General features: G+C 62.7%; 49 protein-coding genes (1 of these 49 only partly in view). 29 read left to right on the top strand and 20 right to left on the bottom strand.

Annotated elements, in window-relative coordinates; genetic code table 11:
* The 6 genes from NKI21_RS29035 to gltX all read left to right on the top strand — a co-directional run.
* A protein-coding gene (locus NKI21_RS29035) for a DNA-3-methyladenine glycosylase I (protein WP_023810565.1) crosses the window boundary here: on the top strand, window positions 1–117 show its end. Its footprint begins 600 nt before the window's first position; only the last 117 of its 717 coding nucleotides appear in the window; the start codon falls outside the window, past its left edge; its stop codon occupies window positions 115–117.
* Window positions 118–246: 129 nt separating this feature from the next.
* Window positions 247–1,923, top strand: a complete 1,677-nt coding sequence (locus NKI21_RS29030; protein WP_352868656.1) for an NAD+ synthase — start codon at window positions 247–249, stop codon at window positions 1,921–1,923.
* Window positions 1,924–1,960: 37 nt separating this feature from the next.
* A complete protein-coding gene (locus NKI21_RS29025; protein ID WP_023810567.1) occupies window positions 1,961–2,371 on the top strand; it encodes a GNAT family N-acetyltransferase in 411 nt (136 codons plus the stop codon).
* A 380-nt stretch (window positions 2,372–2,751) separates the two neighbouring features.
* Window positions 2,752–4,557, top strand: a complete 1,806-nt coding sequence (locus NKI21_RS29020; protein WP_352868653.1) for an ABC transporter ATP-binding protein — start codon at window positions 2,752–2,754, stop codon at window positions 4,555–4,557.
* Between the two features lie 231 nt (window positions 4,558–4,788).
* Window positions 4,789–5,994 carry a hypothetical protein gene (locus tag NKI21_RS29015; RefSeq protein WP_245273191.1) on the top strand — a complete coding sequence of 402 codons (1,206 nt, stop codon included), beginning with the start codon at window positions 4,789–4,791 and terminating at the stop codon, window positions 5,992–5,994.
* 186 nt (window positions 5,995–6,180) lie between these two features.
* Window positions 6,181–7,554: a glutamate--tRNA ligase gene (gene gltX, locus NKI21_RS29010; RefSeq protein WP_352868650.1), complete on the top strand. Its 1,374-nt coding sequence runs from the start codon at window positions 6,181–6,183 to the stop codon at window positions 7,552–7,554.
* Here gltX and NKI21_RS29005 read toward each other — a convergent pair.
* From NKI21_RS29005 to NKI21_RS28995, 3 genes are all read right to left on the bottom strand, one after another.
* Complete coding sequence (locus NKI21_RS29005) at window positions 7,472–8,686, bottom strand: DUF2865 domain-containing protein (protein WP_352868647.1); 1,215 nt, start codon at window positions 8,684–8,686, stop codon at window positions 7,472–7,474. The genes gltX and NKI21_RS29005 overlap by 83 nt on opposite strands.
* Window positions 8,687–8,776: 90 nt before the next feature.
* Window positions 8,777–11,101, bottom strand: coding sequence for an NADP-dependent malic enzyme (locus tag NKI21_RS29000; RefSeq protein WP_352775663.1), 2,325 nt, complete (start codon window positions 11,099–11,101; stop codon window positions 8,777–8,779).
* Between the two features lie 177 nt (window positions 11,102–11,278).
* A complete protein-coding gene (locus NKI21_RS28995; RefSeq protein ID WP_352868644.1) occupies window positions 11,279–12,058 on the bottom strand; it encodes an SDR family oxidoreductase in 780 nt (259 codons plus the stop codon).
* A 118-nt stretch (window positions 12,059–12,176) separates the two neighbouring features.
* Between NKI21_RS28995 and NKI21_RS28990 the strand changes: the two genes are divergently transcribed.
* Together NKI21_RS28990 and NKI21_RS28985 are read left to right on the top strand one after the other, a co-directional pair.
* Window positions 12,177–12,992: a UDP-2,3-diacylglucosamine diphosphatase gene (locus NKI21_RS28990; RefSeq protein ID WP_013531888.1), complete on the top strand. Its 816-nt coding sequence runs from the start codon at window positions 12,177–12,179 to the stop codon at window positions 12,990–12,992.
* Window positions 12,993–13,116: 124 nt separating this feature from the next.
* Window positions 13,117–14,331, top strand: coding sequence for an MFS transporter (locus NKI21_RS28985; protein ID WP_023810576.1), 1,215 nt, complete (start codon window positions 13,117–13,119; stop codon window positions 14,329–14,331).
* Here NKI21_RS28985 and dgcA read toward each other — a convergent pair.
* A complete protein-coding gene (gene dgcA, locus NKI21_RS28980; RefSeq protein ID WP_023810577.1) occupies window positions 14,302–15,285 on the bottom strand; it encodes an N-acetyl-D-Glu racemase DgcA in 984 nt (327 codons plus the stop codon). The genes NKI21_RS28985 and dgcA overlap by 30 nt on opposite strands.
* A 76-nt stretch (window positions 15,286–15,361) precedes the next feature.
* Here dgcA and NKI21_RS28975 point away from each other — a divergent pair, with 76 nt between their 5' ends.
* The 4 genes from NKI21_RS28975 to NKI21_RS28960 all read left to right on the top strand — a co-directional run bounded on the left by NKI21_RS28975 (window position 15,362) and on the right by NKI21_RS28960 (window position 19,448).
* Window positions 15,362–16,549 (top strand): MlaE family ABC transporter permease, encoded by a 1,188-nt coding sequence (locus NKI21_RS28975; protein ID WP_023810578.1) that lies wholly within the window; start codon window positions 15,362–15,364, stop codon window positions 16,547–16,549.
* 1 nt (window position 16,550) lies between these two features.
* Entirely contained in the window at window positions 16,551–17,372 is an 822-nt protein-coding gene (locus NKI21_RS28970; protein WP_013531884.1) for an ABC transporter ATP-binding protein, read from the top strand.
* Between the two features lie 14 nt (window positions 17,373–17,386).
* Window positions 17,387–18,760: an MlaD family protein gene (locus tag NKI21_RS28965; protein ID WP_352440287.1), complete on the top strand. Its 1,374-nt coding sequence runs from the start codon at window positions 17,387–17,389 to the stop codon at window positions 18,758–18,760.
* Window positions 18,761–18,839: 79 nt separating this feature from the next.
* Window positions 18,840–19,448 carry an ABC-type transport auxiliary lipoprotein family protein gene (locus tag NKI21_RS28960; protein WP_502895168.1) on the top strand — a complete coding sequence of 203 codons (609 nt, stop codon included), beginning with the start codon at window positions 18,840–18,842 and terminating at the stop codon, window positions 19,446–19,448.
* Between the two features lie 51 nt (window positions 19,449–19,499).
* Here NKI21_RS28960 and NKI21_RS28955 read toward each other — a convergent pair whose 3' ends face one another.
* Together NKI21_RS28955 and NKI21_RS28950 are read right to left on the bottom strand one after the other, a co-directional pair.
* A complete protein-coding gene (locus tag NKI21_RS28955; RefSeq protein ID WP_023810581.1) occupies window positions 19,500–20,114 on the bottom strand; it encodes a 3'-5' exonuclease in 615 nt (204 codons plus the stop codon).
* Between the two features lie 185 nt (window positions 20,115–20,299).
* Window positions 20,300–26,611 (bottom strand): kinesin, encoded by a 6,312-nt coding sequence (locus NKI21_RS28950; protein ID WP_352868639.1) that lies wholly within the window; start codon window positions 26,609–26,611, stop codon window positions 20,300–20,302.
* A 272-nt stretch (window positions 26,612–26,883) separates the two neighbouring features.
* Between NKI21_RS28950 and NKI21_RS28945 the strand changes: the two genes are divergently transcribed.
* The 3 genes from NKI21_RS28945 (at window position 26,884) to NKI21_RS28935 (ending at window position 28,809) form a co-directional block, all read left to right on the top strand.
* Window positions 26,884–27,252, top strand: a complete 369-nt coding sequence (locus NKI21_RS28945) for an Hpt domain-containing protein (RefSeq protein WP_352440291.1) — start codon at window positions 26,884–26,886, stop codon at window positions 27,250–27,252.
* Window positions 27,253–27,363: 111 nt separating this feature from the next.
* Complete coding sequence (locus tag NKI21_RS28940) at window positions 27,364–27,684, top strand: 2Fe-2S iron-sulfur cluster-binding protein (RefSeq protein ID WP_013531878.1); 321 nt, start codon at window positions 27,364–27,366, stop codon at window positions 27,682–27,684.
* A 96-nt stretch (window positions 27,685–27,780) separates the two neighbouring features.
* Complete coding sequence (locus NKI21_RS28935; protein ID WP_352868635.1) at window positions 27,781–28,809, top strand: NAD(P)/FAD-dependent oxidoreductase; 1,029 nt, start codon at window positions 27,781–27,783, stop codon at window positions 28,807–28,809.
* 3 nt (window positions 28,810–28,812) lie between these two features.
* Here the strand turns inward: NKI21_RS28935 and NKI21_RS28930 are convergent, their stop codons facing one another.
* Both NKI21_RS28930 and NKI21_RS28925 read right to left on the bottom strand, forming a co-directional pair.
* Window positions 28,813–30,294, bottom strand: coding sequence for an MDR family MFS transporter (locus NKI21_RS28930; RefSeq protein ID WP_352868632.1), 1,482 nt, complete (start codon window positions 30,292–30,294; stop codon window positions 28,813–28,815).
* A 204-nt stretch (window positions 30,295–30,498) separates the two neighbouring features.
* Complete coding sequence (locus NKI21_RS28925; RefSeq protein ID WP_352799277.1) at window positions 30,499–31,137, bottom strand: DUF922 domain-containing Zn-dependent protease; 639 nt, start codon at window positions 31,135–31,137, stop codon at window positions 30,499–30,501.
* A 124-nt stretch (window positions 31,138–31,261) separates the two neighbouring features.
* Here NKI21_RS28925 and folP point away from each other — a divergent pair, with 124 nt between their 5' ends.
* Genes folP through folK form a run of 3 tightly spaced genes read left to right on the top strand, consistent with a single transcriptional unit; the run spans window position 31,262 to window position 32,972 of the window.
* Window positions 31,262–32,113 carry a dihydropteroate synthase gene (folP, locus tag NKI21_RS28920; protein WP_352440294.1) on the top strand — a complete coding sequence of 284 codons (852 nt, stop codon included), beginning with the start codon at window positions 31,262–31,264 and terminating at the stop codon, window positions 32,111–32,113.
* 3 nt (window positions 32,114–32,116) lie between these two features.
* Window positions 32,117–32,476, top strand: coding sequence for a dihydroneopterin aldolase (gene folB / locus NKI21_RS28915; protein ID WP_023813034.1), 360 nt, complete (start codon window positions 32,117–32,119; stop codon window positions 32,474–32,476).
* Window positions 32,460–32,972 (top strand): 2-amino-4-hydroxy-6-hydroxymethyldihydropteridine diphosphokinase, encoded by a 513-nt coding sequence (gene folK / locus NKI21_RS28910; RefSeq protein WP_127272685.1) that lies wholly within the window; start codon window positions 32,460–32,462, stop codon window positions 32,970–32,972. The genes folB and folK overlap by 17 nt, the downstream gene beginning before the upstream one ends.
* A gap of 27 nt (window positions 32,973–32,999) precedes the next feature.
* On the opposite strand, the gene NKI21_RS28905 is transcribed toward folK, so the two are convergent.
* Window positions 33,000–33,545, bottom strand: coding sequence for a DUF924 family protein (locus NKI21_RS28905; RefSeq protein WP_127295930.1), 546 nt, complete (start codon window positions 33,543–33,545; stop codon window positions 33,000–33,002).
* A 14-nt stretch (window positions 33,546–33,559) separates the two neighbouring features.
* On the bottom strand, window positions 33,560–35,395 hold the full coding sequence (locus NKI21_RS28900) for a monovalent cation:proton antiporter-2 (CPA2) family protein (RefSeq protein WP_352440295.1): 1,836 nt from the start codon (window positions 35,393–35,395) through the stop codon (window positions 33,560–33,562).
* Between the two features lie 160 nt (window positions 35,396–35,555).
* Between NKI21_RS28900 and NKI21_RS28895 the strand changes: the two genes are divergently transcribed.
* The 3 genes from NKI21_RS28895 (at window position 35,556) to NKI21_RS28885 (ending at window position 38,263) form a co-directional block, all read left to right on the top strand.
* Entirely contained in the window at window positions 35,556–36,545 is a 990-nt protein-coding gene (locus tag NKI21_RS28895; RefSeq protein WP_023813030.1) for an AraC family transcriptional regulator, read from the top strand.
* A 60-nt stretch (window positions 36,546–36,605) separates the two neighbouring features.
* Window positions 36,606–37,814 (top strand): MFS transporter, encoded by a 1,209-nt coding sequence (locus NKI21_RS28890; RefSeq protein WP_352440296.1) that lies wholly within the window; start codon window positions 36,606–36,608, stop codon window positions 37,812–37,814.
* Between the two features lie 182 nt (window positions 37,815–37,996).
* Window positions 37,997–38,263 carry a hypothetical protein gene (locus NKI21_RS28885; RefSeq protein ID WP_127271315.1) on the top strand — a complete coding sequence of 89 codons (267 nt, stop codon included), beginning with the start codon at window positions 37,997–37,999 and terminating at the stop codon, window positions 38,261–38,263.
* A gap of 66 nt (window positions 38,264–38,329) precedes the next feature.
* Here NKI21_RS28885 and NKI21_RS28880 read toward each other — a convergent pair whose 3' ends face one another.
* From NKI21_RS28880 to NKI21_RS28865, 4 genes are all read right to left on the bottom strand, one after another.
* Window positions 38,330–38,884, bottom strand: a complete 555-nt coding sequence (locus tag NKI21_RS28880) for a hypothetical protein (protein WP_127295926.1) — start codon at window positions 38,882–38,884, stop codon at window positions 38,330–38,332.
* A gap of 135 nt (window positions 38,885–39,019) precedes the next feature.
* Complete coding sequence (locus NKI21_RS28875; protein ID WP_352461281.1) at window positions 39,020–40,111, bottom strand: YcjF family protein; 1,092 nt, start codon at window positions 40,109–40,111, stop codon at window positions 39,020–39,022.
* Window positions 40,108–41,586, bottom strand: coding sequence for a YcjX family GTP-binding protein (locus tag NKI21_RS28870; protein ID WP_352440298.1), 1,479 nt, complete (start codon window positions 41,584–41,586; stop codon window positions 40,108–40,110). The genes NKI21_RS28875 and NKI21_RS28870 overlap by 4 nt, the downstream gene beginning before the upstream one ends.
* Window positions 41,587–41,649: 63 nt before the next feature.
* Window positions 41,650–42,153, bottom strand: coding sequence for a SixA phosphatase family protein (locus tag NKI21_RS28865; protein ID WP_352440299.1), 504 nt, complete (start codon window positions 42,151–42,153; stop codon window positions 41,650–41,652).
* Window positions 42,154–42,483: 330 nt separating this feature from the next.
* Here NKI21_RS28865 and dksA point away from each other — a divergent pair, with 330 nt between their 5' ends.
* Window positions 42,484–42,900 carry an RNA polymerase-binding protein DksA gene (dksA, locus tag NKI21_RS28860; RefSeq protein ID WP_023813023.1) on the top strand — a complete coding sequence of 139 codons (417 nt, stop codon included), beginning with the start codon at window positions 42,484–42,486 and terminating at the stop codon, window positions 42,898–42,900.
* 204 nt (window positions 42,901–43,104) lie between these two features.
* On the opposite strand, the gene NKI21_RS28855 is transcribed toward dksA, so the two are convergent.
* Entirely contained in the window at window positions 43,105–43,845 is a 741-nt protein-coding gene (locus NKI21_RS28855; RefSeq protein WP_352440300.1) for a hypothetical protein, read from the bottom strand.
* A 222-nt stretch (window positions 43,846–44,067) separates the two neighbouring features.
* Between NKI21_RS28855 and cckA the strand changes: the two genes are divergently transcribed.
* Both cckA and NKI21_RS28845 read left to right on the top strand, forming a co-directional pair.
* Window positions 44,068–46,641 (top strand): cell cycle histidine kinase CckA, encoded by a 2,574-nt coding sequence (cckA, locus tag NKI21_RS28850; RefSeq protein WP_023813021.1) that lies wholly within the window; start codon window positions 44,068–44,070, stop codon window positions 46,639–46,641.
* An 86-nt stretch (window positions 46,642–46,727) separates the two neighbouring features.
* Complete coding sequence (locus tag NKI21_RS28845) at window positions 46,728–47,435, top strand: purine-nucleoside phosphorylase (RefSeq protein WP_352868625.1); 708 nt, start codon at window positions 46,728–46,730, stop codon at window positions 47,433–47,435.
* Between the two features lie 5 nt (window positions 47,436–47,440).
* Here NKI21_RS28845 and NKI21_RS28840 read toward each other — a convergent pair whose 3' ends face one another.
* The 3 genes from NKI21_RS28840 to NKI21_RS28830 form a co-directional block, all read right to left on the bottom strand.
* Entirely contained in the window at window positions 47,441–48,466 is a 1,026-nt protein-coding gene (locus tag NKI21_RS28840; protein ID WP_352868622.1) for a c-type cytochrome, read from the bottom strand.
* Between the two features lie 187 nt (window positions 48,467–48,653).
* Complete coding sequence (locus tag NKI21_RS28835) at window positions 48,654–50,420, bottom strand: GMC family oxidoreductase (protein ID WP_352868620.1); 1,767 nt, start codon at window positions 50,418–50,420, stop codon at window positions 48,654–48,656.
* A gap of 2 nt (window positions 50,421–50,422) precedes the next feature.
* A complete protein-coding gene (locus NKI21_RS28830; RefSeq protein ID WP_352868618.1) occupies window positions 50,423–51,049 on the bottom strand; it encodes a gluconate 2-dehydrogenase subunit 3 family protein in 627 nt (208 codons plus the stop codon).
* Between the two features lie 580 nt (window positions 51,050–51,629).
* On the opposite strand from NKI21_RS28830, the gene NKI21_RS28825 reads away from it, so the two are divergent.
* Window positions 51,630–52,067 carry a VOC family protein gene (locus NKI21_RS28825; RefSeq protein ID WP_023813016.1) on the top strand — a complete coding sequence of 146 codons (438 nt, stop codon included), beginning with the start codon at window positions 51,630–51,632 and terminating at the stop codon, window positions 52,065–52,067.
* 10 nt (window positions 52,068–52,077) lie between these two features.
* On the opposite strand, the gene NKI21_RS28820 is transcribed toward NKI21_RS28825, so the two are convergent.
* Window positions 52,078–52,383, bottom strand: coding sequence for a ribbon-helix-helix domain-containing protein (locus NKI21_RS28820; protein ID WP_352868616.1), 306 nt, complete (start codon window positions 52,381–52,383; stop codon window positions 52,078–52,080).
* Between the two features lie 226 nt (window positions 52,384–52,609).
* On the opposite strand from NKI21_RS28820, the gene NKI21_RS28815 reads away from it, so the two are divergent.
* The 3 genes from NKI21_RS28815 (at window position 52,610) to NKI21_RS28805 (ending at window position 55,234) form a co-directional block, all read left to right on the top strand.
* Window positions 52,610–53,005, top strand: coding sequence for a VOC family protein (locus NKI21_RS28815; RefSeq protein ID WP_352868613.1), 396 nt, complete (start codon window positions 52,610–52,612; stop codon window positions 53,003–53,005).
* Window positions 53,006–53,085: 80 nt separating this feature from the next.
* Window positions 53,086–53,616 carry a gluconate 2-dehydrogenase subunit 3 family protein gene (locus tag NKI21_RS28810; protein ID WP_352553014.1) on the top strand — a complete coding sequence of 177 codons (531 nt, stop codon included), beginning with the start codon at window positions 53,086–53,088 and terminating at the stop codon, window positions 53,614–53,616.
* A gap of 46 nt (window positions 53,617–53,662) precedes the next feature.
* Complete coding sequence (locus NKI21_RS28805) at window positions 53,663–55,234, top strand: GMC family oxidoreductase (RefSeq protein ID WP_352720136.1); 1,572 nt, start codon at window positions 53,663–53,665, stop codon at window positions 55,232–55,234.
* A gap of 65 nt (window positions 55,235–55,299) precedes the next feature.
* Here the strand turns inward: NKI21_RS28805 and NKI21_RS28800 are convergent, their stop codons facing one another.
* Complete coding sequence (locus NKI21_RS28800; protein ID WP_023813011.1) at window positions 55,300–55,713, bottom strand: hypothetical protein; 414 nt, start codon at window positions 55,711–55,713, stop codon at window positions 55,300–55,302.
* 312 nt (window positions 55,714–56,025) lie between these two features.
* On the opposite strand from NKI21_RS28800, the gene urtA reads away from it, so the two are divergent.
* Window positions 56,026–57,336 (top strand): urea ABC transporter substrate-binding protein, encoded by a 1,311-nt coding sequence (urtA, locus tag NKI21_RS28795; RefSeq protein ID WP_128303581.1) that lies wholly within the window; start codon window positions 56,026–56,028, stop codon window positions 57,334–57,336.
* Window positions 57,337–57,492 lie beyond the last annotated feature (156 nt).

Below are 57,492 nucleotides of genomic sequence, written 5' to 3'. Positions count from 1 at the left end.
AACCAATGGGCAGCGGAGACGCATCTGCCGCGCCGGCATATTTCACGCATCCTGGCGATGTCGATCGGCGAGAACCATTCGCCGCAAGCGCTGCGCGAATATATGGGCGACGACTGATACCTGGTCGTATCGCCACGATTGAAGTACGTTGATCGGTCCGTACACGGTTGACGTATGTCAATCGGTCCGAATTGGTCCAAACGAACGCCATTGCCCGGGCAATTTTGCCGCGCTAAGTCAGCAGGCATGACCAAGAAGCTCGACATCCTGCGCATCGCCGTCGCCCAGCTCAATCCGACTGTCGGCGACATATCAGGCAATCTCGCCAAGGCCCGCGAGGCGAGGGCGGATGCCGCACGTCAAGGCGCCGATCTCGTGCTCTATACCGAGCTTTTCCTCGCCGGCTATCCGCCGGAGGATCTGGTGCTGAAGCCGGCCTTTTTGAAAGCCTGCGAAAAGGCGGCACAGGATTTTGCCGCCGACACCGCGGATGGAGGTCCCGGCGTCATCATCGGCACGCCGTTGAAGCGCAAGAGCGGCACGCACAATTCGATCGTCTTCGCCGATGGCGGCAAGATCATCGCGGAACGTTACAAGCTCGATCTGCCTAACTACGGCGAGTTCGACGAGAAGCGCGTCTTCCAGGCCGGACCCGAGATCCAGGGGCCGGTCAATTTCCGCGGCGTGCGCATCGGAGTTCCGATCTGCGAGGACATCTGGGGCGATGTCGATATCAGCGAGTCGCTGGCCGAAAGCGGGGCGGAAATCCTGCTGGTGCCGAACGGCTCGCCCTACTACCGCGCCAAGATCGATGTCCGCCACCAGGTCGTCATCCGCCAGGTCATCGAATGCGGGCTGCCGATGATCTATGCCAACCAGCTTGGCGGCCAGGACGAGCTGATCTTCGACGGCGCCTCGTTTGCCATTGGCGCCGACAAGACGCTTGCCTTCCAGATGAGCCAGTTCGAGGAAGCGGTCGACGTCACTACATGGAAACGCCAGGGCGATCACTGGGTCTGTTCCGAAGGGCCGATGTCGAAAATTCCGGACCGGGAGGAGGCCGACTATCGCGCCTGCATGCTAGGCCTGCGGGACTACGTCAACAAGAACGGCTTCAAGAATGTGGTGCTTGGTCTGTCCGGCGGCATCGATTCGGCGATCTGCGCGGCGCTCGCCGTCGATGCGCTCGGCGAGGAACGCCTGCGCGCGGTGATGATGCCCTACCGCTACACCTCGAAGGACTCGCTGAAAGATGCCGAGGATTGCGCCCGGGCGCTCGGCTGCCGCTACGACATCGTGCCGATCTTCGAGCCGGTCGAAGGGTTTCTGCACGCGCTGACGCAGATGTTCGAAGGCACCAAGGAAGGCATCACCGAAGAGAATCTGCAGAGCCGCGCGCGCGGCACCATCCTGATGGCGATCTCCAACAAGTTCGGCTCGATGGTCGTCACCACCGGCAACAAGAGCGAGATGTCGGTCGGCTACGCTACGCTCTATGGCGACATGAATGGCGGCTTCAATCCGATCAAGGATCTCTACAAGATGCAGGTCTACGCGCTGTCGCGCTGGCGCAACAGCCACGTGCCGCCGGGCGCGCTTGGCCCCTCGGGCGAGGTGATCCCGAAAAACATCATCGACAAGGCGCCATCGGCGGAATTGCGCGAGAACCAGACCGACCAGGATTCGCTGCCGCCCTATCCGGTGCTGGACGATATTCTCGAATGCCTGGTTGAGAACGAGATGGGTGTCGACGATATCGTCGCGCGCGGCCATGACCGGGCGACAGCGACGCGCATCGAGCACCTGCTCTACATCGCAGAATACAAGCGACGGCAGGCGGCGCCGGGCGTGAAGATCACCAAAAAGAATTTTGGCCGCGACCGCCGCTATCCCATCACCAATCGTTTCAGGGATCGCAGCTAAGTACCGAAAGCGCGCGGCGGTGCGGCCGGAGACAGCCATGCCCGATTGTGAAATCAGCTTCGACATGTCACGGATCGATTTCCGTGCGACATCGGACCTGTTGATGGCAAGCTATTGGGGCGCCGGACGCACTGACGAAGTCCATCGCCGCGCCTTTGCCAATTCACTGTGCGTCGGTGCCTATGTCGATGGCAAGCAAGTCGGCTTCGGCCGCGCGATCACCGACCGCACGGTATTCGCCTATCTCGCCGATATCATCGTCTGGCCGGAGAACCGCGGGCAGGGCATAGGCAGCCGGCTCGTCCAGGCCCTGATCGACCATCCGGAGGTCAGGACCGTTTTCCATTGGAGCCTGTCGACCAGCGATGCCCATGGCATGTATGAAAAGCTCGGGTTCAAGCCATCAACCGATGGCCGCTACATGCGCTTCGATCGCGTTTCTGAATGAGGCGCGGCTTGCCCGCCATTGTTGCAAAATAATCGCAGTGGTTGGACCAGATACGCTTTTGGCGTCAGCCCGTCTTGGCGATGCATCGGAGCGTCTCTATAAGGACCCCTCCGCAATTGTCTTGCGGGAGGTCCGAATGGCAGTATTTCACATGGTAATGCGAGGCCGCGAAGCCTAGGTCTCATCCGGCGCTCAGCGAAGGTTTGCCCTTCGTGCTGATGCCGGATCGAGCACAGGCTTATGCCGATGCCGGTCGCCGCCCGATGATGGGCGAGACGCCAAATATGCCACTCCGCTTTCCGGGCACTCATTGGCCCCTTGCGCGGCTTCTTCAATTTTCGACCTACCGGGATCGGGCTCGTTTGTGCCCGAATGACATCATGGCTCGTTTTAAGATCGATTTGCGCGCGAGCGCCTTTCGCAGCGTTCTTGGCTTCACGCTTACCCATTGGCGGCGCCAGCCGTGGCGGCTTTCGCTCATCATGGGCAGCTTCCTGCTGTCGACACTGGCCGATGTGCTGACGCCGCTCTATTCCGGCCGGCTGGTCGACGCCGTCGCCAGCAGCGCCGGCGCCGACGCGATTGCCTGGAATGCCGCGCTGATGGCGTTCTCGATGCTGATGGCGCTGGCGCTGGCCGGCGTTGTCTTGCGCAACCTGGCGTTCATGGGGATCGTCGAGCTGACGTTGAAGATGATGGCCGACATCGCCGCCGATGCTTTCCATCGCGTCCAGCGCTTTTCCACCGACTGGCATGCCAACAGCTTTGCCGGCTCGACCGTCCGCAAGGTGACGCGCGGCATGTGGGCGCTCGACCTGCTCAACGACACCATCCTCATCGCGCTGCTGCCGTCGGTCGTCATGCTGGTCGGCTCGACGTTGCTGCTCGGCTGGTTCTGGCCGTTGATGGGGGCGGTCGTTGCTGCCGGTTCGGTGCTGTTCATCACGGTGACGGCGCTGCTGTCACTTGGTTATGTCGCGCCGGCGGCAAGGCTCGCCAACACCTGGGATACCCGCCTCGGCGGCTCGCTGGCCGACGCGGTCAGCTGCAATGCCGTGGTCAAGGGCTTTGGCGCCGAGGAGCGCGAAGAACGCCGACTGGCCAAGGTCGTCGCCAAATGGCGTGCGCGCACACGGCGCACCTGGGTGCGCGGTACCATCAACGGCACCACGCAAGGGGTGCTGCTGCTGGTCATGCGCGCCGCGGTGATCGGCCTGGCGCTGATGCTGTGGTCGTGGGGGCAGGCGAGCGCCGGCGACGTTGCCTTCGTGCTGACCTCGCTTTTCGTGCTGCAGGGCTATCTCAGGGATATCGGCACGCATGTCCGCAATCTGCAGCGCTCCATCAACGATATGGAAGAGCTGGTCGATTTCCAGTCCGAACCGCTCGGCATCGAGGACCGGCCAGGTGCCGAGCCGATCCGGATCACCGAAGGACGGATCAGCTTTGACAACGTCACCTTTCACTATGGCCATCACCGATCGGCGCTTTACCGCGACTTTTCGGTCGATATCGCGCCGGGTGAGCGCGTCGGGCTGGTCGGCCATTCGGGGTCGGGCAAGACCACCTTCGTCAAGCTTATCCAGCGGCTCTATGACGTGAATGCGGGGCAAATCCTGGTCGACGGCCAGGACATCTCGCAGGTGGCGCAAGCCTCGTTGCGCGGGCAGATCGCCATCGTTCAGCAGGAGCCGATCCTGTTCCACCGGTCGCTGGCCGAAAACATCGCCTATGCCAGGCCGAGTGCGACGCAGGAGGAGATCGAGCATGCCGCGAAGCTGGCGAGTGCGCATGACTTCATCACCAACCTGCCGAAGGGCTACGGCACGCTGGTCGGCGAGCGCGGCGTGAAACTGTCGGGCGGCGAGCGTCAGCGCGTGGCGATCGCGCGCGCCTTTCTTGCCGATGCTCGCATCCTGATCCTCGACGAGGCGACATCGAGCCTCGATTCGGAATCGGAGGTTCTGATTCAGCAGGCGATGGAGCGGCTGATGGTCGGCCGCACGACGCTGGTCATCGCGCACCGGCTTTCGACGGTGCGGGCGCTGGACCGGCTGCTGGTCTTCGATCGCGGCAACATCGTCGAGGAAGGCTCGCATGACGAACTGATCCGGCTGAAAGGCGGCATCTACCGTCGCCTGTTCGAACGCCAGGCATTGGAACTGACCAAGGGACTTGTGAGCTGAATTGAGGCGGCCTGCAGCTTCGGCCGGAGGCCGCCTCTGTCCGGCACGGTCAGCCCAGCGGGCTGGACCAGGGCATGCGATCGCAGGGCCGCGGCCAACCCGCCGATCAGCGCCGTGATGCTGGCCGACTTGATTTGCCTGTGAAGTCCTGTCCGGATAGTAAGTCTTGAGACCTCTGTTCATCATACCGACCGAGATACGTTGTTTCTACCATTGGTTGATATATATCCGATGGAGAGCAACCTACGGACGTTCTTCACGATGCATCTTTCTGCGAATGCCGAGGAAAAGTTGGCTGCGCCGTCAGTGCTGGAATCTCAGCATGGCTCGGTTCGTCCGCTGGCTGCCGAAGATCTCGAGCGCGTCGCCGCACTCTTCCTGACGAAGTTTCGCCGCCGCCGCCGCCACCTCCTCGATCGCGCGATCGCGGAGACGGCCGCGTATATGAGAGAGATTTATCTCGACCCTGCCGGCCAGTCCGGGGAAAGCAACGCTCTTGTCCAGATCAATCGGCACGGTCGTCTGGGTGGGTTCCTCGGCGTTCTGAAAGCCCGCTACGAGCTCAATGGAGCGGCATTGAATGCGGCGATCATCGGGCCGCTCATGGCCGACCCCGGCACCGATGACGGCTCGGCCGGACCCCAATTGCTGCGTGCCTTGCATCAAGGCGAATTCGATCTGCAACTGACCGATTCGGCCAACCGGACATCCTTGGCCTTCGCGCGCCCGATGAAGTACCAACTCCTTCCGGTGCATTGTCTGGGATGGACATATGTTTTCCGGCCGGCGGCGATGGCCGCCTCCGCACTGCACCGTAAATGGCCTGGCCTGCCTCGCCTTGTACTCGATCCATGCGCGAGAGCATTCGATGCTCTCGCGAAGAAAAGGTTCGAGCCCCCCGTCCTCCATTCATCGTCACATCGCACCCACCGTGAGCCGATCGATGCCGTGCAATTTGCCGAGAAGCTGCCGACTCTCCTGTCTGGTTACGCTCTTCGGCCGAGTTGGAAGGATGGGGAACTGCCACGGCTGCTTGCGCTGGCGGCCGAGAAGCGGGCCGACGGCCCCCTTCATTTCGGTGGGATCTACGACGAAACGGGCAAAATGCTCGGTTGTCATGCCTTCTATGGTCAGGCCGGCGGCATGGCGAACCTGTTGCAGATCCAGGCATCCGCACCGCACTGGGGCGCGACTCTGGATGCGCTTGTCGCCGCCGCATGGGAGATGGGCTGCGTCGGCATCACCGGACAGACGCAGACCAGATTCATACCTCAACTCTTTGGCTACAAGAATGTCTTCTTCCGCTATGCCGGGGGAACGATGGTCCGCTCGCGCATCGCCGAGGTCACGGAAGCGGTCCGCTCCGGCGACATTTTTATCGGTGGATTGGTGGGCGACCGCTGGACCCGCCTCAGTTCCGATGATTTCGGCCGCTGATCGCCTTCAACCGGTCGTCGGCCCCAGCGGCTGGCTACGCTTGGGTCACAAAGGCCGCCTCCGGACTGCGCGCCTCCTGAGGCGTCCACCGCCCGGTCTTTTCATTCCAGCCGCCATGTTCTATGTCTGCCGGGCAACGCGGGGGCGCGTCTTGTCAACCACAAAAGCATCCGGTACGCCCCGTTCATGACAGTTACCGTTCGTTTCGCCCCGTCGCCGACCGGCCGCATTCATATCGGCAATGCGCGCACGGCCCTGTTCAACTGGCTGTTCGCCATGAACAACAAGGGCCGATTCATCCAGCGCTTCGACGACACCGACATTGCGCGCTCGAAGCAGGAGTTTTCCGACGCCATCCTCTATGACCTGCATTGGCTGGGCATTTTTCCCGACGCCACCGAGTACCAGTCGCGGCGCTTCGAAGTCTATGACGCGGCGGTCGAGAGGCTGAAGACGGCAGGCGTTCTCTATGCCTGCTACGAAACGCCGGAGGAACTCGATCTCAGGCGCAAGGTGCGCCGCACGCGCGGCCTGCCGCCGGTCTATGGCCGCGAGGCGCTGACACTGACGCAAGAGCAGATCGACGAGTACCAGGCCGATGGCCGCCGGCCGCACTGGCGGTTTCTCCTCCCCAATTTCTCAGGCGATCCACAACAGCCGGAACGCACCGAAATCCACTGGAACGACCTGGTACGCGGTGAGGAAACCGTCGATCTGGCCTCGCTTTCCGACCCGGTCCTGGTGCGCGAGGACGGCACCTATCTCTATACGCTGCCTTCCGTGGTCGACGACATTGAGATGGGCGTCAGCCATGTCATCCGCGGCGACGATCATGTCACCAACACCGGCGTGCAGATCGCCCTGTTCCAGGCTCTGGATGCCGAGCCGCCACTGTTCGGCCACCATAATCTCCTGACCACCGCATCGGGCGAGGGCTTGTCTAAGCGCACCGGCGCGCTCTCCATCGAGAGCCTGCGCGAGGACGGCATCGAGCCGATGGCCGTCGCATCATTGGCCGTTCTGGTAGGCACTTCGGAGAATGTCGCGGCGATGCCGACGATGGGCGAACTCGCCGAACGCTTCGATCCGGCGGCGACATCGAAATCCGCGGCCAAGTTCGATCCGGACGAGCTGTTCGTACTCAACCGGTCGCTGCTGCACCACATGCCGTTCGCCGAGGCACAAGACCGTCTGATCGTGCTCGGCGTCTCCGGCGAGCAGGCCGAACCGTTCTGGCTGGCGGTGCGCGGCAATCTCGACAGGCTGGCCGATGCGGTCAATTGGTGGCGCATCCTGCGCGAAGGGCCTCAGGAGACGCCGGAATTTTCCGATGAGGACCGCGACTTTCTTCGACAGGCGTTCGACCTGTTGCCGGAGGAACCCTGGACCGCGACGATCTGGAAGGACTGGACGGGCAAGATCAGGGAAGCGACCGGCCGCAAGGGCAAGGCGTTGTTCATGCCGCTCAGAACAGCCCTTACCGGACTGCCTTCGGGGCCGGAGCTTGCAGATCTATTGCCGCTGATGGGTCGGGAAGGAACGTTGGCCCGACGACCCTGACCTTCCGCTGTTCCGGCGGCAAGGCTGATATCGGCGACGTCACCGGCTTGGCGGAAACCCGCTTGATCGTCTCGCGGTCGAGCCCGCCTTCCTGATTGGCCAGCGTTTCGGGATCGGCACCTGGATCCGGTTTGGAGATCGGCACCGGAATGAACGGTGCGGAGTCCGTCTCGGGTTGCAACTGTTCCGGATTCGGCGGGTTGCCGGCGATGATCTGAAAACCCTGCGCGGCGGCGTTGCAGCCGCAAGCCGGCGGCCGCGACATATCGGGCTGCTTGTAGAGATAGGCGGTCGGCAATTCACTGTAGGGCCGGCCGGTGATAGATGACGTCATCGAGGCCGAATCGTCGCCCATGCCGCGCGAGTAGAAAACCTGCATTTCGGTGCCGGGGCAGCTCGATTCGCAATTCTTCTGGTCACGTTCGAAATCGCCAGCCGAGGCTGAGTTCGACATCGGGAAGAAGTAGCCGTCGCAGGTGCGCACACAGGAGGTGTGGAACTCACCGCCGACGCTCGGAAAATCGGGTATGCCGGGCTGGTTGAGCACCCGGCGGACATTGCGCTCCTCGCCTGGATCGTCGGGCGGGCTAGGCTCATCAAACATATCGAGTTGCTGGCTGTTGCCGCCAAAAAGCTGATTGAACAGGTTTGCGCTGCCGCCGTCGCGGTTGGCTTCCTGCAAAGGCGTCCGCCGAGGCGCTACGATGTCGTCGCGGCAGCCATTGGCGTCAAGCGCCGCCAGGATGCGTCCGCGGTCGCGGCCAGAGCCGCCGCTGGCCAGCCGCTCGCGCTTGTTTTGCAAGGCGTCGAGATTGGCATTCATGCGGTCGATCGTGGCGTTGAGTCCGGCGCATTGATTGAGGTTGCGACCAAACAGCGAAAAACCGCACCCGGCCCGGCTCGCCTGGCTGCGAGCCTTCGAAATCTGTTCATGCTGCCTGGCAATTGCGGAATCGTATTTCCGGATCAGCGCCGGACCGCCACCGCCGCCGCGCGAGGACGCGGCAAGATCGGCTTCCAGCTGGCGGCAGACCCGCGAAGCAGCCTGTGGCTCGGCCACCCCCCAGGTTGCAGACAACAGGAGGCCAAGCAGCACGGCAGCATGCGCCTGCTTCCACCCTCCGCTTGCCATCCGCCCAAACTCCGCCTGCCAAATCCCGACTGTTAGCCCCGCAAGGCTACCGTGTTCGCGGTTAACTGCAGTTTACCGCGAAATCCGTGTTCAGCCCAGATTGACGACCGCCTGTGCCTTGTGGGCGGCTTCGACCACGGCAAGCGCCGTCATGTTGACGACGCCGCGCGAGGTGACGGACGGCGTCAATATATGCGCCGGCATGTCGGTGCCGAGCAGGATCGGCCCGACGTGTAGCGCATCCGTCATGGTTCTGAGCGCCGTCAGCGTGATGTTGGCCGAATCGAGGTTGGGGAACACCAGCAAATTGGCTTCGCCCTTCAGCCTCGAATGGGGATACACGCGCTGGCGCAGGTGCTCCGACAGAGCAGTGTCCGCATGCATCTCGCCATCGCATTCAAGGTCAGGCGCGATGCGCGCCAGGATCGCCGCTGCTTGCCGCATCTTCAGGGCACTGGGCGAATCGCGCGAGCCGAAATCGGAATGCGACAAGAGCGCTGCCTTAGGCTCGATGCCGAAGCGCTGGATTTCTTCCGCCGCCAGCACGGTCATTTCGGCGATTTCTTCCGCCGTCGGGTCGACGGAGACGTGGGTGTCGGTCAGGAAGATGATGCCGCGCTGCGAGATCAGCATGGAAAGCGTCGACAGGTCGTGGTCCTTGATGCCGGCGCGGGGGCCGATGATCAAGGTGACGTTGCGCAGATGCCGCTCGAAGCGGCCTTCTAGTCCACAGACCATGGCGTCGGCATCGCCGCGTTTCAGCGCAAGTGCTGCGATCACCGTGTTGTCGGTGCGGACCATGGTGCGCGCGGCTTCCGTCGTGACGCCACGCCGGCCGGCGAGTTCGATCAAAAGGTCGACATAATGGCGATAGCGCGGATCGTCTTCCGGGTTGATCAGGCCGAAATCGACACCGGGCTTGATGCGCAAGCCGTAGCGCTTCAGGCGCACCTCGATGACGTGCGGGCGGCCGATCAGGATCGGCTCGGCGATGCCTTCTTCGAGCACCACCTGGGCGGCGCGCAACACGCGCTCATCCTCGCCGTCGGCATAGATGACGCGCTTGGCGGTCGACGCCTTGGCGGAGGAGAACACCGGCTTCATCACCAGGCCGGAGCGGAAGACGAAGCGGTTCAGCTTGTCGATATAGGCGGCGAAGTCGGTGATCGGCCTTGTCGCGACGCCGGTGTCGCAGGCTGCCTTGGCGACCGCGGGCGCTATGCGCAGGATCAGGCGCGGATCGAACGGCGAAGGAATCAGGAATTCAGGGCCGAAGATCGGCGTCTCGCCGGAATAGGCGCGGGCAGCGACGTCCGAAGGTTCCTCGCGGGCAAGGGCTGCGATGGCGCGGACCGCCGCCATCTTCATCTCCTCGTTGATAGCGCTGGCACCACAGTCGAGCGCGCCGCGAAAAATGTAAGGAAAACAAAGTACGTTGTTGACCTGATTGGGAAAATCGGAACGGCCTGTGCAGATCATCGCATCGGGGCGGGCGGCGCGTGCCGCCTCCGGCATGATCTCCGGATTGGGGTTGGCCAGCGCCAGGATCAGCGGCTTCGGTGCCATGTGCTGGAGCAGTTCCGGCTTCAGCACGCCTGCCGCCGACAAGCCGAGGAAGACATCGGCGCCCGATATGACGTCGGCCAGCGTGCGCGCCTCGGTGTCCTTCACATAAGGGTCTTTCCAGCGGTCCATCTCGTCGGTCCGCCCTTTGTAGGCAACGCCGAAACGGTCGGTGACCCAGATGTTTTCGACCTTGGCGCCGAGCGAGACCAGCAGGTTGAGACAAGCAAGGGCGGCAGCCCCGGCGCCGGAGGTGACGATCTTGATTTCAGATATGGTTTTTCCGGCGAATTCCAGCCCGTTGAGCACGGCGGCGGCGACGATGATGGCGGTGCCGTGCTGGTCGTCGTGAAACACCGGTATCTTCATGCGCGCCTTCAGCTGTTCCTCGACCTCGAAGCATTCCGGTGCCTTGATGTCCTCGAGGTTGATGCCGCCGAAGGTCGGCTCCAGCGCCGAGATCGTCTCGACCATGCGCTCAATACCGGGCGCGTCGATCTCTATGTCGAAGACATCGATGCCGGCGAACTTCTTGAACAGGACGGCCTTGCCTTCCATGACCGGTTTGGAGGCCAGCGGGCCGATATTGCCGAGGCCGAGAACGGCCGATCCGTTGGTGACGACGCCGACCAGATTGGCGCGCGCGGTATAATCGGCGGCGGTCGCCGGGTCGTCGCGGATTTCCAGGCAAGGGGCGGCGACGCCAGGCGAATAGGCGAGCGCGAGGTCGCGCTGATTGCCGAGCGGCTTGGTCGCCTGTATCTCGAGTTTTCCCGGCCTTGGGTGCTTGTGGAAGTAGAGGGCGGCTTCGTCGAGGTCCGAACGTGCCGTCTTTTTGCTCTCGCCTTCCATGCGGCCGCTCCCTCGAATTCTGGCTGGAGATTCCCTTTTAGCATGCAGCCGTGGTTTTTCGCGACGCTAATTGACGCGCCGGCGGCGATACCCGGAAGCGCGTATAAAGTCTTTAACAATCAAATGCTTACAACGATCTCCTGACAGGCGTCTCCTACAGTTTCACGGACAAGTTGATCAAAAGGCGCTGACGTAGAGACCACCATCGACCGGTATGTTCTGCCCGGTCAGATAGCCGGCATGGACCGAGCACAGGAAGGCGCAGATCTGGCCGAATTCCTCCGGCGTACCGAGCCGCTTGGCCGGAACGTCGGCGCTGATGCGGGTCTTGCGCGCGGCTGCGGCCTCAGGGCTTTCGACACTGTCGGCTTCATGCGGGCCGCGCAGCCGGTCGGTGTCGAGCTTGCCCGGCAAAAGACTGTTGATGGTCACGTTGCGGTCGACAACCGTTCTGGCCACGCCGGCAAGAAACGAGGTCAGGCCGGCGCGCGCGCCGGACGAGAGATCAAGGCCGGGAATGGGCACATAGACCGACAACGAGGTGATGTTGACGATGCGGCCGAAGTCGCGCTTGGCCATGCCGTCGAGGACAGCCTGCACCAGCTCGATCGGCGTCACCATATTCTGGGTGACGCCTTCGAGGATCTTTTCGCGATCAAGCGTGCGGAAGTCGCGAAGCGGCGGCCCGCCATTGTTGTTGACGAGGATATCCGGGTCCGGGCAGGCCGCGAGCAGCGCCTTCTGCACCTCCGGCTTCGAAACGTCGCCAACGACTTCCGTCACCGTGACGCCATAGCGCTCGCGCAACTCAGCGGCGGTTTTCGCCACCAGTTCGGCGTTGCGCCCGTTGACCACGACATCGCAGCCGGCCTCGGCCAGCGCCATGGCGCAACCGCGCCCAAGTCCCTTGCTCGAAGCGCAGACGATGGCCTTCTTTCCGCGGATACCAAGATCCATGACGATTTCTCCTGTGATTTGGCCGGCAAGCTAGTCCTTCGGCTGGACCAATCGCAACCGTCATACGGTTGTTGCATGAATCGGAGCATAGGCTCGCGAAAGCAACGGTGAAATCGCGATGTCCGGCCAAGAGCCCCGCACTTTCCGCAGCATGTTCATTTCCGACGTCCATCTGGGCTCGAAGGCGGCCAAGGCCGAGTTCCTGATCGATTTCCTTCGATATCACGATGCCGATATCATCTATCTGGTGGGTGACATCGTCGACGGTTGGCGGCTGCGGCGGAGCTGGCACTGGCCGCAAAGTCACAATGACGTCGTGCAGAAATTGCTGCGCAAGGCGCGCAAAGGCGCCAACATCACTTACATCGCCGGCAACCATGATGAGTTCGCCCGCCAGTTCCAGGGCGTGCATTTCGGCGGCATCGTCGTCGCCGACCGCGCCATCCACGAGACCGCCGACGGCAAGCGCCTGCTCGTCATCCATGGCGACCAGTTCGACACCGTGGTCCACAATGCGCGCTGGCTCGCCTATCTCGGCGACCACGCCTATGACGCGGCCATGCTGGTCAATCGCGTGGTGACGCGGCTGCGGCAACTGCTCGGCCTGCCGTATTGGTCGTTTTCGTCCTGGGCCAAGCACAACGTCAAGAAGGCGGTGAACTTCATCGGCTCGTTCCAGACCATGCTTGCGGACGAGGCGCGCCGCTCGCATGTCGACGGCGTCATCTGCGGCCACATCCATCATGCCGTCATCGAGAATTTTGGCGATGTCCAGTACATCAACACCGGCGACTGGGTGGAAAGTTGTACGGCCGTGGTCGAGCATTTTGACGGCCGCATGGAAATTCTGACCTGGGCGCAGGTGCTGCCCGAAGCGCCGGACGAGCCCTTTATCCCGTTGCTCATCGAAGATCGGGTAGGGCAGGCGGCATAGTCCGAAGTCTTTTCGGGCTTCGGAATCAATCAATTAGTCCAACCGGTTTCGTCCGATTTTCGTCCATGTTAAGGGATCGACACGCGTTGCCGTCCGGTCGAATACAGCGCGATTGGATCGATTCATGGCCCTGCCGCAGCTCTCGTCCGAACAACTCGTCAAGCCGCGCCATTTCGAACTGCGCATGAGCCTGATCTTCGCGACGCTGTACGTGCCGCTCGGAACGCATTTGCCTTATTTTCCACTGTGGCTGCAGGCCAAGGGTTTTCACGCCGAGCAGATCGCCGTCATTCTGGCGGCGCCGATGTTCCTGCGCGTGGTGACGACGCCGTTACTGACCGCGCTGGCCGACCGTGCCAGGGACCGCGCCGATGTCTATGTCGCGCTGATGGCTGCATCACTGCTCTTGTCGGCAGGCTATTTCCTGCCGCCGACCTATGCGATGGTGCTGGCGGTCTCATTGGCGCTGACCATTGTCTGGACGCCGCATTCGCCGATCGCCGATTCGCTGGCGCTTTCGGGTGTCCGCCGCTTCGGTTCGAACTACACAAGCATGCGCAAATGGGGCTCGATCTCCTATCTCTGCGCCAATGTCGCCGGCGGCTTCATTCTGTCGGCAACCGGTTCGCAGGCCGTTCCGGTTGTCATTCTGGCGGCGTTTGCCGCGGCCCTTGCCGCCGGCCTGCTGGCGCCGCGTCTAGGCCGTCCGCGGCGCGCCTCACCGCTGTCGGCCGCCGACATCCAGCATTCGGCGCCGAAGCTTCTCAACCCGTATTTCCTGTATTTTTCCGTCGGCGTCGGCGTCATCACCGCCAGCCACGCATTCCTCTACGGTTTCGTCTCCATCTATTGGAAATCGATCGGCATCAGTGATTCGGTTGTCGGTCTCTTATGGGCTTGGGGTGTGGTGTCGGAAGTCTGCATGTTCATGATGTTCACCCGCTTTTTTGACCGGTTCTCCGTCGTGTCGATCATGGTGATGGCGGGGATCGGCTCCATCGTGCGCTGGATCGCCTTTCCGCTGGTCTGGCCGCTCGGCCTCGGCATTCCCGGTTTCTTCGGTGTCCAGTCGCTGCACTCGGTCTCGGTGGCGCTTGGGCTGATCGGCCTGCAGAAGATGATCGGCGAAACCGTCTCCGAGGAGCGGACAGGTGCCGCGCAAGGCATTGCCTATTTCTCCAACGGCTTCTTCATGGCGGTGGTGACGCTGGCGTCCGGCCCGCTCTACGACCGTCTCGGCGTGGACGGCTTCTTTGCCATGATCCCGATCGCCTTGATCGGGCTGGTGCTCATCGGGCTTGCTGCGCGCTCAGCCCCACAGCGCCACATCGGGCGGTGACACCAGCGATCCCTGGTAGATAAGGCCCGGTACCCGGTCGCGGGCAAGCAGCAGCGGACCGTCGAGGTCGACGAAATCGGCATGCTGGGCAAGCAGCACCGCTGGCGCCATCGCCAGTGACGTGCCGACCATGCAGCCGACCATCACGCCGAAACCGAGTTCGCGGGCGCGATCGCGCAGCACCAGTGCCGCAGTCAGGCCTCCCGACTTGTCGAGCTTGATGTTGACGGCATCGTAGAGACCGACAAGCGCTTCGAGATTCTCAGCCTCATGCACGCTTTCATCGGCGCAGATCGGCACGGGATGGGCGATATGGCGCAGGATCTCGTCACGACCGGCCGGCAGCGGCTGTTCGATCAGCGCGATGCCTTGTTCGGCGGCAAAGGCGAGGTTCGCAACGATGTTGTCGTCGCTCCAGCCCTCATTGGCGTCGAGGATGATGCGGCTGTCTGGCGCTGCCTGCCTGACCGCGCGGATGCGGGCAATGTCGTTGTCGCCACCGATCTTGACCTTGAGCAGCGGCCGCGCGGCATTGGCGCGGGCCTGCGCCGCCATCGCCTCCGGCTCGCCCAGCGACAGCGTGTAGGCGGTTTCGAGCGCCTGCAAGGGAAGAGCACCTATCGCGACTGCTACCGAGGTTCCGCTGAGCTTTGCCTCCAGATCCCACAGGGCGCAGTCTATGGCGTTGCGGGCGGCTCCGGCCGGCATAGCATCGAGCAAGGCTGTCCGGCTGATGCCAGCGGCGATTCGGCCGCGCATGGCCTCGATCGCGTCGCGCACGCCCTCCATGGTCTCGCCATAGCGCTTGTAGGGGACACATTCGCCGCGGCCGAAGTGGCCGCCGTCGCCGATCGTGCAGGAGATCACCTCGGCTTCGGTCTTGGAACCGCGCGAAATGGTGAAGGTTCCGGCGATGGGAAAACGCTCGGCCTCGACCGAAATGACACGCGCCATATTTTTCTGCTCCTGCTATGCGACAACCGTTGTCGGCAAATCGACAGGTCAGACCCGTCAGGCTAAACAGGACGCCATGTTGACCATCGGCAAGCGCGACGCAAGCGGCACGACCGCAGGGGAGGCTGACCACGAACCGCGCGTGGCGATCGGCGAGGAGGATGGCGTTCTTGGCTGCGCTTTCTCCGGAATCTGGACCACAAGGACCGTCGCGCTCATCGACGCCGACATGCGCAAGATCGAAAAGCGAAGCGGCTTCAAAACCTTGGCGCTCGATGTTTCCAAGATCGAGAAGATGGACACCGCCGGCGCCTGGCTGATCGACCGGCTGGTCAGCGCCTTCGAGAAGAAGGGCGTCGAGATCCAGATGCAAGGCCAGAGCGAGATCGCTTCGATCCTGCTCGAAGCTGTCGGCGAGGCCGTGCGGCGCGAACCCGAATCCGGCCCGGCGCGACCGCCCAACATCGTTATTCGCGCGCTGGAGGCGGTTGGCCGCCGGGTCTACGAGATGCGCGACGATTTTCTCGCCTCGATGAACATCCTCGGCGCCACCATCCGTGGCGCGCAGATGAAGCTCGGCCGTGGCCATGCCGTCAACCCGGCGGCGATTTTCAACCAGATCGACCGCATGGGCGTCGGCGCCATTCCGGTGGTGGTGCTGATGTCGGCGATCGTCGGCGCCATCGTTGCCCAGCAAGGCGCCTATCAGCTCAGCTATTTCGGCGCCGATATCTTCGTCGTCGACCTGGTCGGTGTGCTGATCCTGCGCGAACTCGGCGTGCTGATGACGGCAATCATGATCGCCGGCCGCTCCGGCAGCGCGATCACCGCCGAGATCGGCTCGATGAAGATGCGCGAGGAGGTCGACGCGCTGAAAGTCATCGGGCTCAACCCGATCGGCGTCCTGGTCTTTCCGCGGCTCGTGGCGCTGGTCATCGCCTTGCCGTGCCTGACCATCATCGCCAATTTCGCCGCACTCGGCGGCGGCATACTGGCTGCCTGGCTCTATTCCGACATCCCGCCCGCCGCCTTCATCGACCGGCTGCGCGTCGCCATCGATCTCAGCACCATCTTTGCCGGCCTGATCAAGGCGCCGTTCATGGCCATGATCATCGGCACGATTGCCTCGGTCGAAGGCATGAAGGTCGGCGGCAGCGCCGAATCGCTCGGCCAGCATGTTACCGCTTCGGTTGTGAAGTCGATCTTCGTCGTCATCATCCTCGACGGACTTTTCGCCATGTTCTACGCAGCGATCGAGTTCTGAGATGAAGCTGCGAAACAGGAAAAGGGCAGGCGCATTGGCTGATGACGCGGGTGAGGGCGACATCGTGCTATCCGCGCACGACATCAGCGTGTCCTTCGCCGACAAGCTTATCCTCGACAGACTGTCGCTCGACATAAGGCGCGGCGAAATCCTTGGATTTGTCGGCGCCTCGGGTGCCGGTAAATCCGTTCTGCTGCGCACCATTCTCGGCCTGACGCGCAAGCAGTCGGGTACGATCAAGCTGTTCGGCGTCGATATCGAGAAAGCTGATGATGCCGAGCGTCTGCGCATCGACATGCGGCTTGGCGTGCTGTTCCAGCACGGCGCGCTGTTCTCGGCGCTGACAGTGCTGGAAAACGTCCAGGTGCCGATGCGCGAATATCTCGACCTGCCGCGAAAGCTGATGGACGAACTGGCGATGCTCAAGATCGAGCTGGTCGGGCTGCCGCCCGATGCAGCGCAGAAATTCCCGTCCGAACTGTCCGGCGGCATGATCAAGCGCGCCGCGCTGGCCCGGGCGCTCGCGCTCGATCCCGACATCGTCTTCCTCGACGAGCCGACATCGGGCCTCGATCCGATCAGCGCGGCGGAGTTCGACGAACTGGTGGTCAAGCTGCGCGATACTATGGATCTGACCGTCTACATGGTGACGCACGATCTCGACACGCTGTTCACCGCTTGCGACCGGGTGGCCGTGCTCGGCAAGAAGAAAGTGCTGGTCGAAGGCACCATAGACGACATGCTGAAGAGCGAGGAACCGTGGGTAAAGTCCTATTTCCGCGGAAAACGCGCCCGGCAACTTGATCTTGCGGCGCGCGCATAGCCATAAGTGGGACAATGGAAACCAGAGCCAACTACGTCATTGTCGGCATCTTCACGCTGGCCGCGATCCTGGCGGCGTTTGCCTTCGTCTACTGGACGGCGGCCATCGGCGACAAGGGCGAGACGACGTTGCTGCGCGTGCGCATTCCGGGCTCGGCATCCGGGCTTGGCCGCGGCAGTTTCGTGCTGTTCAACGGCGTCAAGGTCGGCGACGTCAAGCGCGTCTATATCGACGTCGACAATCCGACGGTTGCCATCGCCGATACCGAGATCGACCGCATGACGCCGATCACCAAATCGACGCAAGCCGATATCGGGCTTGCCGGCCTGACCGGGCAGGCCAACATCGAGCTCAAGGGCGCCGACCCCAAGGAAGTGAAACTCCTCGACCAAGCGGAAAAGGAAGGCAAGGTCGCCGAGATCGTCGCCAACCCGTCGGCGGTGACCAACCTCTTGCAGACGGCGCAGAATATCTTCACCCGCGCCGACAAGGTGCTGACCGAGCTCGAAGGCTTCACCAGGGACGTTCGCGGGCCGCTGACGCAGACCGTCCAGAATGTCCAGACCTTCTCCGATGCGCTGGCCAAGAATTCGGATGGCATCGACAAGTTCCTGTCCGCCGCCAGCACGCTGGCGGATGAGCTTAAAGGCGTTTCCGGCAAACTCGACGGCACGCTGAAAGCAGCCGAAGGCCTTCTCAACGCCGTCGACAAGGACAAGATCAAGAGCATCGTCGCCAATGTCGACGCGGTAACCGGTAACCTCAAGGAGACGTCGAAGCAGCTCGACGGCGTGATCAAGAACGTCGATACGGCCGTGGGGTCGGTCAACGATTTTACCAAACGGACGCAAGGCACGCTGGCCAAGGTCGACAACGTGCTCGACGGTATCGATCCCGCACAAGTGCGCTCGGCGCTCGCCAACATTCAAAAGGCCAGTGAGAGCGCCGACAAGGCCGCCGCCGACATCGCTGAGGTGACCCACAAGTTCGCCAACCGGGCCGACGACATCGACCAGACGATCAAGGATGCAAAGCAGCTCGCGCAACGGCTCAACGATGCCTCGGTGCGCGTCGATGGCATTCTTGCCAAGGTCGATACCTTGCTCGGGTCGGGCCAGGCCGACGGCGTGATGGCGGATGCCCGGGCGACGCTGAAGTCGTTCAAGCAGGTTGCCGACACGCTGAATGCCCGCCTTGGCGTCATCACCGACAATCTGGCGCGCTTCTCGGGACAGGGGCTTTCGAATGTCGAGGCTTTGGTGCAGGACAGCCGCCGTTCGATCAGCCGCATCGAAGAGGCGGTGACCGATCTCAGCCGCAATCCGCAGCGCATCCTTTCGGGTGGCGACGGCGAGGTTCGGCAATTCGATGGCAGGGCGCGGCGTTGACTTCGGCGACGGCGCGCCCCAGAAACATGAGCCGCGAAAGCGGGTCGATCTTACGATCCGGGGACAACGGGGATCGCGCGTGAAGTCTGTGTGGGTGAAAACGGGCGGGTTGACTTCGGCTGCGGCACTGCTTGCCTTGACGTTGGCCGGCTGCGCGGCGTTGGGCGGCAAGCCCGCGCCGCTCGATACGTTCGAGTTGTCGGCGCCTTCGGTCGACGCGCATGGCCACAGCCGCCGGCAGATCCTGATCGCGCAGCCGTCGGCGCTCAAGGCGCTGGACAGCCAGAACATCGTCATCAAGCCGTCGGATCGCTCGATCCAGTATCTCAAGGGCGCGCAATGGGCCGACCGGCTGCCGCTGATCGTGCAGGCGCGGCTGGCCGAGACGTTCCAGCGCTCGGGCAGCTTTGCCGGCGTCGGCAAGCCGGGCGAGGGCCTGGCGATCGACTATCAGGTGATCGTCGAAATCCGGTCCTTCGAGGTGCGCGTCGAAGGCGGCGAGCATGCCGAGGTCGACCTGTTCGTGCGCATCCTGAACGATCGCAACGGCGAGGTCCGTGCCTCCAAGAGCTTCACCGCAGCCGCACCCGTCTCGGGCAGCGGCAATCCTGCCTATGTCAGCGCGCTCGACAAGGCGTTCGGCGACGCCGCCGGGCAGATCGTGAGCTGGACGGATTCGGTGATCTGAGCGCGGGGGCGCCGGAATCCCACAAAGCTTCATCCCTCCAGGCTTCTCTACCTACAAGCGGTCGAAGATTTTCGGGCGGAGCTTTCCGGTCTTCATCAGGTGCTGCAGGGTATAGGTGACGGACAGCGCGTCATCGAGCGCGTCGTGCCCCTGCAATGGCGGGTGTTCGACGCCGTAGTAATCGGCGAGCTTGTTGCTCGGCGTTCTCGCCAGATCCTCGATCGGCATTCCGGCCGCGATCAGCAGCTTGACGGCATTGTCAAACCGGGTGGCCGGGACCGGAGGCTGAATGCCCGCGACATAGCAACTGATGGCGATCATGTTCAATTCGTCCTTGCCCCAGGACCAGAATCGCGACCCTCCGGAAAAACGATCGACGTCGGCGAGCGCATCTCCTAGCGCCACGCCTTCGGTCTCCAGATCTTCCTCGGTGATGCCGGTCAGTTTGGTGAAGAACGGATCGAGGGCGTATCTCTGACCAAACCGGTCGACCGGTCTGATATAGGCTTTGTGTGTGCCGAGCAGGGGGAAGTCGCCTTCAAGTCCAAGCCTGACCGCACCGATCTGCGCGATCACCGGGTCGGGGTCGTGTGCCGCGCACCAGAATCGGCGTTGCGAGCCCTCCAGGCAAAGAAACTCGCAGTCGAATATGATTGCCGTCTTCACGATCACACCCTTCGAGCGTCAGGCAGCGGGTATTGTCGGTGGACTTCAGTGCGTCGGAAATCCGACTTGGGCAAGTCCCGAACGCGTCGATCGGCTTGCAAACGTGCTGCGGGCAGGTTCGGCGCGTGCCGGAGGTTCAGCGCAGTCACGGGCGGGACCATGGCCCCGCCTGTTCAATTCCTGTCTCAATGCAGGCGGCCGCTCGCATGGGCCAGCATGGTGTAGACCTTGCCGGTGTCCGACGTCAGGTAGGTCTGCGCCATGATGTTGTCACGGTCGTTGCGCGAGACATCCTTGAGCAGCTTCTCGAAATCGTCGCAGTAGCGGTCGACGGCGGCGCGGAACTCGGCCTCGGCCTGATACTTGCGACGAATCTCGTCGAACGTCTGCTGTCCCTTCAGCGTGTAGAGCCGCCGCGTGAACACGTCACGCTCGCCGCGTCGGTAGCGGTTCCACAGCTCGATCGAAGCATCGTGGTCGATGGCACGTGCGATATCGACGGAGAGCGAGTTCAGCGATTCCACGACATGCAGGGGCGAGCGCTGGGCAGGGGTAGCGCGCTGCGCTTCCACGGGGGCCGTAGGGCCTGCCGACCTGAGGTCCTCATCGTTCGATGCCGCGGTAAGCAGATCGCGCACCCATCCGCCCTGAGGCGTGCGGGCGCTGGCATCGCCGCGCGGACGCGGTGCCGCCTCGCCAGGACGCTCAAGGTCGAGCGTGCCTCGCAATGCAGGGCCGCCCAAGGGCGCCTGAGGCGTGCGCAGGTCCGGCTGCGGTGCCGGTGCGCGGCGCGGCGGCTCGGCAGCGCGTGCGGCCGGCGCTTGCGGCGCCGGGCGCAGGTTGCGTGGTTCTGATCCGTCACCGCCGCCGCGGCCGGACTTGGCCACGATGTCCGAAAGCTCCTTGAGGGCGTTGATCTGCTCGGAAACGGCGCGGCGGATGGCCGAGGTCGATTCCTTTGCCTCTTCCGGCATTTCGATGACGCCCTTCTTGAGCTCGGCCCGGGTCAGGTCGAGTTCGCTCTTGATCGAGCCCGCGGTGCGCCGCATCTCTTCGGTCGCATCGGCAAAGCGCTTGGTTGCCGAATCGACGACGTCGGTGATGGCATTGCGGATCTTGTCGGCCGACTCCATCGTCTTGCCTTCGGCGTTCTGCAGCGTCTGGCCGACGAGATTTTCGAACGAGCGCATGACCCTTTCGAGATCTTCCGACTTCTTGACCAGGCCGACGGCGAGGTCTTCGAGCGACGATTGCCTCTCGAGCGTGTGTTCGAGATTGCTCTGGGCCGAGCTCAGCAGGTCCGAAGCGCTGGACAGCAGGCGGCTGTGTTCGTCGAACTTGGTGGCGATCGACGCCACCTCGCGCAAGGTGGACGACGACAGTTCCGTCAGCCTTGTCGTGTTCGAATCGACCAGTCGCGCCGAGCTGGCGAAGGTCTGCGCGGCTTTCTCGGTGGTGGCGGCGAAGCTTTGCGTGCTGCCGCTCAGGCGTTCATCGACCTGGCCGAGATTGACCGCGGCCTGCTCGATCAGCTGGCCGAGCTGCGAACTAGACTTGGTCATCCGGCCGATGAGATCGGCGACGCTGTCGGACAGCGACGAGCGGGCGCCCTCGACCGCCGACAAGGTTTCGGCGGTGCGGTTCGCGAGTGCGTCGACAAGCGCGGCATTCTCGCTGCGCAGCTTCTCGGTGGCGCGTTCGGTGACCTCTTCCATGCTCTTTTGCAGGTCCGAGCCGCCCTGGGCGAAACGCTCGACCAAGGGCCGTGCGGTTTCGTCGAGGATCTTCGACATTTCGGCCGAACGTGCGGCGAGCATGGTGTTGAGTTCGCGGGTGTTGGCGCCGATCGTCTTGGCGGCATCGTTGGTGCTCTGGCCGATATGCTGGCCGACCGCGGTGAAGGTCTCGGCGATCACATTGGCGCGCGAGACGAGTTGCGCCTCGGCATTCGACACCTGCTCGTTGAGCTTCTGGCCCATCGTCTCGGCTGTGAAGGCGAGGCGGTTCTCGACGCCTGAGACCTGCTCTTCGACACGGGCGGCCGCGGCCGCGGCGCTCGAGGCGAGCCGCTCGTCGGCGCCGGCAAGCGCCTGCTCGATTTCGCGGGCGTGCACGGCCATGTCCTGGCCGGTCCGCCTGGCGCGTTCGGCGACCCTTTGCTCGGTATCGGCAAAGGCACCGACGATGGTCTCGGCATGCTCGCCGATCGTGGTGGTGCTGCTGGCGATGCGCGACACCAGGCGCTGATCCGCGTCGTCGAAGATACGGCCGATTTCCGAAGCACGGCTCGACAGCGCTTCCGAACCTTCGGCGATGCGCGAGACGAGCTGCTGGTCGGCGGCATCGAAGATGCGGCCAAGGTCCGATGCGCGTGCGGCAAGCGCTTCGGCCGATTCGCCGATGCGCATGCCGAGCCGCTGGTCGGCGCCTTCGAAGTTGCGCAGGATGTCGCCGGCGCGCGCGGCCAGCGACTGGGCCGTTTCGATGGCGCGGGCGACCAGCTTCTGGTCGGCGGCATCGAACGTGCCTGCAATCTCGCTTGCACGAGCTGCCAGATGATCGGCGGTGTCCTGAGCCCGGGCGGTCAGCTGATCGGCGGTTTCCTGGGCGCGGGCGGCGAGCTTCTGGTCCGCCGCTTCGAAGGTGCCGGCGATCTCGCTTGCGCGAGCAGCCAGTTGATCGGCGGTTTCATGGGCGCGGGCCAGCAGCGAGCTGGACGTGTCGTCCGCACGGGCAAGCAAGGCGCTCGACGTATCTTCCGCACGGGCGTGCAGGCGACGGTCTGCATCCTCGAAGGTGCGGGCGATGTCTTCGGCCCGCGCCAGCAGGGCGGCGGAGGTCTGCTCGGCGCGCTCGGCGATCTTGCGGTCGGCGTCGCTGAACGCGGCGCCGGCCTGCTCGTGCAGGGTGCTGGTGACTTCCAGCACCTTCTCGCGCAGGGCGCCGGCGACAAATACGGCGCTCTTCTCGAGCACGGCGCGGACGTTGTCGACGCCTGTCGAGAGCGCACGCTCCATGGTGCCGGCGCGCTCCTCGATGATGCCCGTCTGGCGGCTGAACGCCTGCTCGATCTTTTCGACATCCGCCGCGATCGCGTCGGAAATGCCGATGCTTCTGGCGGCGATCTGGTCGATGTGACCCGACAGCGACCGGTCGACGTCCTTGCGGGCCTCGGCCAACTTGCCCAGATCGTCTTCCAGTGCGCGGGCCAGCATATTACGGCCCTCGGACAGCTTGCCGACATGTTCGGCGATGACGTCGTCGATATCGCCACGGCTTTCGGTCAGCTTCTGCAGGTCAGCTTCGAGGGCGCGTTTGAGAATGTCGCGGCCCTCGGCCAGTTTCTCGACCTGGCCGGCGACCAGACCGTCGATGCTGGAGCGGCTTTCGGCCAGCTTGGCGAGATCGGCTTCCAGCGCGCGCTTGAGAACATCGCGGCCTTCGGCGAGCTTCTCGACCTGGCCGGCGACCAGGCCATCGATGCTGGAGCGGCTCTCGGCCAGCTTGGCGAGATCGTCCTCGAGCGCCTTCGACAGGGTCGAGCGTTCCTGGACAAGCCTTTCCGCGTGGCTGTTGACGAGGCCGCCGACATTTTCGAGGTCGGCTTCAAGCGCTTTCGACAGCGTTGAACGATCCTGGACGAGCCTTTCGGAATGGCTGTTGACCAAGCCGTTGACGCTTTCGAGATCAGCCTCGAGCGACCGGGCGAACTGTGCCCGGTCATCGACCAGCTTCTGCGACTGATCGGCAATGGTTCCCTTGATCGCATTGAGGTCGGATTCCAGAGCGCGCCGCAGGATGTCGCGACCCTCGGAAAGCTTCTCGACCTGACCGGCGACGAGCCCGTCGATGCTGGAGCGGCTGTCGGCCAGCTTGGCGAGGTCGTCCTCAAGTGCCCTGGACAGGGCGGAGCGGTCTTGGACAAGCTTGTTCATGTGATCGGCGATGACGCTGTTCACATTCTGCAGGTCGGTTTCCAGCACCCGCGAAAGCTGCCCGCGATCCTCGGCCAGCTTTTCCGACTGGCTTGAGATGACGCCCTTGATCGTGTTCAGGTCGGATTCCAGCGCGCGCTTGAGAATGTCGCGGCCTTCGGCCAGCTTCTCGACCTGACCGGCGACCAGACCGTCGATGCTCGAACGGCTTTCGGCCAGCTTGGCAAGGTCGGCTTCAAGGGTCTGCGACAGCAGGCTGCGGTCTTCGGCGAGGCGTCCTGAATGCCCTTCGATCAGGCCGCGTATGCCGGACAGATCATTGTCGAGCGAATGGGAAAGCTGTGTGCGGTCCTCTGCCAGTTTGGCGGAATGGGTTTCGATGAGGCTCTTGATGCCGACGATGTCGTTTTCCAACGCCTTGGCGAGCACGGCGCGGCCTTCGGCGATCTTTTCCACCTGACCGGCGACCAGACCGTCGATGTCGGCGCGGCTGTCGGACAGTTTGCCGAGATCGGCTTCCAAAGCGCGCGACAGGATGTTGCGGCCCTCGGCGAGTTTTCCGACATGACCTGCGACCATTTCATCAATGATCGTACGAGCTTGCACCAGTTTTCCGGAGTCTTCGTTCAAGGCAGTGGAGAGCCTGTTGCGGCCTTCTTCCAGCCTTTCGAGATGGCTGCCGAGCGATGCATCGATGGCCGCCCGCGATTCATTGACCTTGCGCAGATCCTCTTCAAGAGCGCGCGAGATCAGGCTGCGGCCTTCGGCCAGCTTCTGTACCTGGTTGGTCACCGCCGCATCGATGCCGGCGCGGCCCTCGGCGAACTTCGCCAGGTCGGCCTCCATGGCCGTGGCCATGCGTTCGCGGCTTTCTGACAGTTTCCTGCTGTGGTTCTCGACGGCTTCCTCGATGCCGACGCGGGCGTCGGCGAGCCGCTGGATGTCACTGTCGAACGAACGCGACACGACGTGGCGGGCGGCTTCCATGCGCCCGGCGAAGTCGCTGGCGCGGGCTTCGAGCATAGAGGAGGTCGAAGTGACGATGTCGGCCATGTCGGCGCCGATCTGGGTCTTGCCCTGATCGATCATCGCCGACAACGTATCCTTGCTCTCGGCAAAGGTGTGGGCGATTTCGCGGGCGCGCTCGACCAGCGTTTCGTTGATCTGGCGGGCGCGGGCCTCGAGTGCCGCATTGAGCTTCTGCGTTCCGGTGTCGAGCGCCTCGGCGCGGGTCTGGAACTCGCTGATCAGTGCCTGGCCGCGTTCGGCGAGCGTCCGCTCGATGCCGTTGAGGCTGGCCTCGAATTCGGAATTGAGGGTGCGCGCGGCGCCGCCGAGCAGCGACACCATGCCGGTGGTGCGATCGTCGAGCAGATCGGTCAACGACCGCGTCAGGCCGTCCGTGGTGTCCGTCAGCTTGGCAATGCGGGTGTCGAGAAGGCTGGCGAAGGCCTCGCCCGAGGTCGACAGCCGATCGGTGATCGAATCGAGCCGGCCTTCGACCGAATCGAAGATCGACATCGAGCTTTCGTTGATGCGATCGATCAGCGTGTCGCCGGAATTGGTGATCGTCATCGACAATTTGGTCGATGCATTCAGGATCGAGTCGCGGATGATATCGGAGGCGGCGCCGATCTCGTCCTTCAGCGTCTCATGCGCGCCGGTGATCGAGGCGCGGACACGCTCGGCATGGGTGACGACGGCTTCGCGCTCGCTGCCGAGCCCGTCGACCAGCGAACGGATGCGGGATTCATTCTCGGAATAGGAGCGTTCGATCTGGTTGACTTCGCTGTGGACAAGCGTTTCCAGTTCGACGGCGCGGGCAAGTGTGCGTTCGATGCCTTCGCCCATGGCCGCGACTTCGCGACGAACGGCCTGGCCGATCATCATGACGCGATCCTGGGCAAGGTTTTCCGGCTCGGTCAGGCGGAAGGCCACTTCGGTCATGGACTGTGCGGCGATGCGCATTTCCTGGGCGCGGCGAATCATGGCGGCGAAGGCCCAGAACAGGATGACGGGCACGATGGCCGCAACAGCGAGGCCGATCAGTTCCGGACGGGCAAGGAACTGGTCGAGCGTACGGATTCTCCAGATGCTCGGTCCGAAAAGCAGATTGGCCAAACCGCCGGCGCCGGCGAACCAGGCGAGCGAAACGAAGGCGACGACCCAGTAAATGGTGTTCGAGGCACGCCTGTTGAGGCTGTGCAGAAGCGTCTTGTAGTCCTTCTGGCGATCGTCATTGGCCGGCGCGAAACCCGCGGGCTGGGCGCCATTGCGCGGTTCCACGGGGCGCAATTCGGCAGGCTTGGCCTTGGGCGCGGGTTTCGCGGCGTGGTTCTGATTGACCACAGGCTCCGGGTTTTGTTCCGGCTTATGATTGCGTCCCTCGCGCGCCAGCTCGTCGGCCGCCTGGGATATCTGAGCTTCCAGATCCTCCATCGAAGCCGCGATGTCGAGGTCGCCGCTGCCGATCTCGTTGCTGAGGTCGAGATCGAGCGCCTTTTCCAGTTCCCTGGCCACGTCGCTGTCGAGAGTTCTCGTCGTCGTTGGTTTCTTTGCCATGCCTTCGCTACCCTGTACTAGCTGCCGCGGGCTTATAATTCTGTTTGTCTTGCCCCGCGCAGGAGGCTGAAAATGGACCCCTCGTATCGTAATGACACAGGGGGGTAAAGAAAACATGCATTCCGCGGGATACGTAAAACTTTAAATATAAGGTTAACGGAACTGTGATTTGGGCGCCGCTTTGGCAACATTTTTCCCGGCCATTCATTAACCCGTTGTCCATTGGATTCGCCTAGGTTTTTGGGCGAATCGAAGAAACGGAGTTCGAGTTCATGCGTGGCGAAAGCGGCATTGCCTTCTCAATGCCCGGGGGCGACGTATCCGGACCAAGGCGGTCACGGCCGGTCGATTTGGCACACCTTGCCCGCCAGACGATGGGCGACCGCAGCCTTGAGCAAGAGGTGCTGGCGCTGTTTGTACAGCAGGCGGTGTCCGTGCGCGACAGAATAGTCGACGCCGACATCAAGGACCGGCTTCTGCTCGCCCATGGATTAAAGGGTTCGGCACGGGGCGTCGGCGCCTTTGCCATTGCCGATTGCGCCACCGAGATCGAGCACCGGCCGGAAGACGGCCAGACGCTCAAGCGGCTTGGCACGCTGATCGACGAAGTGCGCGATTTCATCGCCGCCATCAACCGCTGAATCCGCGCCGAACCCGATTTGCGGAAAAACGTCATCGGGCGGCGCTTTCATGCGGCAGTTGACTTGTCAGCCGGAGTGATTATCTCGGCTGGAACTCCCTTCAGGTGACAAATGACCAAGCTGACTTTCATTGCCCATGACGGCACGCATTTCGACATGGACGCCGAGAACGGCTCTACGGTCATGGAGAACGCGATCCGCAACGCCGTGCCCGGGATCGAAGCCGAATGCGGCGGTGCCTGCGCCTGTGCCACCTGTCACGTCTATGTCGACGAAGCCTGGACGGCTGAAGTCGGCGAGCCGGAAGCGATGGAAGAGGACATGCTGGACTTCGCCTACGACGTCCAGCCCAACTCGCGCCTGTCATGCCAGATCAAGGTCCGCGATGCGCTTGACGGCCTGGTTGTCCGCGTGCCCGCCCGCCAGGGATAAGCGCAGGATCTTTGCCAACTGATTTTTCCCGCTGCGGCTTGGCAGCGGAGCATTGGTCATGCAGTGTCCTGCTCTCTTCGCAGCGAGGCACATCGCATGACCGAGACCACCAAGACAGACGTGCTTATTGTCGGGGCAGGGCCGGTCGGCCTGTTTGCCGTGTTCGAGCTCGGCCTGTTCGACATGAAGTGCCACCTGATCGACATTCTGGATCGGCCGGGCGGCCAGTGCGCGGAGCTCTATCCGGAAAAGCCGATCTACGACATTCCAGGCTGGCCTTCGATCTCGGCGCAGGGGCTGGTCGACAAATTGCTCGAGCAGATCGCGCCGTTCAAGCCTGATTTCAGCTACAACCGAATGGTTTCCAGCCTGGCAAAACTGGAGGACGGCAGTTTTCGCGTCACCACCGACGAAAATGAGGTGTTCGAGGCCAAGGTGGTGGTGATTGCCGCCGGCGGCGGCTCCTTCCAGCCCAAGCGTCCGCCGATCCCCGGCATAGAGCCCTATGAAGGCAAGAGTGTCTTCTATTCGGTGCGCCGGATGGAGGATTTTCGCGGCCATGACCTCGTCATTGTCGGCGGCGGTGACTCGGCACTCGACTGGACGCTGAACCTGCAGCCGGTGGCAAAGAGCGTGACGCTGGTGCACCGGCGGCCCGAGTTCCGTGCCGCCCCCGACAGCGTCAACAAGATGTATGCCATGCAGGAAATGAGGCAGCTGGAATTCCAGGTCGGGCAGGTGACCGGATTGACCGGTGCCGACGGCCAACTGTCATCGGCCACCATCAAGGGACCGGACGGCGATGTCGAGGTGCCTTGCACGCGCATGCTGCCGTTCTTCGGCCTGACCATGAAGCTCGGACCGATCGCGGAATGGGGTCTCAACTTTCACGAGAACCTTATTCCGGTCGATACCGAGAAGTTCCAGACATCGGTGCCTGGTATCTTCGCGGTCGGCGACATCAACTGGTATCCGGGCAAGCTGAAGCTGATCCTGTCGGGCTTCCACGAAGTGGCGCTGATGGCGCAGGCCGCCAAGCGCATCATCAGCCCCGGCGAGCGCATCGTTTTCCAGTACACGACCTCCTCGACCAGCCTGCAGAAGAAGCTCGGCGTCTCCGGCTGAAGCTTACTCGGCGAGGATGGGCGTCGCATTGTCGGCGTAACCGCGAAGCTCCTTTTCGGGCATCAGCGTCAGCGTGATCAGCCCCAGCAGCAATGTAGCGGCGGCGACGGCAAAGATCATCACGAACGGCTCGACCGTCGCGCTATGGCCCACGATCCGCACGCCTTCACCGGCAAGCGGCAGGCCGTAGCCCAGAGCGACCGCGCCGAGCATCGCGACACCAAGCGCACTGCCAAGCGAACGCAGGAATGTCAGCACGCCCGTCGCGACGCCGAGATGCACGCGATCGACGGCGTTCTGGACCGACACGGTGGTGACCGGAAACGTCGTTCCGGTTCCAAACCCGATGCAGATCGTCAAGACCTCTACCTCCAGCAGCGTTGCATATCCTGCGACGACGGCCAGCAGGCAGAGGCACAGCATGCTGAAGACGACGCCCACCATTGCAATGCGCTTGTAGTGGGTGAAATGCGGTATCATGCGCCCGCTGAATGCCGCGCCGCCGACGGTCCCCAGCAGAAGCCCAAGCATCGCGATGCCCGACTCTGCTGCCGACAGGCCGAGCACCGCCTGAAGATAGACGGGCAGGTACACAGCCATGCCGACGCTTGCGGCCTGAAGCAGGAACATCGAAAGCGTGCCTGCCAGAACGATTGGATTGCCAAGCACTTCAAGCGAGATGAGCGGCTCGGCGGCTCGCATAAGCCGCAAGGCAAAAGCGCCCCAGAAAAACGCCGAACCGCAGAGAACGCCGATGACTTCAAGCGAAATCCAGGGATAGGCGCTGCCGCCCCAGTTCAATGCGAGCAGCAGCAGCGCCGTGGCAATGATCAGAAGCAACGCGCCCAGGGCGTCGATACGATGGCGCTTTGCGGCAACGGGCAGTTTCTTGAGCGGCTTGTTGATGATCGCCATCGCAAGAACACCAAGCGGAATGTTGATCCAGAAGATCAGTGACCAGTGCAGGTGCTCGGCGAAAGTGCCGCCGAGCAACGGACCGGCAACGCTGGCGACGGCCCATGTGCCGGAGAACCAGGCGGCATAGCGTGCCCGCTCGCGCGGCGGAACGAGATCGCCGACGACGGTCTGCGTCAAAGCGAACAAGCCGCCGCCGCCGGCGCCCTGGATCGCCCGCCCGACAACCAGCACAAACATGTTGGGAGCCATCGCACTGACCAGCGATCCCGCCAAAAAGATCAGGATCGCGGCATAGACGGTTGGCCGGCGTCCGTAGACATCGGAAATCTTGCCGTAGAGCGGGGCCACGGCGGTAGCGGTCAGGAGATAACCGGTGACGATCCATGGCAGATAGTGTGCGTTTCCGAGCGCATGCCCGATGGTCGGCATGGCCGGCGCGACAATGGTCTGATCGAGTGCCGCCAACAGCATCGACAACAGCACGCCGCCGATAATGGCGTTCTTTTCGCTCTCTGTTATCGGCGTGCCGGTTTCCGCCATCGTTTTGTTATCGACAGCCTGGTCCATGATCGTTCATCCATAAGCTTGCGATTTGACCGGCGCTGTTCAGCCGTTCCGGTTTCTCGACCGTTCGGATCGCATTGGTGTTTTATGCTCGCGTCTGGCGAGCCTGATATATGTCGTCCCATATAGGCCGGTTTCGACAGCGGCTCGAAAGTTTTTCGAATCTGGCACTACGCTTCGGCGAATTTGGCTTCAGTTCGGGTGCGTTCAGGCCGGCGGCAGTCGGCCGTTGCCGATGCGCTCCATGCGGTAGCGCAGCAGCCGCAGGATGCGGCTTTCGAAATTGACGCTTTCGACGCGGTCGAACTGAAGCTGGGCGCGGTCGTGCCTGGCCAGGACAGCCGCGGTGATCGCGGCCGCCTTGGCCTTGGCGGCGTCGCAGTTCTTTTGCGGGTAGGTGGCCTTCAAGGCCTCTTCGAGTTCGCCGCCATGGTTCTTGGCGATTTCGACATGGCGCTCCTCATGGCGCTTGATGTCGGCGGACAGCGTATCCCAGAACAGCCTGACATCGGCATCGGCCTTGCGCGGGCGGCGCCACTCGGGAAGGATCACCTTCACCTTGACGGTCACCACCGCGTCGGCGATTCGGCAGGAACTCGGTGTCTGCGCATAGCTGATACGGGTGGTGAAGGCCATTTGCGTGGCGCCCGGGTGCCGGGTGCCGGTGCTTTTCACCTCCGGCCCGCGTTTGGAGAGTTGTGCCTCGATGTCGTCGAGCGTGCTGCCGCCGATGGCGAAATAGCTGTACGTCTTGACGAGATTGGCGGCAGCCGCCGGAAGCGGGGTCATGGCGAGCAGCAGCGCGCAAGCCAAGGATTGTTTCACGCACAGGGACGGTTTTTTCATGCCAAGCATGGATCGTTTCATCATGTTGCCTCTTCGACCACCTTGCTTTACGGCCGTTGCCGGCGCAATGAAATTGATCCGCCAGGGATCACACATGATTGATGAACTCCATGGTCGATGAGCAATGACGGCCAGGCGATGGCAGTTGGCGCATGGACGCCACCTCGACCTTGGCGGCAAGGCCGTGGTCGTCGGCATCCTCAATGTCACGCCCGATAGCTTTTCCGACGGCGGCCAGTTCGACGCCCCTGAAAAGGCGCTGGCCCAGGCGCGCCGCATGATCGGGGAAGGCGCATTGGTTGTCGATGTCGGCGGAGAATCGACGCGCCCAGGTGCCGCCGCGGTATCGGCCAGCCAGGAACAGGACCGCATCCTGCCTGTGATCGAAGCGCTGGGGGGCGTGAGCGAGGTGCTGATTTCGGTCGACACCTATCGCGCCGACACGGCGCGGCTGGCGGTTGCCGCCGGCGCGCATATCGTCAACGATGTCTGGGGTTTGCAGCGCGAGCCCGATATTGCGCGTGTCGCCGCCGACACCGGCGCCGGGCTTGTCATCATGCATACCGGGCGGGATCGCCAGAAACTGCCGGATGTGATTGCCGATCAATTGACGTTCCTGCGAAGGTCGCTGGAAATCGTCCGCCAGAACGGCATCGCCGACGATCGTATCGTGCTCGATCCCGGTTTCGGATTCGCCAAGGAGACGGCGGAGGAAAATCTCGACCTGATGGCACGCTTTTCGGAATTGCATGCACTTGGCTTGCCGCTGATGGCCGGTACGTCGCGAAAGCGCTTCATCGGCACGGTCACCGGCCGTGATGCCGCCGACAGAGCGGTCGGAACAGCGGCGACCAGCGTCATCTTGAGGCTCCAGGGCGCCGATCTGTTTCGCGTCCACGATGTCGCATTCAACGTGGACGCTTTGGCGCTCGCGGATGCTATGCTGGCGCGTCAGACGGACCGGGCGAGAAACTGAGCGATGTATGTCATCCGCATGAAGAACTGCGCTTTCTTTGCCCGGCACGGCGTGCTGGACGAGGAGGAAAGGCTCGGCCAGCGCTTCTATGTCGATGCCGTTCTCACCGTCGATCCAGGCCGGGCGCTTGCCGAGGATTCCATCGAGGATACGGTCCATTACGGCATTGCATTCACCGTCATTGAAAAGATCATCACCGGGCAGCGCCGTTTTCTGATCGAGTCGCTGGCGCTCGAAGTGGCCCGTGCGCTGACGGCGCGTTTTCCGCAGATAAAGAAAGCCGAGATCACGGTGCGCAAGCCGAACGCACCGGTGCCCGGCGTGCTCGATTATGTCGAGGTGACCGTTGTCTGGCCCGAATAGTACCGTTTATCTCAGCCTTGGCGGCAATCTTGGAGATCCGGCGAAATCCATGGGCGCGGCGCTGCGCATGCTGGATGCCGACGCGGATACGCGCGTCACCGGCGTCTCCTCGCTTTATCGCACGCCGCCCTGGGGCAAGCTCGATCAGCCGGATTTTCTCAATGCGGCCGCCGAGATTTCCACTGTGCTTGCACCGCGTGCCTTGCTCGACCTCTGCCTCGATGCGGAGCGCAAGCTGAAGCGGGTCCGGGAGGAGCGCTGGGGGCCGCGGCTGATCGATATCGACATTCTGGTGTTCGGCGACCGCGTCATCCACGAGACCGGGCTGGAGGTGCCGCATCCGCGCATGCTGGAGCGCGCCTTCGTGCTGGCGCCGCTGGCCGAGATCGCACCCGGCCTGGTTGTCAGCGGCCGCAGCATCACCGACCGGCTGGTCGCCGTCGATACCTCAGGCATCGAGCGATTGTCGTCCGGCCGGGATTGGTGGCTGGCCTGAGGTCCGGACCAGGCAGTAGCCGGATCTTCAGCCAGAGAAGCCGCCACCATCCAGGAACGCCTGCTCCTGCACCGTGGTTTCGCGGCCAAGCATCCTGTTTCGATGCGGAAAACGGCCGAAATGCTGAATGATATCGCGGTGTTCGACAGCGTATTTCAGGTAGGGCTCGGCCCTGGCCTGCGTCAGCTCGACCGAAATGTCCTGGTCGGCCAGCAGTTCCGAATGCTCGTACGGCAGGTAGAGGAAAACGCGGAGTTCTTCCTCGAGTGCCAGGTCATGGCCGGCCGCGACCGCCCTCTCCGCGAAATATCTGGCGAGCGGATCGGTCGCGTACATATGGCCGGTGCCGCGAAAACAGTTCCGCGGAAACTGATCGAGCAGGATCATCAGCGCCAGCGCGCCTTCGGCATGTTCCAGCCAGTCGTCGCATTCACGCCGAGCGGCGGCATAGTGCAGGCCGAGAAAGCGGTCGCGGAACTCGGCATCGAATGCTTCGTTCTTCTCGAACCAGGCATCCTCGCCGGCATCGCGCCAGAATTTGGTGACCGATAGGGCCCGGCTGTCCAATTCCATGCATAGTTCCTTGCTCAATCGGCGGGTTCGGACTTGTGCAGCACACCCGCGGTCTCTTCATTGAGTGCCTGACCAGGCCGGCGCGGCGTGGAGAGCGGTGTCGGAATCGGCGTGCCGATATTGCCTCTCAGGAAGCGCTGTCCGGCGCGAATGCCTTCGGCAAGCTGGGTTTCGAATCGATCGGTGTCGCGGCGCCTGACGTCTTCGATCGTTTCAGCCACGTCTTCGGGGTCGACGCCCAGCGATTCCAGTGCCGAGCCACCGAAAACAAGTGCGGATTCGAAGGTTTCGCGCAGTTGGTAGTCGACGCCGGCACGAATGAGCTGCAGCGCCGTTCCACGGTCGAATGCGCGGGCCAGCACTGTGAGCAGTGGGAATTCGGCCTTGATCAACTGGGCGATGCGAACAGCCACATCGGCCTTGTCGACGCAGATCAGCACGGCGCGCGCCCGGCCGGCACCGGCGGCATGCAGGATGTCCAGTCGCGTGCCGTCGCCATAGTAGACCTTGAAGCCGAAATCGGCCGCCGCCTGGATCATTTCGACATCATTGTCGATGATCGAGACGTCGATGCCGCGCAGCAGCAGCGGCTGGCTCGCGATCTGGCCGAAGCGGCCGAAGCCAATGACCAGCACGCTGCCGGTCAGGCCATCGGCGACATCGACGCCGTCGAGCGACTGCTCGTCGCGCGGCGTCAGATAGCGCAAGGCGATGATCGCCAGCGGCGTCAGCACCATGGAGATGATAACGATCGCCGTCAGCGTCGCGTTGGCCTGGCCGTCTATGATGCCGACCGCCGCGGCCGCCGAGTAAAGGACAAAGGCGAATTCGCCGCCTTGTGCCATGAAGACCGCGCGCTCAAGCGCTTCGCGGTGGCCTGACTTCAGGATACGGGCGACGATGTAGATGCCGAACGCCTTCATCACCATGTAGGCGACGACATAGACGGCGATCAGCCGCCAGTTCGCCGCGACCACATGCAGGTCGAGCGACATGCCCACCGCGAGAAAGAACAGACCGAGCAGGATGCCGCGGAAGGGTTCGATGTCAGCTTCGAGCTGATGGCGGAAGGTCGATTCGGACAAAAGCACGCCGGCCAGGAAGGCACCCATCGCCATCGACAGGCCGCTGAGCTGCATGGCGAGGGCGGATCCGAGAACGACCAGGAGCGCTGCCGCCGTCATCACCTCGCGGGCACGGGCATCCGCCAGGATGCGGAAGAACGGATTGAGCAGATAGCGGCCTGCCACCACCAGGCCGACGATCGCGGCGAGCCCGATGCCGACCTCGGTCAGCCGCTCCGACAGGCTGGTGTCGGCCCCACCGGGCGCCAGGAACGCGATCAGGGCCAGCAGCGGTACGATGGCTAGGTCTTCAAACAGCAGGACCGATACGATGCGCTGGCCTTTCGGGGCGGCGATTTCACCGCGTTCCTCGAGAAGTTGCATGACGATCGCTGTCGAAGTCAGCACGAAGCCGGCGCCGGCGACGAAGGATTGTGCGATCGGAAACCCTCCAGCCATGCCGACACCGGTCAGCAGCAGCGCGCAGACGCCGACCTGCAGGGCGCCGAGGCCGAATATCTCACGGCGCAGGCCCCAGAGCCGCGATGGCTGCATTTCCAGCCCGATGATGAACAGGAACATCACAACGCCGAGTTCGGCGACATGAAGAATGGCTTCCGATTCGGAAAAGACGCCGAGGCCGAACGGGCCAATCACCACGCCGGCGGCCAGATAGCCGAGAATCGAGCCGAGGCCCATGCGCTTGAAAATGGGAACGGCGACGACACCGGCAGCAAGCAGCGCCACCACCTGAACCAGATCACTGCCCGATGCTTCCGCCGCCATGCCTCTTGTCCCTGTGTCTCACAGCACTCCTTGCATGCAGTTGGAGCGGGAGGCAAGGCGAGAAATCTGCCGGGAAAGGTAGGGTGCCGTTGCAGCGATTCCCCTGGTGGAACAACGGTCCCCGCTTGCCTGTCGGACGTTCGGCATCTATATCTCGTATATGCCTGACTATTCGTCCCGGCCGTCTTCGACGCCACATATCCCGATGGATGCGCTCAGCGAAGTTTTACAAGACTTTCGCTTGAGTGGTGTCAACTATGGTCGCTGCGAGCTCCGGCACCCATGGAGCATAGACTTTCCGCAACAACAGCTGCTTCGGTTTCACTTTGTCGGCCAGGGCCCGTGCTGGATTCATACTGAATCGCAAGGCTGGCAGGAGTTGCGCGATGGCGATCTGGTGCTGCTGCCGCAAGGCATCGCCCATCGGCTGGCGAGCGCGCCGGACGTTGCAGGGGACTCGCTCGAAGGTTGCCAGGTGATCAAGTTGGGGGGCAACGTCTGCGAAGTGGTACGGCAAGGAACGGGCGCGACGAGCACCCTTTTCTGCGGCTCCATGGCCTTGGACTCCTATGCGCTCAACCCATTGATCACGTTGATGCCGCCTGTCATCAAGGGTTGCGACGTGGCCGGCAATGACCCGGTCGTCGGTCCTTTGCTGGCGGCCATGACGGTGGAGGCCTCGCAACCGCAGATGGGCAGCGCCACGATTCTCTCGCGTATGGCCGACTTGCTAACGGCCCGGCTCATACGCTGCTGGGTCAATTGCAACGGAGCCTCGACCACCGGTTGGCTCGCAGCCATCCGCGACCCCCATATAGGCCGCGCTTTGGCGGCCATGCACCGCGACCCCGGCCACAACTGGACGCTGGGAAGCCTGGCCGGCGTGGCAGGCCAATCGCGTTCGATTTTCGCCGAGCGTTTCAGTGCGGTATTGGGAGAGGGTGCCGCACACTATCTCGCCCGCCTGCGTATGCAGCTTGCCCGCGAATTGCTGGGCCAAAACGGCTTGTCGGTTGCCGAAGTCGCTACCCGTTTGGGCTATGATTCCGAGGCATCCTTCGCGCGCGCGTTCAAGCGCATCACCAATGTCTCGCCGGGCGTTGTGCGTCGCACAATTCCCGGACGAATGGATATGAATTTCGGATTCTAAGATACATATCATCCGAGCGGACTCGCCTATTTAAGACCTCCAAACTTTGGAGATCTTTCCGTGACTGACACAACATTACAGCTTGAAGACGCCGCGATTGGCCTTGATGCCGATGCACCAGCCGCGTGGAGCGCAGCCACTTGGTTCGCGGTCATTTCATTGGCGGCCACCAGCTTTGCCCTGGTGTCTGCCGAATTCCTGCCCGCAGGTCTGCTGACGCCAATGGCACGCGATCTCGGCATCAGCGAGGGGACGGCCGGACAGGTCGTCACCGCCACCGCTTCCGTCGGCGCCGTGACGGCCATGTTGAGCAATGTTCTCATCGGCCGCTTGAACCGCAAGGCGGTGCTGGTTGGTCTCAGCGCCCTTGCGGTCGGTTCCAATATCCTGGCGGCGCTGGCGACCGATTTCTGGCTGTTGCTGTTGGGCCGGGCCGGGCTGGGCATCGCTCTCAGCGCTTTCTGGGCACTTTCGGTCGCCGTCGTGGCGAGGCTGGTTGGCGCCAATGCGACAGGTCGGGGCATGGCGATCGTCACCCTCGGCGTCTCGCTTGCCACCATTGCCGCACCGTCGATGGGCGCGCTGATCAGTGACTGGATAGGGTGGCGCAGTGCCATGGCCATGACGGCGGGGCTGGCCGCGCTTGCCATGCTGCTGCAGTTTCTCAGCCTGCCGACCTTGCCTGCAACGGCAAGCAACAGCCTTGCAGATGTATTTCGGCTAACCCGGCGGCGCGGCATCCAACTCGGCATGCTGGCTATTGTTTTGCTGATGACGGGGCATTTTGCCGGCTCGGTCTATGTGCGTCCCTTCCTCGAACAGGTGACACTCCTTACAACCGGACCGATTGCCTTGGCTCTGCTCGGGTTTGGCATCGCTGCCGTGATCGGTAATGTTGCCGGCGGCCGCATGGCCGACACCAACATCCACATGGCCCTCGCAGTCACCGCGGCGTTGATGGCGGTTGCGGCACTTACTTTGGTGCTTTGGGGCTCGCATATCGGCGTTGCCTTCGGCTTCGTTACGCTGTGGGGTTTCGCCTTTGGCATGGCGCCGGTGGTGCTGCCGACCAATATGTCGCGCGCGGCGCCTGATGCGCTGGAGGCAGCGGGCAGCCTGATGGTCACCTCTTTCCAAATTGCCATCACCATCGGCGCGGTTGTCGGCGGCTATGTCGTGGACACCTATGGCGCGACTGGGCCTTTGACTCTGACTGCTATCCTTGCCGCATCGACCGCCGTCTTGGCGCTGCTGCAGCCGCGCAGCTGAACTTTGCTGCCGCTGATAAAATAGCCTGAATCCGGGCCGCCGCCGATGTTGCAGGCGCGATACACAAGTTGAGGCCGGGAACACGTTGCATCTTGCCGCAATCGAAGGCTAAGGACGCTCGGCTTCGGCCATTGGAGGGTGATCGACGATCAAGTCGCGCCCTTTTTGAGGAGATGACTGACATGAAGAAGTTTTTGTTTGTTGCCGTCGGCCTGGCGGTGCTTGCCGGTTCGGCTTGCTCGAAGGCGCCCGAGTGCACGGCGGAAATCGCGACCAAGAAGGCGCAGGACATGGCTACCGCGCTGCAGGAAGCGATTACCAAGGACCCGTCCAAAGCGGCTGATCTGACGGCCAAGGTCCAGGCGGTGACAACCAAGTATCAGGGCGCTACGACATTGGCCGACGCCTGCAAGGCCTATGACGAACTGACGGCCACGATCAAAGGCTAACGCCCTGATTCGATTTGATCAAACGAGGCGGCGACCGTTGGGTCGCCGCCTTTTCTTTTGAATTGTTCAGTTCGGCGCGATGGAGCCGACTTCGACCGCGTCGACGCGCTTCAGGCTCATGCCGATCACCGGCACCAGCTGGTCGTCGACGCGCACGGCAATAGTCACCGTCATCGAATTGTCGTCAGGGATGCGAGCCTGCATGACGCCGCGCAGCTGGTTGCGGTTGATGGTGAAGACCACCTTGCGGGGATCGACGACGTTGCCGCCGATGATGTCGAGGCCGGAACCGGTCGCGCCACCCATGAAGCTGCCCTTGTAGCCCTCACGGCCCTTGCGCTCGATCTTGGCCGACATCGGTTGGGTGAACATGCCGACCCGACAGCCGCCGTCGAGCGACATGCCGACCTTGCCGTCGGGCGTCGAGCCGGTGAAGCTGCAGTTGAACTTCGTGCCTTTGTATTTGCCGGCGACGATTTCGCCGGGACCGATCCACTTGCCTTCGGCGGACTGGAAGAACTGCTTGTCCGGCTCCGCCGCAGAGGCCACTCCGGCAATGCCGACGACTGCCGTAATCACCGTTGCCAAGGGCAGGACGCTGGATAGAATTACGCTTTTCATCGACGACACCCGGCAACAAAGATGCTGTTTGGAACCCGTCTGACCATGAACAAGATTGGTTAATGCTTCGTCACCGCGGGGCCGCCGCAAAGCAGTCCGGTAACAATTCCGAAGGTCCAGACACTCCAGCCCGGCTCACTTGCCGGATGGGGTCGTTTCACCGTCTTTCCTGGTTGCGAACGATGTCAGTGCCGAGAGGAAATCACCAAGTCCGGGACGCTTGGCGGCGCTGAAGGGCAGGGGTCGCGCCGTCTCCATCGCGGCGATGCCGATGCGCGCCGTCATCATGCCGTTGACGACGCCCTCGCCAAGCTTGGCCGAAAGGCGCGCGGCCAGGCCGTGGCCGACGATCTGCTGGACGAAACTGTCGCCGACCGCGATCGAGCCGGTGACCGCCAGATGCGCCAGCACGCTGCGCGCCAGGCGCAAGAAACCCAGCGTTCCCGGCCGTCCACCATAGAGTTCCGACAGGCGGCGAATGAGCCGCCCCGCCTCGAACACCACATAGGCAACATCGACGAGTGCGCGTGGACTGACCGCCGTCACCAGCGAAACGCGTTTGGCGGCTTCGAGAATCATCACCTTCGCCCTGGCATCGAGTGGTCCGAGAATTTCAGCCTCGGCCAGACGCACGAGATTGCCGCCGTCGATGATTTCGCCGCGCAGTTCGGCCAACGTGCGCCGGCCGGCCGCGGTTTCGGGTTTGGCCGCGACAAAGGCCGACAATTCGTCGACGACCGATCGTGCAGCCTTGGGATCGTCGCGGGCGATCGCGTCGAGCGCACGCTTCTGCAGCTTTTCGACCTCGGCAAGGCGGACGATCGCCAGGAATTCGCGAATCAGGATCACCAGAAGCGCCAGCACGGCAATGGCAGCCATGCCCGCAGCCAGCCAGCCCAGCCATTCGGCACGCGCGAAGAGGTCGCGGATGAGCTGGTCGGTCCATAGGCCGACCGCCAGCGAAACCAGCACGCCAAAGGCGCCGAAGAAGATGCTGCCGAGCAGCGAACGCTTCCTGGGGGCAATGGCCGGCGGCGGCTCCGCGGCAATGATGTCAGGCTCGTCGAAGACATCGACTTCCGCCGGGATGACCATCGCGACATCGGCCTTCATCGCGCTGGGTTTGCGCTGGGCATCGGCCTGGGCACGGCGCGCCTGCGGCGCCTCTTGCCTTGGTTCGGCTTCCGGCTCGATGCGGAACGCTGCCGGCTTGCGGGGCGCAGTCATGCCAGATGATCTCCGATCAGGAACTGCAAGGCACGGTCGAGCCTGATATGCGGCAGCGACAGGGTGATACCTTCGGCCGTGCGTTCTAGCTTTGGGGGACGGAAACGGACGAAGCGGATTGCAGGGTCCGCGGCATCCTGCTTGTGATCGGCTCCCGAAAGATCAAAAACCGCATCAATTTTCTCCGGTAAATCACCAGGAAATATGGCTGTTTCAGTTTTTCCATCGAAGGTTTCGCCGTTGATCTTCTCGCCGGCGATCGGCGTGCCGATAATGACTGGCAACGTCTCTCGGCCTTGCTTGACGGCGCCTTCGCGCGTTGCGCGCACCGCCGCCATGGCTACCACATCGACGTCGGCGCCGGTGAAATTCGCCCGTGCCACGGCGCGGTCGGCAAGCCGCCGCACGATCGACTGCAGGCGGTCATGGCTTTCGTGATGCAGATGGTCGGCTTTGGTCGCGGCAACCAGGATGCGGTCGATGCGCCGCGAGAACAGGTCGGTGAGGAAGCTGCCCCGGCCGGGTCGGAAACAGCTGAGGATCTCGGTCACCGCGCGTTCCAGGTCGGCCATGGCGCCGGGGCCGGCGTTCAGCGCCTGCATGGCGTCGATCAGCACGATCTGGCGATCGAGACGGGTGATGTGTTCGCGGAAGAAGGGTTTGACGACATGCGTCTTGTAGGCCTCATAGCGCCTGTCCATCATGGCGTGCAGCGACCCTGCGCGTGGACGCCTGTCGCCAATCCCGGCCAGGGGCGCGAAGGTCAGTGCCGGCGAGCCTTCGAGATCGCCCGGCATCAGGAAACGGCCGGGCGGCAAGGTCGAAAGCGCCCGCTCGTCGAGCTTGCAGGCCTTCAGATAGGCGGCGAAGCTTTCGGCCAGGCGGCGCGCCGTCATCTCGTCGGCGTCGGCGTTCGGATCGATCCCGGACGACAACGCCCGCCAGCCCTGCGAAAGGTCCTCGCGCACCGGCAGAACGGCCATTTCAAAGGCTTCGTGCGAAAAATCGGCAAAGGATTTGCCGAGCAGCGGCAGATCGAGCAGCCATTCGCCGGGATAGTCGACGATATCGACCGACAATCTGCCGGAGGAAAACATGCGGCTCCAGCCGGAAGCCGATTCATATTCGATGGTCAGCCGCAGTTCCGAAATGGCGCGCGTCGAATCGGGCCAGGCACGATCGTTGACCAGGGCGGCGATGTGGTCCTCGTACTGGAAACGCGGCACCGCGTCGTCCGGCTGCTGCTCGAGGAAGGCGCGGGCGATGCGCCCAGATTTCTGCGCCTCGAACAGCGGCAGGCGGCCGCCATGGATCAAATTGTGGACAAGGGCCGATATGAACACCGTTTTGCCGGCGCGGGACAATCCCGTCACGCCGAGGCGCAGCGATGGGGAAAAAAGCCCGGTGGCGCGGCCCGACAGCGTGTCGAGGGCAATCCTCGCCTCGTCGGTGAAGGTGGTCAGCGATGATGCCAAAATATGCTCTCTCGAACTTCGGTCCGTCCGATATAGGCTCTGCTACCAGGCTTTGAAATGGCTTCAGAGATCGGCCGGCGTCAGGAACGCTTCGAGATAGCCGGCGCCTTGGGCGGCGCTGGCAAGATCGCCGTCAAAGCGGACGACTGCCAGGCCCGCGGTCGGGAACCCATGGTTCAGCGTGACCCGCGCAGTCTCGTCGCCGTCGCCCGAAACTGCCATGGTGAGGTCTTCCATCATCGGGTTGTGGCCAATGACCAGCAATGAGCCTGATCCGCCATTGTCGCGGATAAGGTGGAGGTACCCGGCCGCGTCCGCGCTGTAGAGCGCGTCGAAGAACAGAACCCGGCCGGTGTCGGTCTGGCCGGCCAGGCCTTCCAGCGTCTCCTTGGCGCGCTTGGCATTGGAGCAGAGCGTCCGGTCCGGAACATAGAGGCGGGAGCGCATGGCGGCCCCCACCATTTCGGCATCGGCGCGGCCGGACGCATCGAGCGGGCGATCGAAATCCCGCATGCCGGGCAGTGCCCAGCCAGCCTTTGCATGTCGCAACAGATAAAGCCTGCTCACCCAACCTCCGAATGCCGAAGCGTCCCGGATTAGCCACGGGAACGGCGTTGCGCACAATGGCCCGTGCTCTTCAACACGGCGAATCACCCAATGCTGCTTGCTGCAAAGGTCTCTTGCGTATCGGCCCCCGGGGTCACGGCAATCTCGGAAAGCATGTGCCACCGGATCGAAAGTGTCTCGGCGAATTTTGTACCAAAGCGACCGTACGCGGCCGCAGAGACGCGTGACGGGTACTTTAACAATTGCGTGAGACAGCGGCCGATTGCGCTTGTGCAGGCGTCGGACGACGAATATATAGGCGCCAAAATTGGGGCAGTTTGGGTGAGTCGAATGAACGACATCGTTACCGCCGATTACGTACCCTCCGAAGACGAGCCGTTCATGAACGAGCGGCAGAAATCCTACTTCCGCTCAAAGCTCGTCACCTGGAAGAGTGACATATTGCGCGAAGCGCGCGAAACACTGGAAATCCTGCAGCAAGAGAACGCCAACCACCCCGATCTGGCCGATCGCGCCTCTTCGGAAACCGACCGTGCCATCGAACTCAGGGCCCGCGACCGTCAGCGCAAGCTCATTGCAAAGATCGACTCCGCCCTGCAGCGCATCGACGAAGGCACTTACGGCTATTGCGAAGAGACCGGCGAGCCGATCGCGCTGAAGCGGCTCGATGCGCGTCCGATCGCGACATTGTCGATCGAAGCGCAGGAGCGGCATGAGCGCCGCGAAAAAGTCTATCGCGACGACTGAAGGTCAAGGCCGGCGGCTCACGGCCGGCTGTCATCGAACGAACTCGATTCTGAAATGGCCGGTTTTCCGGCCATTTTTATTGGTGCGGCATCCACCGCTCTGAGGCGCGCGAAGGCCGCAAACCCTTGATATTTTGCGCTTGGACGAGGTGGTTCGGCAGCGGACCGGCGACGATGTTTCGCGGGATAGCGACCCGGCGGTCGCTCATCTCTTCTGACTGGAGAGTTCGCCGAGAAGCTTGGTCATCTCGTCGTCGAGCGACTGCGGCGCCGCCGGCTTGCCCACCGGGCCGCCCGAACGGGGCTGATCCAGCGACACTTCGAGTTCCCTCATCAGCGTGTCGTCGATGCTGTCCTGCACCGGCTGCGGTGGTGGCGGCGCGTGCCGGGCGGTGTTGGCGTTGGCGGAGCCGTAGGCAGGCAACGGCGTGACATTGGTCGGCTGATAGCTTTGCGTTGCCGGCTTCGGTGCAGGTGCCGGCGGCGCTGTTGTACGCGGGCGGGCGGGTGGCGTCGTGTTCACCGGCTGTGGAGCGGGAGCCTGTCTCGCCGGCGGCGGAGCGGGTTGCGGCGGACGCGGTCTTGCCGGGGCCGCGGCGGCCGGAACCGGCTGCAAGCCGCCATCTCCGGTCAATGCCGGCCGGCGTAGCGCCGAAAGTCGGATATCGCGCTCGACGACGACGTCGGTCGGGCCGCCGATCAGAAGCAGGTGCTCGATATCGTCACGGCGTATCAGCACCAGCCGGCGATGGCTGTCGACGGCGGTGGCATCCATGACGGCCAGTCGCGTCTTGCGGTTCCGGCCACCGGCGACGAAGGTTCCGAATGTCAGGTTGCGCACCAGCTTGATGATAACGAGAACGATAACCAGCAGGACAAGCGCTGCAAACGTCCACAACAATGCTGCGGCATAACCGGGACCTGCCACGCTATCGAGCCATTGCATTGGGTTCCCCTGATCGCCCTTGGAAGTGAAGAGACACTAGACCGTTGCAGCGGGCCACCGCAAGTTGCGTTTCACGCTGGTGAACAGCTAGAAAAACTCCGAAGCCTGGAAGACATCATTTTTATCCGACATTTGCCGCCCAGGCCTTTTCCGGACTAGGAGAATGTGATTCAACCCGCTAGGGCGGGTGTCGGAACACCGGAATTCACGAGCAGGGGGCACATGGCCAAGGAAGCGCGCGGCGATTTCTATCCGGTACCGATCGTCGACCAGAATACGCGACCCGGCGCGGTCACCCGGCTTATCATTTTCATCGTCGTTCTGACGGGGGCGGCGATCGTCTTCGGGCTTTTCCGCGAGCGCCTCGGCGATCCTTTCCTGCTCGGCATGCTCGGCGTGCTGGCGATGATCGGCGTCGGCTTCCTGTTCGCGACGGCGATCGGCTTCGTGCAGGTCACGCCACGCTCGACAGGCGACGAACTGTCGAAATCCTTCGTCGATTCGATGTCGCAGGGGCTTCTCGTCACCGACACCAAGGGCCGCGTCGTCTACGCCAATCGCGCCTATGCGGATATGACCGGAGCATCGTCCGCTGCCGACCTGAAGACCGTCGAGGGATTGCTCTCGGATGTCCCCGAAGCCTCGGTGACGATCTATCGCCTGGCATCCGGCCTGCGCGACGGCCAGCCGGGCGACGGCGAGTTTAGGCTCGCACAGTCCATTCGGCCCGGTGCCGAGCCTGGCGCCCGCTGGTACCGGGCACGCGCCCGCGCCTTCAGCGTTCCAGGCCAGCGGCTGCCGATGCTGGCCTGGCAGCTTGCCGACATCTCGCAGGAGCGGGCCGAGCAGGAGCGCTTCTTCCTCGATCTGCAGAAGGCGATCGATCATCTCGACCACGCGCCGGCCGGCTTCTTTTCGGCCGACCAGGAGGGCCGCGTCACCTATATCAACGCCACGCTCGCCGAATGGCTGGGCATCGACCTCACCAGCTTCACGCCCGGCGCCGTGTCTCTGTCGGAGATCGTGGCTGGCGACGGCATGGCGCTGGTCCGCTCGGTCAAGGCCGACCCCGGCACCACACGCAACGCGGTGATAGATCTCGACCTGACGACCACGACGGGCGAAGCGCTGCCGGTGCGCTTCATGCACCGCGTTTCGGCCAGCCGCGAAGGATTGAACGGGCCGACACGCACGATCGTGCTCAACCGCACGCAAGGCGAGGATGCCTCTGCCGATTTGCGGGCTTCGGAAGTGCGCTTCACCCGCTTCTTCAACTCGACACCGATGGCGATCGCCGGCGTCGACCACAATGGGCGCATCCTGCGTACCAATGCGCCGTTCCTGTCGCTGTTTTCGTCTGTCGTCGATCGCGACGCCGTCGACCGTCGCGTACGGCTCGACACGGTGATCCATGAACGCGACCGGCCGGCCTTCGCGGCTGCCTTCGAGAAAGCGCAGCAGCGGCAGGCCGACATCGAGCCGATCGACACGCTTTTGCCCGGCAACGACGAACGGCACATCCGCTTCTACGTCAACGCCGTCGCCGACGGCACCGGCGGCGAGGGCGCCGAGGAGTCGGCCATCGTCTACGCCGTCGAGACAACGGAGCAGAAAGCGCTCGAAGGGCAGATGGCGCAAAGCCAGAAGATGCAGGCGGTCGGCCAGCTTGCCGGCGGCATCGCGCATGATTTCAACAATGTGCTGACTGCCATCATCATGGCGTCCGACCTTTTGTTGACCAACCACCGCCCGTCGGACCCGTCCTTCCCCGACATCATGAACATCAAGCAGAACGCCAACCGGGCGGCTTCGCTGGTGCGGCAGCTTCTGGCCTTCTCGCGCAAGCAGACATTGCGACCGGAAGTGCTCAACCTGACCGACGTGCTCGCCGATCTCAGGATGCTGCTCGCCCGCCTGGTCGGCAACGACATCAAGCTGAAGGTCGACCATGGCCGCGACCTGTGGCCGGTCAAGGTCGATATCGGGCAGTTCGAGCAGGTGGTGGTCAACCTTGCGGTCAACGCGCGCGACGCAATGCCGGCGGGCGGCGATCTCACCGTGCGCACCCGCAATGTCACCGCCGAGGAGTGCAAGGCCTTTTCCTACCGCGAACTCGCCCCGGCGGACTATGTCGTGGTCGAAGTCGAGGACACCGGCAGCGGCATCGCGCCCGACGTGCTGAAGAAGATTTTCGAACCCTTCTTCACCACCAAGGAAGTCGGCAAGGGCACCGGCCTTGGTCTGTCGATGGTCTACGGCATCATCAAGCAGACCGGCGGCTTCATCTTCTGCGATTCCGAAGTCGGCAAAGGCTCGACTTTCCGCATTTTCCTGCCGCGTCACATCGCCGAAGCGAAAAAAGCAGGCGAGCCCGGCGATGCGCCGGCGGCGCCGGCAAAGGTCGCCGATCCGGCCAAGGATCTGTCGGGCTCGGCCACGGTGCTGCTCGTCGAGGACGAGGATGCCGTGCGCATGGGCGGCATGCGGGCGCTGACCTCGCGTGGATACACCGTGCACGAGGCATCGTCGGGCGTCGAGGCGCTGGAAGTGTTCGAGGCGCTGGGCGGCAAGGTCGATATCGTCGTTTCCGACGTGGTCATGCCGGAAATGGACGGACCGACACTGCTTGGTGAATTGCGCAAGCGCCAGCCGGACATCAAGTTCGTCTTCGTGTCCGGCTACGCCGAGGACGCATTCGCCAGAAACCTCCCGGCAGATGCGCATTTCGGCTTTCTGCCCAAGCCGTTTTCGCTCAAGCAACTGGCGACGATCGTCAAGGACGTGCTGGAGTCTTAGAGCCTTTCCCATGTTCCTCCTTGCACAACGCCGTGACAACGCCATGATTGCGGGTGAAACGGCAGGAAGGCTTAGGGGAGCAACTTGTGACGCCGCACAACGAAGCGGACAAGGACGACTACGCCGACACGGTGTTGTTGCCGGGTGATCCGCAGCGTGCCGAGTGGATGGCGCGAACGTTCCTGGAAGCGCCGCGCTGCATCAATCGCCGCCGCGGCACGCTTGGCTTCACCGGGCTGTTTCGTGGCAAGTCCATCAGCATTCAGGCGACGGGCATCGGCGTTTCATCATTTCTGATCTATGCGCATGAACTGCTGGACCATTATGGCGCCCGGACCTTGATCCGCACCGGCACCTGCGGCAGCCTGACCGCAAAGGCAAAACTGCGCAGCCTTGTCATCTCACAATCGGCACAGGCGGAAAGCGCCCAGAGCGGCCAGGTTTTCGGTCTTTACGGACCCGCTGGCCCCGACCCGGCGCTCCTCGCATCGTCACTGGCCAAGGCGGTAGAATTCGGCATCGACCATCATGCCGGCCTGACGGTGTGCAGCGACATCTTCTATCACCCGGAAGGGCGCGCCCGTTTTGCCGTTGCGCGGGCGGAAGGAGCCCTGGCCGTGGACATGGAAACCAGCGCGCTCTATCGCATATCGGAGCATTTCGGAGCGCGTGCGCTGTCGATGTGTGTCGTGGTCGACAACATCGAGACCGGCGAACAGACCGACTATTCCGAGCGCCAGGAATTATTCGCAGACATGAGCCGTCTGGCGCTCGCTGTCGCAGCCGAGAGCTAGCCGAGTTACGGGAGCAATTGCTTGCGCACGGCTGCCACATCGTCGGAGGCGACCGCCGGGGCGGCGTTGCCCCAGCTGGCGCGCACATAGGTCAGGACGTCGGCGACCTCCTGGTCCTTCAGGCGCCAGGCCAGGGAGGGCATGGCGGGCGTAGTCGGTGCATCAGCCGTGTGCACGGCCTGGCTGCCGGCAAGGACGAGCCGGGCCAATGTTTCGGAACTGCCCTGCGCGACGATCGAATTGCCGGCAAGGGAAGGGAAAAGCACGCCTGACCCGGCACCATCTCCACCATGGCAAGCCGAGCAATTGTCGCGATAGATTGCCTCGCCCGTTGCCATCCGTGTCGCGTCAGGCTTTGCCGGTTGGACGCTGTCGACATCCGAGCCCAGGCTCTTGAGGTAGACTGCAACCGCCTTGAGATCAGGATCGGTCATTTTCGACGTGGAGTTCTCGATGGCCTCCGCCATCGGACCTGATGCAATCGAATGCGCGTTGACGCCGGTCTTGAGGTATTGGACCAGATCCTCCTGAGACCATTTCCCAAGGCCCGATTGCGCATTGTTGGTGATGTCGGGGGCAAACCAGCCTTGCAGGGAGGCACCTTGCAGGAACTCGCTGTCCTTGTCGGCGCCAAGGAAAGATTTGGGCGAGTGGCAGGTGCCGCAATGTCCTGCACCCTGGACGATATAGGCGCCGCGATTCCACTCCGCCGACTTGGAGGAATCCGGCTGAAAGCTTGCCTCGGTAAAGTTGAGGGCATTCCAGCCCAGCATCGCCAGCCGGATGTTCAACGGGAAGGGCAGCTGATTGGCCTCGACCTTGTTCAATACCGGTTCAACCGTCGTCAGATAGGCCCACAGGTCGGAAATGTCCCGATCGTTCATCCTGGTATAGGCGGGGTAGGGCATTGCGGGGTAGAGCCGCACGCCATTGTGGCCGATGCCTGACTTCATCATGCTGCGGAAATCGGCTTCCGACCAATTGCCGATGCCCGTTTCGCCGTCGGGGGTTATGTTGGGCGGGACAAGCATGCCGAACGGCGTTTCGAGCGGCAGTCCGCCGCCAGCGGTTTGCCCCCGGCCTGCGTATGACAGCCTGCGCAGTCGCCGAGCACGGCCTGATACTGTCCACGTATGATCTGGTCCGCCTGGTCGGCACTCCGTGCCGGGCCCGCGTTGAGGGCCGCGGCGCCGATGGCGAGCGTGAAAACGAGCTTGTTCATGCCTGCACCAGGGGTGCACCGGGATTGCGCAGATATTGATTGCGGATGGCATCGGCGGCACGGAAGGCGAGCGCGCCGACGGTTCCTGTCGGGTTCTTGCCGGCATTCTGCGGGAAGGCCGACGCGCCGATGACGAAGACATTGGGGACGTCCCAGCTTTGGAGGAAGGTGTTGACCGCGCTCTTCTTCGGGTCCGTTCCCATGATGGCGCCGCCCGTATTGTGGGTGCTCTGGTAGGGGACGCTGTCCCAGCCCTTCTTGCGGCGGCCGACGGCGTACTGCTTGCCGCCGAGCGCCTTGGCGATTTCCTCCATCCGGTCGCAGACATAGTTCGACATGCGAATGTCGTTGTCGGGAAAATCAAACGTCATGCGCATCAGCGGACGACCGAAACGGTCCTTGTAGGTCGGGTCGAGGTCGAGGTAGTTGTTGCGCGTCGCGTAGCTGCTTCCCTGGGACGAGTAGCCAAGCGTGCTCTTGTAACCCTCGACCGTTGCCTTCTTCCAGGCGCTGCCCCATTTCGGCGTGCCGGGCAAGGTCGGCCTGGTTCCGATCGGGCGCCCGTTGGTGGGAATGCAGTTGATGCCCGCGCCGCCGACGAAGTCCAGCGCGCCGTGGTCGAACGCGTCACCATTGTAATCGTCGATCGTCTGGCCGAGCGCGCCGGCGGCGATGAACGGGTTGAAGTTCTTGTCGTCGAAGAACACCTGCACGCCGGCATTTGTCTGGTAGCAGTAATTGCGCCCAACCGTTCCTTCGCCACTGCCGGGGTCGTAGATCTTGCCGATGCCGGACAGCATCATCAGCCGGGCATTGTGCAGGCCGTAGGCGCACAGCAGCACCAGATCGGCCGGCTGGAAATATTCCTCGCCTGACGTATCGACATAGGTGACGCCGCGCGCCGACTTGCCTTCGGGAGCCAGATCGACATGCAGAACCTCGCTGTCGGTGCGAACTTCGAAATTCGACTTCTTCATCAGCACGGGAAGGACGGTGGTCTGGGCGCTCGACTTCGAATAGTTGGCACAGCCGAAGCGTTCGCAGAACCCGCAATAGGTGCATTGACCCATGGCGATGCCGAGCGGGTTGACATAGGCCCGCGACATGTTGGCGGATGGGGTCGGGAAGGGATGCAGGCCGATCGACCGGCCGACCTCGGCGAACAGGGTTGGCGCGTAGGTCATCTGCATCGGCGGGTTCGGATAATCCCGCGACCTTGGATCCTCGAACGGATTGCCGCCTTCCTGCAACTGCCCCTTGATATTGCCGGCCTTGCCCGAGATGCCTGCCAGATACTCGAACTGGTCGTAATAGGGCTCCATCTCCGCGCCGGTCACGCCCCAGTCCTCGACCTGGAGATCGGCGATTCTCGATGCACCGTATTTCTTCGTCAGATTGGTCTTTATCTGAAAGTCCGAATCCCAGAACCGCCAGGTGTGGCCGTTCCAGTGGACGCCGGCGCCGCCGACGCCGTTGCCGGGGAGAAAGGAGCCGAAATCGCGCATCGGCAGCGCCTTCTGCGACGGGTCATTGCGCACCGTCATGGTTTCGACGGTCGGCTGCAGGAAGAGGTCGCGCCGGATGCTGTAGCGCAACTCGTCCTGCGCATAGCCGATGTTGAAATCGGTTGCCGTGTCGCGCCAGGGGCCGCGCTCTATGGCCACCACGTCGAGGCCCTGATCGGTCAATTCGTGGGCCAGAATGGATCCCGTCCAGCCGAGGCCGACGATCACGACGTCTTTGCGAGGCAGTATCTTGGTCATGATCAGGCGCCTTTGCCGAGCCATTCGGGACGCCCGATGATCGAGACAGGCGGCTGCGGATATGGCTGATTGTGTTTGCTGACATGGTCGCGGTAGTCGTAGCGGGCACCTGGAAAACCAAGCATGCGCCACGAGACCATGTCCTTGTTGCCGCCATAGACGGGGTCGGCAAAAAACCCTTCCATGGTGTTCTGCAGCAGAAGCCCGAAGAAACCGGGACCCTTGACGCCATTGGGCAGGTCGACTTGCCCGGCCTCCATTGCCGTCAGGAAGGCATCCTGTTCGGCCGATGCGAGCTCGACGAATGTCTTGCCGTCCCGCTGTTTCAGGAAGGCGTCGATGGCGGCAAGCCCGGTGCGGTAACGCTGCGCCGGATTGGCCTCGCCCTGATAGCCCTGGGTGGGCAGTCCAGGCAGAAACGGGCCTTGCGTGTAAAGCCGGCTCGACACTCCGAACGCCCCCATCAACTGCCTGTCGATATAGACGGCGCAACCGGCTTCCTTGCCGCCCATGCTGAGCTCGTCGGCCGGAATGATGCGGTCGACGATCGCCTCGACAAGGGCTGCTTCCTGGGCTGAGAAAAAGTGCCAGCCGCCGGCCACGACCTGCGCGGGTGGATCGGATGCCATTGGCGTCCAGGGCAAAGTGCCCGAGAACGATCGCGCAAAACCGGCCGATGTCGCGGTTGCCGTAAATATTGCGACCGAGGACAGGAAAAGACGCCGATTCATTCGAACAGGATTGCGATGGTTCATATTAGGAATCTCGAAAATAAGAGAACGCACCCGGGAAGTGACGCCAAAGTAATCATGACAACGATAGTTAGTTTAATCCGCAGATCGAATGCCGATAGACTGCGAGATGAAAATGACCTCGTCAACCACATCACAAAATCGTTAGCGAGGGTTCGGTCGACTGCCGATCGGGTCTGGGTGTGTTGTTGAAGCCGGATGGCTGCCCGGAAGTCGGGCCACGATCCCGCGAAGCATCCGGCCTACCTGCCCGGATCCTGGACCGATAGAAACAGCGTCGTGCCATCAGGCATGAATCAGGAACCAGCCACTGACCGGGTGGCGTTCGAGGTCGCGGTCAATGCCAGGCCCACCGCGACGCATCACCAGGCTCTCAAGATCCCTTGATCATACTTGCTCAGCTGGCAAGCAGGCTAATGAGTTTACGACCTGGACGACACCTTGTAGACTGAACACCATGGCGCTCAAACGGATGGACAACATAGGAATCGTCGTCGATGACCTTGAAGAGACGATTGGTTTCTTTGGCGAGCTCGGCCTTGAGCTCGAAGGGCGGGCTACGATCGAAGGAGAATGGGCCGGACGTGTCACGGGACTGGGCGATCAGCGCGTCGAGATTGCCATGATGCGGACGCCGGACGGCCACAGCCGGCTCGAACTGTCCCGTTTCCTCACGCCGCCTGTCGTCGCCGATCACCGCAACGCCCCTGTAAACGCCCTGGGCTACCTCCGCGTCATGTTCACTGTGGACGACATTGACGGGACGCTCGAAAGGCTCCGCAATCGCGGTGCGCGGCTCGAAGGCGAAGTCGTCCAGTATAGAGACGTGTATCGGCTATGTTACATTCGAGGGCCTGGAGGGCTTCTCATCGGGCTCGCCCAAGAACTCAGCTGAGCGCAATACGCTAAGCAGCTTCCCGCTTCGGCACCATCTGCTCATCCATCCCTGGCCGATGGCCGCGCAGATAGAGCGCGCAGGTGGTGCGCAGCATCGACGCAAAGTTCGGGATGGCGCCGTTGAGCTCTATGGCTTCGTCATAGAGCTTGGAGATGAATTTCGGCGTCGTCAGGTTCTGGTTTTCGGCGATCTCGTCGAGCAACGCCCAGAATGTTCCTTCAAGCTGGATGCTGGTCGAGTGGCCGTCGATGCGAATCGACCGGTTGATCTGGCGATAGCCTTCGGGATCCTGGCCCGCAAACACCCTGCACATCCGACAAACCTCCCATGATTGTTGGTCTTGGGTGGACGGGCGTGCAGTTTGACACTGCTTGACCTGTCCCCACATGCATTCTCGGGTAAAATCGCCGCCACGGCAATCGGACTTTTGTCCTTGTTGGCGATGGAGGACGGTTCACGGCTTCGGGCGTGGTAACCGGCTGCCACCACCTTTTGTCCGTGCCGCGCATAATCGTCTCCACACCAGAGCGGAGACTGATTTGGCCAAGGCGATCCACAGCATGATCCGGGTTCTCGAAGAGGCCCGGTCCGTCGATTTCTACAGAAACGCCTTCGGGCTCGATGTCGCCGACAGGCTGGATTTCGAGACATTCACGCTCCTTTACCTCAGCAATGCCGAGTCGGGGTTCGAGCTCGAACTGACCGTGAACAAGGATCGGCAGGAGCCTTACGGGCTGGGCGACGGCTACGGTCACCTTGCGGTCTCGGTCGCCGATCTCGACGGCGAACATGATCGTCTCGGTGCGCTTGGCCTCAATCCGAAGAAGATCGTCGAGTTCAACCGCGACGGGTCGCTGATCGCGCGTTTCTTCTTCATCGAGGACCCCGACGGCTACAAGATCGAGGTTCTGCAACGCACAGGTCGCTTTCAATAGGAGACATTGCAGCCGCACCGGCAGGTAGCGCCAGCAACGGCACTCTCAAGGGTGCAAATAGCAAGCAGGGAGGAATAAAAATGGTCACGATCTATGACGCGAAGCCTGGGCTTTCCCGTCGAGAGCTTCTCAGACGCGGCGGCATCGGCGCGCTGCTCGTCATCTCCGGCAGCGCCGTCATCAGCCCCGAACATGCCTGGGGGCTCGAGACATCGGCACTCAAGCCCGAAACCATGGCGACGCTGATCCAGATGGCGCGTGACATCTATCCGCACGATCAGGTTCCGGACAAATATTACGCCATTGCCGTGAAAGGTCATGACGAGCAGGCCGGCAAGGACGCCGCCTACAAGGCGATGCTCGAGGACGGCATCGCCGACCTCGACAAGAAGTCCGGTGGCGGCGGCTATCGCGGCCTTGGCTGGGAGGAGCAGCGGGTCGCCGTGCTGAAGCAAATCGAGGTGACGCCATTCTTCCAGGCCATCAGAGGCGGCCTCGTCGTCAGCCTCTACAACCAGAAAGAGGTGTGGCCGATCTTCGGTTACGAGGGCGAGTCCTATTCCAAGGGCGGCTACATCGCGCGCGGTTTCGACGACATCGAGTGGCTCTGAGCCCCGTCGTTCCTGAACCCGCAAACAGAAATCATGGGAGGAAACCATGGCAGCTTCATTTGATCTGAACAACGACGGCGTGGTCGTCATCATCGGCTCGGGCGCCGGCGGCGGCACGCTCGGCAACGAACTCGCCCAGAAGGGTGTCGACGTCGTCATCCTGGAAGCCGGCGCGCGCCACGAATACGAAGACTTCATCAATGACGAGTGGGGTTCGTTCAGCCAGCTCGCCTGGACGGACAAGCGCACCACGTCGGGTGACTGGCGTGTGGCCAAGGACTTTCCCAACCTGCCGGCCTGGATCGTCAAGTCGGTCGGCGGTTCGACCACGCATTGGGCCGGAGCTTCGCTGCGCATCCAGGAGCATGAGTTCAAGACGCTGTCGACCTACGGCAAATTGGAAGGCGCCAACCTGCTCGATTGGCCGATCACGCTGGCCGAGCTGGAGCCCTACTATGCCAAGGCTGAAGCCAAGATGGGCGTCACCGGCACCAATGACTGGCCGCGGCTGCCGGGCAACAACAATTTCAAGGTGCTGAAGGCCGGCGCCGACAAGCTCGGCTATAAGGAATGCCACACCGGCAACATGGCGATCAATTCGGTCGATCGTGACGATCGCATGTCTTGCCAGCAGACCGGCTTCTGCTTCCAGGGCTGCAAATGGGGCGCCAAATGGTCGACGCTCTACACCGAGATCCCCAAGGGCGAGGCGACAGGCCATCTCGAAGTCAGGCCGAACGCCATGGCGATCAAGATCAACCACGACGCTAGCGGAAAGGTGACCGGCGTCGTCTACGCCGACAAGGACGGCAAGCTGCAGGAGCAGAAGGCGCGCATCGTCGCGGTTGCCGGCAATTCGATCGAGAGCCCGCGGCTGCTGCTCAATTCGGCATCGGGAAAATTCCCCGATGGGCTTGCCAACTCGTCGGGTCAGGTCGGCAAGAACTACATGCGTCACACCACCGGCTCGGTCTATGCCATCTTCGACAGACCGGTGCACATGTATCGCGGCACGACCATGGCCGGCATCATCCGCGACGAGGCGCGGCATGATCCATCGCGCGGTTTCGTGGGTGGTTACGAGTTCGAGACGCTGTCGCTCGGCCTGCCGTTCATGGCGGCGTTCCTCGATCCGGGTGCCTGGGGGCGCTCGTTCACCACCGCACTCGATCACTACGACCACATGGCCGGCCTGTGGATCGTCGGTGAGGATATGCCGCGTGCGGAGAACCGCATCACGCTGCATACCGACGAAAAGGACGCGCACGGCATGCCGATCGCCGACGTGCATTTCGACGACCATCCGAACGACACCGCGATGCGCAACCACGCCTACAAACAGGCTACGGCACTTTACGATGCGGTCGGCGCCACCCGCACCTTCCCGACGCCGCCCTATCCGTCGACCCACAATCTCGGCACCAACCGGATGAGCGAGAAAGCGGAAGACGGCGTCGTCAACAAGCACGGCCAGGCGCACGACATCAAGAACCTGTTCGTGTCCGACGGCAGCCAGTTCACCACCGGGGCCGCCGAAAACCCGACCCTGACGATCGTGTCGCTCGCGATCCGCCAGGCCGACTACATCGCCGCGCAAATGTCGGCAAAGACGATCTAGTCAAATCCTCCCGACAGACTGCTGGCGCGGAACCCGCAAGGTTCCGCGCCTTTTTTCCTGCCGCTTCATTGCTTGGTGCAGGTCGAGGCGGTGAAAGCGCCGTCGGGCTGCTTCATGATGATGTCGAAGGAAGGGGCGGTTTCACCGTCGAGCGTCGCCTGGGTCAGCGACAGCGAATTGCCGCCGGTGGTATATCCGCCCAGCGGCCCCAGCCACGAGATCACGCCGTTTGCGTCCATTTGATAGTTATAGCCCTGCTGCACGGGGTCGAAGACGCGGAGGCTGGTGTAGACCGGGCCGCTGTAGACGTTCCCCTTGATGGTGATGTCGCCGAGGCTGAGGAACATGCCAAGCAGGTACACTTCGCAATGATAAGTGCCGTCAGGCATCTTGCCGTCGCTGAAATCGGCTCGCGCAGGCCCGGTTGCTGCGGCCAGAAGCAGTATGCCGATAAAAATGCGTGAAATCCCTGAAACCATGACGTCGCTCGCTTGAAGAGAGAGCTTGCCCTATTTTTGCACCGCGCCGCAATATCGGTCGCCTGAGGCACTGCTGTTGAGATCAAAATATAGGCAGCCTGAGAGAATGAGTGAAAATTAGGCAACGACTGCGTAAGCTGCGCAAAATTCCCTCAATCGATTCTTGGCCGCCTCTCTTTGTTTTGGAGGCCCTACATTCCAAGACGCTGATATTTCTGAACTATTTGTACCCTTTCGGGGTCGCCGGAGCGGTTGGCATGGGGGTTGCTTTGTAGTGTTGCGGTGCAATCAACCAGCTTGGGAGTCCGTAATATGAGGGGTAATTTCTCGACAATAACAAAAATGTTTTCGGCGAGCGTGGTCGCCGCCGGCCTGTTGATGTCCGCTCCGGCGAAGGCCGCCGACGACACGATCAAGGTCGGCATTCTCCATTCGCTGTCGGGGACCATGGCGATTTCGGAGACGACGCTGAAGGACGCCATGCTGATGCTCATCGACGAGCAGAACGCCAAGGGTGGCCTGCTCGGCAAGAAGCTCGAGGCGGTCGTCGTCGATCCGGCTTCCAACTGGCCGCTGTTTGCCGAAAAGGCGCGCGAGCTGATCTCCAAGGACAAGGTCGCGGCGGTGTTCGGCTGCTGGACCTCGGTGTCGCGCAAATCGGTGCTGCCGGTGTTCTCGGAACTCGACAACATCCTGTTCTACCCCGTCCAGTATGAGGGCGAGGAAAGTGAGCGCAACGTGTTCTACACCGGTGCGGCGCCAAACCAGCAGGCCATTCCGGCCGTCGACTATCTGATGAGCGAGGATGGCGGTTCGGTGAAGCGCTGGGTGCTGGAAGGCACCGACTACGTCTATCCGCGCACCACCAACAAGATCCTCGAAGCCTATCTGAAGGCCAAGGGCGTGGCTGCGGAAGACATCATGGTCAATTACACGCCGTTCGGCTTCTCCGACTGGCAGACCGAGGTTTCGGCGATCAAGAAGTTCGGTTCGGCCGGCAAGAAGACCGCCGTCGTCTCGACCGTCAACGGCGACGCCAACGTGCCGTTCTACAAGGAACTCGGCAACCAGGGCGTCAAGGCCGAGGATATTCCGGTCATGGCCTTCTCGGTCGGCGAGGAAGAGCTTGCAGGTCTCGACACCGCGCCGCTGGTCGGCCATCTCGCTGCCTGGAACTATTTCGAGAGCATCGATACGCCCGAGAACAAGAAGTTCATCGCCGACTGGCACAAGTTCATCAAGAACGACAAGCGCACCACCAACGATCCGATGGAGGCCCATTATATCGGCTTCAACATGTGGGTGAAGGCGGTCGAGAAGGCCGGCACCACCGATCCGGACAAGGTCATCGACGCCATGATCGGCGTGTCGGTGCCGAACCTGACCGGCGGCTATTCGACGATGATGCCGAACCACCACATCACCAAGCCGGTGCTGATCGGCGAAATCCAGGCCGACGGCCAGTTCGAAACCGTGTCGCGCACGCCGGGCCTGGTGATGGGCGACGAATGGTCCGACTATCTGCCTGATTCCAAGGACCTGATCTCCGATTGGCGCGCGCCTCTGTCCTGCGGCAACTTCAACGTTGCCACCGGCAAGTGCGGCGGCAAGGGCACGAACTGATCCCTCCCAGGGCTGACCTAGTCAGACCGCGCGCGTTGGGCGGGCGGGGCAGCCACCGCCCGCGCCGCCCAACAAACAGAAGGGGGTGAGAACAAACCAAGAAAAGGAGTTGATTCAGTGGTTTTGGGGGGTGGGTGGTGGTGGGGGCGGGGGGGG

Source organism: Mesorhizobium sp. M0715 (assembly GCF_040320355.1).
Taxonomy (GTDB): domain Bacteria; phylum Pseudomonadota; class Alphaproteobacteria; order Rhizobiales; family Rhizobiaceae; genus Mesorhizobium.
The sequence above is the reverse complement of the archived record's forward strand: the minus strand, read 5'-3'. Positions and strand labels throughout refer to the sequence as shown.

Excerpts from the sequence above, each read along its gene's own strand:
- NKI21_RS28895 (WP_023813030.1), top strand. The coding sequence starts at position 35,556 with ATGCCTGACTATTCGTCCCGGCCGTCTTCGACGCCACATATCCCGATG.
- NKI21_RS28885 (WP_127271315.1), top strand. The coding sequence starts at position 37,997 with ATGAAGAAGTTTTTGTTTGTTGCCGTCGGCCTGGCGGTGCTTGCCGGT.
- NKI21_RS28875 (WP_352461281.1), bottom strand. The coding sequence starts at position 40,111 with ATGACTGCGCCCCGCAAGCCGGCAGCGTTCCGCATCGAGCCGGAAGCC.
- folP (WP_352440294.1), top strand. The coding sequence starts at position 31,262 with ATGACGGCCAGGCGATGGCAGTTGGCGCATGGACGCCACCTCGACCTT.
- NKI21_RS29000 (WP_352775663.1), bottom strand. The coding sequence starts at position 11,101 with ATGGAAGGCGAGAGCAAAAAGACGGCACGTTCGGACCTCGACGAAGCC.
- folB (WP_023813034.1), top strand. The coding sequence starts at position 32,117 with ATGTATGTCATCCGCATGAAGAACTGCGCTTTCTTTGCCCGGCACGGC.
- NKI21_RS28805 (WP_352720136.1), top strand. The coding sequence starts at position 53,663 with ATGGCAGCTTCATTTGATCTGAACAACGACGGCGTGGTCGTCATCATC.
- NKI21_RS28830 (WP_352868618.1), bottom strand. The coding sequence starts at position 51,049 with ATGGCATCCGATCCACCCGCGCAGGTCGTGGCCGGCGGCTGGCACTTT.
- NKI21_RS28965 (WP_352440287.1), top strand. The coding sequence starts at position 17,387 with ATGGAAACCAGAGCCAACTACGTCATTGTCGGCATCTTCACGCTGGCC.
- NKI21_RS28900 (WP_352440295.1), bottom strand. The coding sequence starts at position 35,395 with ATGGCGGCGGAAGCATCGGGCAGTGATCTGGTTCAGGTGGTGGCGCTG.
- NKI21_RS28825 (WP_023813016.1), top strand. The coding sequence starts at position 51,630 with ATGGCGCTCAAACGGATGGACAACATAGGAATCGTCGTCGATGACCTT.
- NKI21_RS29005 (WP_352868647.1), bottom strand. The coding sequence starts at position 8,686 with ATGGCAAGCGGAGGGTGGAAGCAGGCGCATGCTGCCGTGCTGCTTGGC.
- NKI21_RS28930 (WP_352868632.1), bottom strand. The coding sequence starts at position 30,294 with ATGGACCAGGCTGTCGATAACAAAACGATGGCGGAAACCGGCACGCCG.
- NKI21_RS28820 (WP_352868616.1), bottom strand. The coding sequence starts at position 52,383 with ATGTGCAGGGTGTTTGCGGGCCAGGATCCCGAAGGCTATCGCCAGATC.
- NKI21_RS28950 (WP_352868639.1), bottom strand. The coding sequence starts at position 26,611 with ATGGCAAAGAAACCAACGACGACGAGAACTCTCGACAGCGACGTGGCC.
- NKI21_RS28905 (WP_127295930.1), bottom strand. The coding sequence starts at position 33,545 with ATGGAATTGGACAGCCGGGCCCTATCGGTCACCAAATTCTGGCGCGAT.
- dgcA (WP_023810577.1), bottom strand. The coding sequence starts at position 15,285 with ATGGCGCGTGTCATTTCGGTCGAGGCCGAGCGTTTTCCCATCGCCGGA.
- urtA (WP_128303581.1), top strand. The coding sequence starts at position 56,026 with ATGAGGGGTAATTTCTCGACAATAACAAAAATGTTTTCGGCGAGCGTG.
- NKI21_RS28940 (WP_013531878.1), top strand. The coding sequence starts at position 27,364 with ATGACCAAGCTGACTTTCATTGCCCATGACGGCACGCATTTCGACATG.
- NKI21_RS28810 (WP_352553014.1), top strand. The coding sequence starts at position 53,086 with ATGGTCACGATCTATGACGCGAAGCCTGGGCTTTCCCGTCGAGAGCTT.
- NKI21_RS29030 (WP_352868656.1), top strand. The coding sequence starts at position 247 with ATGACCAAGAAGCTCGACATCCTGCGCATCGCCGTCGCCCAGCTCAAT.
- NKI21_RS29015 (WP_245273191.1), top strand. The coding sequence starts at position 4,789 with ATGGAGAGCAACCTACGGACGTTCTTCACGATGCATCTTTCTGCGAAT.
- NKI21_RS28840 (WP_352868622.1), bottom strand. The coding sequence starts at position 48,466 with ATGCTTGTCCCGCCCAACATAACCCCCGACGGCGAAACGGGCATCGGC.
- NKI21_RS29025 (WP_023810567.1), top strand. The coding sequence starts at position 1,961 with ATGCCCGATTGTGAAATCAGCTTCGACATGTCACGGATCGATTTCCGT.
- NKI21_RS28880 (WP_127295926.1), bottom strand. The coding sequence starts at position 38,884 with ATGAAAAGCGTAATTCTATCCAGCGTCCTGCCCTTGGCAACGGTGATT.
- NKI21_RS28945 (WP_352440291.1), top strand. The coding sequence starts at position 26,884 with ATGCGTGGCGAAAGCGGCATTGCCTTCTCAATGCCCGGGGGCGACGTA.
- dksA (WP_023813023.1), top strand. The coding sequence starts at position 42,484 with ATGAACGACATCGTTACCGCCGATTACGTACCCTCCGAAGACGAGCCG.
- NKI21_RS29020 (WP_352868653.1), top strand. The coding sequence starts at position 2,752 with ATGGCTCGTTTTAAGATCGATTTGCGCGCGAGCGCCTTTCGCAGCGTT.
- NKI21_RS28995 (WP_352868644.1), bottom strand. The coding sequence starts at position 12,058 with ATGGATCTTGGTATCCGCGGAAAGAAGGCCATCGTCTGCGCTTCGAGC.
- NKI21_RS28925 (WP_352799277.1), bottom strand. The coding sequence starts at position 31,137 with ATGAAAAAACCGTCCCTGTGCGTGAAACAATCCTTGGCTTGCGCGCTG.
- NKI21_RS28990 (WP_013531888.1), top strand. The coding sequence starts at position 12,177 with ATGTCCGGCCAAGAGCCCCGCACTTTCCGCAGCATGTTCATTTCCGAC.
- NKI21_RS28975 (WP_023810578.1), top strand. The coding sequence starts at position 15,362 with ATGTTGACCATCGGCAAGCGCGACGCAAGCGGCACGACCGCAGGGGAG.
- NKI21_RS28985 (WP_023810576.1), top strand. The coding sequence starts at position 13,117 with ATGGCCCTGCCGCAGCTCTCGTCCGAACAACTCGTCAAGCCGCGCCAT.
- gltX (WP_352868650.1), top strand. The coding sequence starts at position 6,181 with ATGACAGTTACCGTTCGTTTCGCCCCGTCGCCGACCGGCCGCATTCAT.
- NKI21_RS28835 (WP_352868620.1), bottom strand. The coding sequence starts at position 50,420 with ATGACCAAGATACTGCCTCGCAAAGACGTCGTGATCGTCGGCCTCGGC.
- NKI21_RS28935 (WP_352868635.1), top strand. The coding sequence starts at position 27,781 with ATGACCGAGACCACCAAGACAGACGTGCTTATTGTCGGGGCAGGGCCG.
- NKI21_RS28855 (WP_352440300.1), bottom strand. The coding sequence starts at position 43,845 with ATGCAATGGCTCGATAGCGTGGCAGGTCCCGGTTATGCCGCAGCATTG.
- cckA (WP_023813021.1), top strand. The coding sequence starts at position 44,068 with ATGGCCAAGGAAGCGCGCGGCGATTTCTATCCGGTACCGATCGTCGAC.
- NKI21_RS28970 (WP_013531884.1), top strand. The coding sequence starts at position 16,551 with ATGAAGCTGCGAAACAGGAAAAGGGCAGGCGCATTGGCTGATGACGCG.
- NKI21_RS28800 (WP_023813011.1), bottom strand. The coding sequence starts at position 55,713 with ATGGTTTCAGGGATTTCACGCATTTTTATCGGCATACTGCTTCTGGCC.